Consider the following 54981-nt stretch of genomic DNA (forward strand, 5'->3'; position numbering starts at 1 on the left):
CTCAACCACCTTGCTGCGGCCATCATCGCTCTGCGCAAGATTGAGCTACCAGTCAATGTTATTTACGGATAAATACTAAGACCCTGGCGCTTCCAGAATGAGCGCTGCCACCACGTTCCGGCCTTCGCTGGCAAGAATGTTGTAGGTACGGCAGGCAGCGGGGGTGTCCATGGTTTCAAGGCCCAGTCGCCGGGCCATCAGCGGTTGCAGCCAGGCGGGTGGCGGAAAGCGGTTGCGTGCGCCGCTGCCAAAGACGATCAGTTCCGCCTCCAGGGTGGCCAGCTGGGCGAAATGCTCGGGTGTCAGGTCTTCAAAGCGGGTGCATGGCCAAGCCATGCGCAGGCCGCCCGAGCCCAGGATGATGCTGGTGGTGATCTTTTCCGTATCCACACCGATCCAGCCGGGGCCATAGGCGCGGATGGTCTGCGCGGTGGAAGGTTCGGGTTGGAATTTCATGCGTGGACGGGGTGGGTGGGCGCGGGCCGCGGGTTGGGGCTTTGCGGGGGCGCCGTGGCCTCGGGGTCGCCGGCGATCTGTGGTCAAATTATAGGTTTCGCCAAAGCGCCCGGGGCGCTGGCAGGTCTCTGACCCCATCGCATTCCAACGTCAGCCCATGAAAACCGTCCACAAATCCGCCAAGCTCGCCAACGTCTGCTACGACATCCGGGGGCCCATCATGGACGCGGCCCGGCAGATGGAGGAGGACGGCCACAAGATCATCAAGCTCAACATCGGCAACCTGGCCGTGTTCGGCTTCGATGCCCCCGAGGAAATCCAGCAGGACATGATCCGCAATCTGCCCAATTCTGCGGGTTACTCGGACAGCAAGGGCATCTTTGCGGCGCGCAAGGCCGTGATGCACGAGACACAAAAGCAGGGCATCAAGGGCGTCACGCTGGACGATATCTATCTGGGCAACGGCGCCAGCGAACTCATCGTGATGGCCACCAATGCGTTGCTCGACACCGGCGACGAACTGTTGCTGCCCTCGCCCGACTACCCGCTGTGGACGGCCGCGGCCAGTCTGTCGGGCGGCACGCCCGTGCATTACCTGTGCGATGAAGCCAACGGCTGGATGCCCGACCTCGATGACATCCGCGCCAAGGTCACGCCCCGCACCAAGGGCATTGTGGTCATCAACCCCAACAATCCCACAGGCGCGCTGTATTCCGACGCGCTGCTCAAGGGCATTGTGGCCATCGCCCGCGAGCATGGCCTGGTGATCTTTGCCGACGAGGTGTACGACAAGGTGCTGTACGACGGCGCCAAGCACACGGCCTTGGGATCGCTGAGCGAAGATGTCCTCACGCTCACCTTCAACTCGCTGTCCAAAAGTTATCGCTCGTGCGGTTACCGTGCTGGCTGGCTGGTGGTGTCGGGCGACAAGAAGCCCGCCCGTGATTACATCGAGGGCCTGAACATGCTCTCGAACATGCGCCTGTGTGCCAACGTGCCCGGCCAGTGGGCCGTGCAGACAGCACTGGGCGGCTACCAGAGCATCAACGAGCTGGTGGGCGAGGGCGGGCGCCTGCGCAAGCAGCGCGACCTGGCCTACCAGCTCATCACCGCCATTCCGGGGGTCACCTGCGTGAAGCCACAGGCTGCCCTGTACATGTTTCCGCGCCTCGATCCGGAGATTTATCCGATCAAGGACGACCAACAGTTCTTCCTGGAATTGCTGCAGGAAACCAAGGTCATGCTGGTGCAGGGCACGGGCTTCAACTGGGCCTGGCCCGACCATTTCCGCATCGTGTTTTTGCCGCACGAGGACGACCTGCGCGAGGCCATTGGCCGCGTGGCGCGCTTCCTGGAGCAGTACCGCAAGCGGTCTGGCACCAACTGATACTCTTTTTTGATAGCTGCTTGCGCTGATAGGTAAAGCGCTGCAATCTTTTTGACTGGTAAATTTTCCATGAAACCGATCCAAGTAGGCCTGCTGGGCATTGGCACCGTCGGCAGCGGCGTCTTCAACGTGCTGCAGCGCAACCAGGAAGAAATCCGCCGCCGCGCCGGCCGGGGCATCGAGATCGCCATGGTGGCCGACCTCGACGTGGAGCGCGCCAGAAAAGTGGTGGGCGAGGGCGTGCAGGTGGTGAACGATGCGCGCGCCGTCATTGCCAGCCCCGACATCGACATCGTCATCGAGCTGATCGGTGGCTACGGTGTGGCCAAGGCGCTGGTGCTCGAAGCGATTGCCGCCGGCAAGCACGTGGTCACCGCCAACAAGGCCTTGCTGGCCGTGCATGGCACCGAGATCTTCGCCGCCGCGTCGGCCAAGGGCGTGATGGTGGCCTTTGAAGCCGCCGTGGCCGGGGGCATCCCCATCATCAAGGCGCTGCGCGAGGGGCTCACGGCCAACCGCATCCAGTGGCTGGCCGGCATCATCAACGGCACCACCAACTTCATCCTGAGCGAGATGCGCGACAAGGGCCTGGACTTTGCCGTGGTGCTGAAAGAAGCGCAGCGCCTGGGCTACGCCGAGGCCGACCCCACCTTCGACATCGAAGGCGTGGACGCCGCGCACAAGGCCACCATCATGAGTGCCATTGCCTTTGGCATCCCGGTGCAGTTCGACAAGGCCTATGTCGAAGGCATCACCCAGCTCAGCGCCACCGACATCAGATATGCCGAGCAGCTGGGCTACCGCATCAAGCTGCTGGGCATCACCAAGCGCGTGGAAAGAACCGACGCAGCCGGCAAAGCCGTCGGGGGCATCGAGCTGCGCGTGCACCCCAGCCTGGTGCCCGCCAAGCGCCTGATTGCCAACGTCGAGGGTGCCATGAACGCCGTGGTGGTGCAGGGCGACGCCGTGGGCGCCACGCTGTACTACGGCAAGGGTGCGGGCTCCGAACCCACGGCCAGCGCCGTGATTGCCGACTTGGTGGACATCACCCGCCTGCACACCGTGGACCCGCTCAACCGCGTGCCGCACCTGGCTTTCCAGCCCCACACCCTCGACCAGGCCATGAATGAGCTGCCCGTGCTGCCCATGAGTGAAGTGGTCACCAGCTACTACCTGCGCCTGCGCGTGGCCGACCAGGCCGGCGTGCTGGCCAAGGTCACCGGCATCCTGGCTGGCGCCGGCATCAGCATCGACGCCGTGCTGCAGCGCGAGGCCGACGAGGTGGGTGGCGAGGGCTCCACCCAAACCGACCTCATCATCCTCACGCACGACACCCGCGAAGGCACCATGAACGATGCCATCGCCCAGATGCAGCAGCTCCCCACGGTGCTGGCCCCCATCACGCGCATCCGCAAGGAAGAGCTGAATTAAGAGCGAGATTGCCATGCTGTACCTGTCCACGCGCGGCCACCCCGACCGCAAGCATTTCTGCGACATCCTGCTGGAAGGCCTGGCGCCCGATGGCGGGCTGTACCTGCCCGCGCACTATCCGCAGATCGACGACGCCGCCCTCACGCGCCTGCGCAAGGCGTACCACGAGCAGGGCTACGCCGAGCTGGCGTTCCAGATCCTGTCGCTGTACATCGACGACATTCCCGCCGCCGACCTGAAAGCCCTGTGCGCCAAGACGTACACCGCCGCAGTCTTTGGCACGGGCGAGATCGTGCCCCTGCGCCACCTCGAAGACGGCCTGTGGCTCGAAGCCCTGTCCAATGGCCCCACGCTGGCCTTCAAGGACATGGCCATGCAGTTGCTGGGCAACCTGTTCGAATATGAACTCAAGCGCCGCGGCGAAGAGCTCAACATCCTGGGCGCTACCAGCGGCGACACCGGCAGCGCGGCCGAATACGCCATGCGCGGCAAAGAGGGTGTGCGCGTCTTCATGACCAGTCCGCACGGCCGCATGAGCGCGTTCCAGCAGGCGCAGATGTTCAGCCTGCAGGACGAGAACATCCACAACATCGCCATCGAAGGCGTGTTCGACGACTGCCAGGACATCGTCAAGGCGGTCAGCAATGACCTCGACTTCAAGCGCCAGTACAAGATCGGCACGGTCAACTCCATCAACTGGGCGCGCCTCTTGGCGCAGGTGGTGTACTACTTCGCGGGCTATATCCAGGCCACGGAAACGAACGACCAGAAGGTCAGCTTCACCGTGCCCAGCGGCAACTTTGGCAACATCTGCGCCGGCCATGTGGCGCGCTGCATGGGCCTGCCGATTGCCAGGCTGGTGGTGGCCACCAACGAAAACGATGTGCTCGACGAGTTCTTTCGCACCGGCGTGTACCGTGTGCGCGGCAGTGCCGACACGCACGAAACATCGAGCCCCTCGATGGACATCAGCAAGGCCAGCAACTTCGAGCGTTTCATTTTTGACCTGCTGGGGCGCAACGGCCAGCGCACCAAGGCCTTGTTCAGCGCTGCCTTGCAGACCTATGGCCGGTTCGATCTGAGCGCCGACCCGCTGTTTGCCGATGCCGCTGCCAAATACGGCTTTGAAAGCGGCAAGAGCACGCACGCCGACCGCCTGACCACGATCAAGGACACCTACCACCGCTTTGGCGTGACCATCGATACCCACACCGCCGATGGCGTGAAGGTGGCACGCGAGCACCGGGGCGACCCGGCGGTGCCGATGATCGTGCTGGAGACAGCGCTGCCCATCAAGTTTGCCGAAACCATCCAGGAAGCCCTGGGCCATGCGCCCGAGCGGCCCGCCAAATTTGCCGGCATCGAGGCATTGCCCAAGCGTGTTCAGGTCATGCCGGCGGATGTGGAACGGGTCAAGGCCTACATCGAGCGGCATTGCCAGTGATCCCCGTCGGAAATGCGGTGCATCAGGATTTTTGAGTAAAAAATGCCCCTGGCAATTTTCTGATAAGCGCTGGCAGCTATAAATAGCATAGCTATTCACAGGAGCATGGGATGAAGGTTGTAGGCTTTGCCGGTTTCTCTGGCAGCGGCAAGACCACGCTGGTCGAGCAGTTGATCCCCGAGCTGCGCCTGCGGGGGCTGCGTGTGTCGGTGGTCAAACATGCCCACCACAGTTTCGACATCGACCACCCTGGCAAGGACACTTACCGCCACCGCGAAGCCGGGGCCTTCGAAGTGGTGGCCGCCTCCGACAAACGCCTGATGCTGGTGCGCGAGTTCGAGCAGCCCGCCACGCTCAGCGTGCACCACCTGCTGGCCGAGCTGTACCAGGGCGTGGACTGGGTGCTGGTGGAGGGCTTCAAGGACAGCGATCTGCTCAAGATCGAAGTCTGGCGCGCACCCGAGCCCGGACGCGCGGCCAAGCCCGTGCGTTACCCCGACGACGACTTTGTGGTCGCCGTTGCCACCGATGCCCCGCACAGACTGCCCGTGCCCACGCAACGGCCCGTACTCGACCTCAACGCGCCCGATCAGGTGGTGGACTGGCTGCTGCAGCATGCCGACCGCTTTGACTACCAGTGGAGCCTGCACGGAGATTTGTTGCCATGCGCCCCCCAATGAAACCCCTGAAACCGCTGGACGAGGCGCTGGACGAGCTGCTGGGCCATGCCGCGCTGCTGGCAGGCACCGATACCGTCACCACCTTTGATGCCGACGGCCGCGTGCTGGCGCAGGACTGCGCCTCGGTGCTGCAGGTGCCTCCCAACGACAACAGCGCCATGGACGGCTATGCCGTGCGCTGCGCCGATGTGGCGGCGGTGGGGCTTGCGCTGCCCGTGTCGCAGCGCATTGCCGCCGGCAGCGCGGGCGAGCCGCTGCAGCCCGGCACCGCTGCGCGCATCTTCACCGGTGCGCCCGTGCCCGCAGGCGCCGACGCCATCCTGATGCAGGAAGACTGCGAGGCGCTTGCCGACAGCGTGCGCATCAACGCCGTGCCCCGGCCCGGTCAGTGGATTCGCCGCGCGGGCGAAGACATCACGCGCGGTGCCGTGGTGCTGCGGGCCGGCACCCGCCTCACGCCAGCCGAGCTGGGCCTGGCCGCCAGCATCGGCCTGGCGCAACTGCAGGTGGCCCGCCGCCCGCGCGTGGCGCTGTTCTCCACCGGCGATGAACTGGTCATGCCCGGCGCCGTGCCGCCCGAGCAGATGCGCCCCGGCGCCATCTACAACAGCAACCGGTTCTTTCTGCGCGCCATGCTGCTGCGCCTGGGCTGCGAGGTGAGCGATTTCGGCATCGTGCCCGACCGGCGCGACGCCACCATCGACGCCCTCAAGTCCGCCAGCGCCGCGCACGACCTGATCCTGACCAGCGGCGGGGTGAGCGTGGGCGAGGAAGACCACATCAAGCCTGCCGTCGAATCGCTGGGCACGCTCGATCTGTGGCAGATCGCCATGAAACCCGGCAAGCCGTTCGCCTATGGCCGTGTGGGTGTCGCGCACTTTATGGGCCTGCCCGGCAACCCGGTGTCGAGCTTTCTGACCTTTGCGCTGCTGGTGCGGCCGTTTGTGCTGCGGCTGCAGGGCGTGCAGGATGTTGCGCCTCAATCCATGGCTGCCCGCGCTGATTTTGCCTGGTCCAAGGCCGATAAACGCCGCGAATTCCTGCGCGTGCGGCACAACGCCACGGGCGGGTTGGACCTGTTCGACAACCAGAGCTCGGGCGTGCTCACCTCGGCCGCCTGGGGCGATGGTGTGGTGGACAATCCCGCCGGCCAGACAATTGCACCGGGCGATACGGTGCGGTTCATCGCGTTTTCGGAGTTGCTGTCATGAACATGTGCCCCCACGCTTCCCACTTCGCGTGGTCGCTGCCCCCCGAGGGGGCCGCTTTTCATCTTGGGGCGGCCCAGCGATGAAAAAGATCACAGTGCGCTATTTCGCCTCCATCCGCGAGGCCATCGGTGCGGGGCAAGAGCCGGTGCAAACCACTGCCACCACGTTGGGCGCGTTGCGCGACGAACTCATTGCCCGTGGTGGTGCCCATGCCACCAGCCTTGCACGTGGCCGTGCGGTGCGCATGGCGCTCAACCAGACCTTGAGCGAAGAGTCGGCGGTTCTGGTCGATGGCGCCGAGGTGGCGTTTTTCCCACCCGTGACGGGGGGGTAGCTGGGGGCGCCGGATTCGCCAGGCCGGCTGTGTTTCGGCACTGTGCCGCCGTTGAATGGTGTGGGAGGTATCCGGGTGCACCACGGCCTGGAGTCTGATAGGTGCTGCCGCGCTGCAGCCACCCCGAAAGCCGGCCTGCGTCTCTTTCCGTGTTGTTTTGACGTATGTCAATACTGCGATGGCATTTGGTGGCGGGTCAATTGACGTGCGATTGCGTCAGGAATATCTTGCATGCGGCATGTCGCCAAACCGCAAGGGGAAATTCATGAAGACGCTCCACTTCCTCGTCGTCGCTGGTTTGCTGGGTATGGGCTTTTCTGCGTGGGCCAACCCCCAGCTCGCTGACGAAAAACAATGCATGCAGTGCCACTCGATCACCAAGGATGGCGCGGGCCCTGCATTCCAGAAGATTGCGGTTCGGTGGAAAGGTGATCGGCGTGCCGAGAAAACCTTGGTGGCCACCATTCGGAAGGGCAGTGACGGCGGGAGCGGTCGGCATTGGGGCATCGCCAAGATGCCCGATGCTTCCGAGCGGCCCTTGGTCAGTGAGGATGAGGCCAAACAGCTCGTCAAATGGATTCTGTCGCTCTGATCGCTGCGCGCAGCAACCTGGGGTGCCGGGATGGCGTGGCAGGGCCACCCGTCAGTCACTCACCGTTGCATCCTTCGCTGGGGCCAGTTCGGGGCACTGCCACGCCAGCAATTCGGCCAGCCGGGTGACGATCCAGGTGGCTTCGGGCGCTGACACACCCGATTCCGCCGTGCACAGCCCCGCATGGATGCGCCGCAGAATCTCGGCCTCGGAGGGCGCCTGTACGTGGTACAGCGTCTGGGCGTGTTCCACCAGGTGGCCCGCCAGGTCTTCGCACAGCTCGTAGCGGCTGCGCACTTCATCGGCCTTTTCGGTGAGGCGCCCGCGGGCGTCGGTGTACACCGCCAGGAAGGAGGGCGGCACGTGGATCTGGTTGTGGTCGTCCATGGGCACGGTTCAGTCGGGGGTGAACAGCCGCTCGAATCTGGCCTGGTCGGCCGCCAGCGCGAACGTGACCAGTTGCCCCATCTTCATGTCCGACAGGCGGCAGGCGGCAAACAGCGTGGTCTTTCCGGTCAGTTCCATGGCAGCCAGGTCGATGATGGCGTAGGGGTGGGGCACGAAGACCTGGTGCCCGAACACATCGCGGACCGTGTTGCGCGGGGACGGGTAGAGCTTGTACAGATCGGTCTGAATCGTTTGGGTGGCCATGGTAATCAGGTGCAGGGGGTTGCAGTGCGAGTACAGTGCGGGCGAATCGTACAGACAAACCTGTTTCACAATCTATGGCACGCAATAAAAGTGAATGGCCCGCCAAGGTGCTGGCGCTGGTGCGGGGCGGCAACCTGCCCGCCGCCATCGCGCAGATCAAGGTGGCACCCACCGTGGCTGATGTCACGCGCCTGCAAACCCTGCTGGCCCAATTGCCGTCCTCGCCCGCGCTTGCGCAACTGAACAAGGTGGTGGAGGAAGAGCGCGCATTGCTGGCCGCACCCCGGCTGCACCGCTCGCCGTGAATCTGTCGCATGAAAGTCGTTTTGCCATGAACTTGCCCCGCGTGTCCATTCAGTCCGAGGACTTCGACCTGTCCTGTGAAATCGCCGCCCTGCGCCGGGAGAACAAGGGCGTGGGTGCGGTATGCAGTTTCATTGGCACGGTGCGCGACAGGAACGAGGGGGAACCGGTGTCGTCCATGGAGCTGGAGCATTACCCCGGCATGACCGAGAAATCCATCGAAGCCATGGTGGACGAGGCCTTGCGGCGTTTCGACATCCTGGGAGCTCGCGTGATCCACCGCGTCGGGCTGCTTCAGCCGCTCGACCAGATCGTGCTGGTGGCCGTGACCAGCGCGCACCGGGGCCAGAGTTTTCAGGCCTGCGAGTTCCTGATGGACTACCTCAAGACCCAGGCACCGTTTTGGAAGAAGGAAGAAACGCCGCAGGGCGCACGCTGGGTGGATGCGCGCGTGAGCGACGACGCCGCCCTGGCACGCTGGGGCATCACGGCGAGCAATGCCTGAAACCCTGGGCGTTGTTCGACATTGAGAATTTGGATGAAATTGGCCTTTGATGTAGATTGGTAAATCGCTGGCAGCTATCAAAAAAGTAGTTTTCAGGGGCGATGGCTTCTGAATGGTGCATTGACACAGCGCAACCGGCAGGCAGGGCACTGCCTTGAAATCAGGCAGTCGCTGCCCCAAGTGCTCTGCAATTCGGAGGACATTGACCCATGCGTCTCGACAAATTCACCACCAAGTTCCAGGAAGCCCTGAGCGATGCCCAGAGCATTGCGCTGGGCCACGACCACGCCTACATCGAGCCCGTGCACATGCTCGTGGCCATGCTCCAGCAGGACGACGGCCCCAAGGCGCTGCTGCAGCGGGCGGGCACCAATGTGCCCGGCCTGCTGGCAGCGGCCGAAGCGGCCGTCAAGCGCCTGCCCCAGGTGCAGGGCCAGGACCAGGTGCAGGTCGGGCCCGAGCTGGGCCGCGTGCTGCAGGCCACCGAGAAGGAGGCCATCAAGCGCGGCGACCAGTTCATCGCCAGCGAGCTGTTTTTGCTGGCCGTGATCGACAGCAAGGGCGAGGCCGCGCGCATCGCCAAGGAAAACGGCCTCACGCGCAAGAGCCTGGAGGCCGCCATTGATGCCGTGCGCGGTGGCCAGAAGATGGACAGCGCCGAGGCCGAGGGCCAGCGCGAGGCGTTGAAGAAATACTGCATCGACCTGACCGAGCGCGCCCGCATCGGCAAGCTCGATCCGGTGATCGGCCGCGACGACGAGATCCGCCGCGCCATCCAGGTGCTGCAGCGGCGCACCAAGAACAACCCGGTGCTGATCGGCGAGCCCGGCGTGGGCAAGACGGCCATCGTGGAAGGCCTGGCGCAGCGCATCGTGGCCGGGGAGGTGCCCGAATCGCTCAAGGGCAAGCGCGTGCTGTCGCTCGACATGGCGGCGCTGCTGGCCGGTGCCAAGTACCGTGGCGAATTTGAAGAGCGCCTGAAGACCGTGCTGAACGAGCTGGCCAAGGACGAGGGCCAGACCATCGTCTTCATCGACGAGTTGCACACCATGGTGGGTGCGGGCAAGGCCGAGGGCGCGATGGACGCCGGCAATATGCTCAAGCCGGCGCTCGCGCGTGGCGAGCTGCACTGCGTGGGCGCCACCACGCTCGACGAATACCGCAAGTACATCGAGAAAGACGCTGCGCTGGAACGGCGCTTCCAGAAAATCCTGGTGGGTGAGCCCACGGTGGAGGCCACCATTGCCATCCTGCGCGGCCTGCAGGAAAAGTACGAGGTGCACCATGGTGTGGAGATCACCGACCCGGCCATCGTGGCCGCGGCCGAGCTCTCGCACCGCTACATCACCGACCGCTTCCTGCCCGACAAGGCGATCGACCTGATCGACGAGGCCGCCAGCAAGATCAAGATCGAGCTCGACTCCAAGCCCGAGGTCATGGACAAGCTGGACCGGCGCCTGATCCAGCTGCAGATCGAGCGCGAAGCCGTCAAGCGTGAAAAGGACGAGGCCTCGCAAAAGCGCTTTGAGCTGATCGAGGAAGAAATCGCCTCCCTGCAAAAGGAGATCGCCGATCTCGACGAAATCTGGCAATCCGAAAAGGCCCAGGCCCAGGGCAGCCAGCAGGTGCGCGAGCAGGTCGAGCAGGTCAAGCTGCAGATCGAAGAATGGAAGCGCAAGGGCGACTTCAACAAGGTGGCCGAGCTGCAATACGGCAAGCTGCCCGATCTGGAGAAGCAGCTCAAGGAAGCCCAGGCCAAGGAAGAAGGCAAGGACGGCGCGGCCCAGGCCAACCGTTTGCTGCGCACCCAGGTGGGCGCCGAGGAAATTGCCGAGGTGGTGAGCCGTGCCACGGGTATCCCCGTGGCCAAGATGATGCAGGGCGAAAAAGACAAGCTGCTGCAGATGGAAACCAAGCTGCACGAGCGCGTGGTGGGCCAGCAGGAGGCGATTGCCGCCGTGGCCAACGCCATCCGCCGCTCGCGCTCGGGCCTGAGCGATCCGAACCGCCCCACGGGCTCGTTCCTGTTTCTCGGCCCCACGGGCGTGGGCAAGACCGAGCTGTGCAAGGCGCTGGCGGGCTTCCTGTTCGACAGCGAGGAGCACCTGATCCGTATCGACATGAGCGAGTTCATGGAAAAGCACTCCGTGGCCCGCCTGATTGGCGCGCCCCCGGGCTATGTGGGCTACGAGGAGGGTGGCTACCTCACCGAGGCCGTGCGCCGCAAGCCCTACAGCGTGCTGCTGCTCGACGAGGTGGAAAAGGCCCATCCCGACGTGTTCAACGTGCTGCTGCAGGTGCTCGACGACGGCCGCCTGACCGACGGCCAGGGCCGTACCGTGGACTTCAAGAACACGGTGATCGTGATGACGAGCAACATCGGCTCGCACCTGATCCAGGCCATGGTGGGGCAGGACTCGGACGACATCAAGGAGGCGGTTTGGGGAGAACTCAAGAACCATTTCCGGCCCGAGTTCTTGAACCGCATCGACGAAACCGTGGTGTTCCATGCGCTTGATGCGCAGCACATTGCATCGATCGCCAAGATCCAGCTGCAGTTGCTGCAAACCCGGCTGGCGAAGATGGACCTGGAGTTGCAGGTGTCCGATGCCGCCTTGGCGGAACTGGCCAAGGTGGGGTTCGACCCGGTGTTTGGTGCGCGGCCGCTCAAGCGGGCGATCCAGCAGCGCATCGAGAACCCGCTGTCCAAACTGCTGCTGGAAGGGCGCTTCCCGCCCAAGAGCGTGATTCCGGTCGATGTCGATCCGGTGCGGGAGCCTGGTGTCTTTCACTTCGGCGCATTCGTGTCGGTGTGACGGATTGATGCAAAGAATGGCAGGCGCCTGAGGAGGTTGTTTGAATGATTTCTTGGCGGGCCTGACCCGCTGGCTCATCCGGGCCGTGGTGGTGGTGGCCGGGCTGGTGATGTTTCTGAGCCTGCTGGCCGCTGTGCTGGTGCTCGCACTGGCGTGGGGGCTGCGGGCGGTCTGGGCGCGCCTGACCGGCCGGCCCGTCATGCCCTGGACCATGCGGGTGGACCCGCGCACGGGCTGGCGCACGGTGTACCGCTCCACCGAGCGCTGGTCCGCCGCGCGCACCGCGCCCGCTGCCGATACGCCGTCGCGCCGCGCGGGCGTGCTGCCGGGCGCCGACGAGGTGGTGGACGTGGAGCCGCGCGAACCGCGCGACTTGCGATAAGGCCGAAGGCCGATCAGCACAGGTTCTTACGTTTCAGGCGTTGGACCGTCTTCTATGATGGCTGCCATGACACCTGACGACATCCGCGCCCAATTCAATCTGCAACACCAGGCCAGCCGCGAGCACATTGACGTGCCCCTGCTGGTCCGCCGCGAGCGGCTCTTGCGCGTGCAGAAGATGCTCGACGAGCACGGCCCCGTGCTGGTCGCCGCCGTGCAGGCCGACTTCGGCATGCGCTCGCCGCGTTTGACCGAGGTGGCCGATTTTTTCGTGCTGCGCACCTTGCTGTCGCACACCTTGCGTTACCTGGCGCGCTGGATGAAACCCCAGAAGGTGCGCACCCCCCTCTTTTTGCAGCCCGCGCGGGGCTGGATCGCGCGCCAGCCCCTGGGCGTGGTGGGCGTGATCTCTCCCTGGAACTACCCCGTGCAACTGGCGCTGGCGCCCGCCATCACGGCGCTGGCGGCGGGCAACCGCGTCATGCTCAAGCCCAGCGAACTCACGCCCCACACCTCGGCCCAGCTGGCCCTGCTGGTGGCGCAGTTCTTCGCGGCGGACGAGTTTTGCGTGGTACAGGGCGATGCGGCCACGGCGCAACTGGTGGCCTCGCTGCCGTTTGATCACCTGGTGTTCACCGGCTCCACCGCGGTGGGGCGCAAGGTGGCGCAGGCGGCAGCGCAGAACCTGACGCCCACCTCGCTGGAGCTGGGGGGCAAGTCGCCGTGCATCGTGGACGCCGATTGCGACATGCAGGACGCCGCGCTCAAGATTGCCCACGGCAAGCTGCTCAATGCGGGCCAGACCTGCATTGCCCCCGATTACGTACTGCTGCCCCGCGGGCGCGAGGCCGAGTTTTTGCAGGCCTACCAGGCCGCGGTGGCGCGCCTGTTTCCCAGCATCGAGGGCAACCCCGATTACGCCTCCATCATCACGCCGCGCTACTATGCGCGGCTGCGCACCCTGTTGCAGCAGGCCCAGACGCAGGGCGCAGAGGTGCACACCATCGATCCCACCGCAGGCAAGCCTGTGGCCGCCACCGTGGGCACACTGGGCGACGGGGCCAGTCGCCAGATGGCTCCCTCGCTGGTGTTTGGTGCCACGTCGGGCATGGGCCTGATGCAGGAGGAGATTTTTGGCCCCATCCTGCCCGTGATCTCGTACGACCGGCTGGACGATGCCATCACCCACATCAATGCGGGGCCCCGCCCACTGGCGCTGTACTGGTTTGGCCGCAGTGAAGCGGTGCAGCGCGATGTGCTGCGCCGCACCGTGAGTGGCGGTGTCACGGTGAACGACACGCTCATGCACTTTGCCCACGACAACCTGCCCTTTGGCGGCGTGGGCGACAGCGGTTGGGGTGCCTACCACGGCGAGCAGGGTTTCCTGCGCTTTTGCCACCAGAAGTCGGTGCTGGTGCAGTCCCGCTGGGCCATGGGTTCGCTGCTCTATCCGCCGTACGGCCCGCGGTTCGACCGCATCATGGGGCTGTTGCGCCGCTGGCTGTAAGCGCCGCTGTCAATGTGCCTCGGGTGGCGGGGCGCTCCTGGCCCTGGGCCAGCAGCTGCACCATGGCCTCGCGCAGCTGGCCGGTGGACACGGGCTTGTGCAATAGCAGCGCCGAGGTGCTTTGCGCATCGCGCAGGCGCTGGGGCGAGGTGTCGCCCGTCATGATGATGGCCGGCACCGTGGTGCCCAGGCGGGTGCGCAGGGCCTGCAGTACCTGCTTGCCGGTTTCTTCGTGGCGCAGCCGGAAGTCCGTGATGATGAGATCCGGCCGGTGTTCACCCAGGCGCGCGAGCGCTTCAGCGCCCGATCCGGCCACGGTGCAGCGGCAACCCCAGTTTTGCAGCAGTGTCTGCATGCCCAGAAGCACCGCTTCGTCGTCGTCGATGGCCAGCACATGCAGGCCCTCCAGGCTGTGGTCGTCGGGGGGTGGCGCGGCTTCATCTTCCAGTGCGCCGTCCCACGCATCCAGCCAGAGGCGAAACACCGAGCCCCGGCCCGGCTGCGAGTGCAGCTCGACCGTGGTGCCCATCTCGCGCACCAGCCGGTGCACGATGGCCAGGCCCAGACCCAGGCCCTTGCGCCGGTCGCGTTCCGGGTTGTCGAGCTGGAGGAACTCCTGAAAAATGTCATCCCACTGGTGCTGGGGAATGCCGACCCCGGTGTCCCACACCTCCAGGGCCACGCGCTGGCCGCGCCGGCGGCAGGCAATCAGCACGCCGCCCCGGGCGGTGTAGCGCAGCGCATTGGAGATGAAGTTGCGCATCACCAGGCCGACCAGCGCGCGGTCGGCGTGGACGGCCGCCGAAGTCTCGCGCGTGCGGTACACGAGGCGCGCGTTGTCGGCCTGCACGCCAAACTCCTGCTCCAGGGCCGTGAGCAGGGGCTGCACGGCAAATGCCGCCGGACGCACCTTGACCACCCCCGCTTCCAGCCGTGAGTAGTCGAGCAAGGTGGTGAGCATTTCTACCGCGGCGCTGGATGCGGCATGGGCATGGTCCAGTACCGTCTGCTGGTGCTCGTTCAGGGGGCTGCGCTGCAGGCTCTCCAGAAACAGGCCCATGGCATGCAGGGGCTGGCGCAGGTCGTGGCTGGCCGCCGCCAGGAAGCGGGATTTGTCGCGGTCGGCCTTTTCGGCCGTCTTCTGGGCCACCAGGGCGCGCTGGGATTCGGCGCGCAACTCGCCCACCAGGCGCGCGTTTTCCAGCTTCAGGGCAATGCTGCGGCGCGTGGCCGTGTCGGTGGTGCTGGCCTGCATGCAGGTCAGGCCGTAGTACCCCAGCGTGAGAGCCAGCGCCGGCCACAGCACCGGCCCGCCCGCCATGGCAATGGCCAGCAGCACGCCGCCGATGGCGCAGCTCAGGTAGGTGAGGTAGGCGCGGTACAGTGGCGCCCCCAGTCCCAGGGCGCCGGATGACACCGTGCTGATGATGCCAATCGCATAGATCACGCTGTCGGCGTTGCCCCATTGCATCACCACCAGGCCCAGGCTGCCCCAGCTCAGCCCCATGCAGGCCATGCAGGCCATGAGCTTGTAGGCCGACGGGCGGGCCGGTGCGTGGGTCGGGTCCATGCTGCGCAGCGCGAGATAGACCCCCGTCACCACCAGCAGGTGCGAGACCAGCCAGGCGGCCAGCGCCTGTGCGTCGACCCTGCTGCCCATCACCCACAGGGTGCCCAGTGCCGTGGCCAGCGAGGCCAGCAGGGTCATGGGAAAGTTCTGCCGCAGCAAGGCGACCTGCTCGCGCAGGACGTCATCGCACTCCCAGCGCAGGGACGGCCAGGGCCAGCGCAACGCGATGCCCAGCGCTTCAGCCGGCGTCATGCTCAGACGGCGTCATGCCGTGGCGGCAGCGACAGGCCCAGCCGCTGCGCTGTCAGCAAGGCTGCGCTGCGGCTGTTGACGCCCAGCTGCGCAAAGATGGCGGCCACATGCACGCGCACCGTGTTCTCGCTCAGCCCCAGGTCGCGCGCAATCACCTTGTTGGGCTTGCCGGTGCACAGCAGCGAGAGCACATCGAGCTGGCGTGCCGTCAGCGAGGGCGCGGCCGGGGCACGGGTGGTGGCGGCGTTGCCGCGGTGGGGGGGGAAGCAGGGCGCGCCCGACAGGGCGCAGGTGATCGCCTCCAGAATGTCCTCGCCGCTGGCCGACTTGGGCAGGAAGCCGTCGGCGCCGCGCATGCGGGCCTCGTACACGGCGTCGGGTGCCACGCTGGCGGATACCAGCACGATGCGCGCCCGGGGGCAGGCCTGGCGCAACAGGCGCAGGCCGTCCAGGCCGCTCATGCCGGGCATCTGGATATCCAGCAGCACCAGGTCCGCGTCGTCCAGCTGCAGCGCGCAGGCCTCGGCCACCGTGCCGGCCTCGGAAATGCAGGTCACCGCGGGGTGGTCCTGCACGATCAGGCGCAGCCCGGTGCGAAACAGGGTGTGGTCGTCAACAAGCAGCAGGCTGGCGGGCATGTGGCGAGTATTGCGCACAACGCCCGGGCGTGCGCCTAGTCCATTTGTGCGATGGACGCACCGGCGTGCGCTTTCTAGACTGTGTCCCAGGCGTTGTGAGGGTTCGCCGCTGGGCCGCAACGTGCCACCGATCCTGTCTTGGTTGTCCAAAAAGAGGTTCATCATGAGTGCCAGTGCTTTGCATTTTGCCGCCGGAGCTTCCGCAGCCCGCCCACACATGGCCCATCCGCGCACCGTGGCAACGGTTGCGGGTGCTGGCGTGGGGGGCAACACCGTAGCCCAGCTGGTCCAGGAAAACTGCCCCCATCTGCTGCCATCGGTCGGCGTGGTCATGGAATACCTGGATACGCAGGCGGGCACCTGGCAGTTTTCGCTGGATGACGGGCAGACCTGGCGCGCCATTCGCACCGACCTCATCAACCGGCCCGGCCACATGGGCCTGGCGCTCGATCACGGCGCGCGTTTGCGCGTGGTGCCCCTGGGCACCAGCCGCGAGGGCGCGCGCATGGTGTTCCATGCCGTGCAGCGCAGCCATGGCCCCGGCAACGGCAGTTATCGCCCCTACGCGCCGGACGAGCGCGAGGACGCCTCGCACAGCGTGACGCTGGTGCTGCGCCTGGGCGCCATCAACGGGGTGCCGCCGGCCGTGAAGGTGCCGCGTCCGCGCAACAAGCGGGCCCTGGCGCAGGGTGCGCGTGCGGCTGCGCTGACGCTCGCCTGAGGGTGGGTGCAGGGGCCGTGCAGGCCCCCGGATTAACCGACGGTGCAGGGTGAAAAAGCGTTTCGGCGACAATGCCGGTCCTTTTTGTTTTTCCACTCCCTGTTTTCGTTCGGTTTTTCCATGTCCAGTATCCAGGTTCGTCCCGCCACGCTTCGCGATGCCAAAGCCATTGCACAGATCCATACCGTATCCGCCCAAGAGGCTTACAAAGGTCTGGTGCCAGACGAGCAGTTGAAATCCATGTCGGTCGAAAAGCGCCAAGCCTACTGGCGCGAGGCCATCGAGTATTGCGAGCCCCAGGTGCAGGTCGCCATCGATGGTGAAAAGATCGTCGGTTTTGTCGGCTATGACCGCTCGCGCGATGAAAAATCCCGCCCCACCACCGGTGAAATCTGGGCCATCTACGCGGCGCCCACCCATTGGAACCAGGGCGTAGGCCTGGCCTTGTGGGACGCCGCCCGCGATGGCCTGCACGAAGAAGGCTGCACCAACGTGACCGCGTGGGTGCCCCTGCGCAACGAACGCGCCATCCGCTTCCATGAAATGGCCGGCTTCAAGCGCGAACTCTCCACCGCCAAGACGGCCGTGGTGGGCGGCGTGAAGATCGAGGAAGTGCGCCTCAAGCGCCCCATCAACTAAGGCCTTCTGCATGATCTCCTGGAGCGACTCGGGCCAAGCCCACGAAGCCCGCTGGCGCTCCGAAAGCGGGGCGGCCGCGCCGCGCCGCGTGGTGGTGGCCGATGACACACTGCCTGCCGACACGGCCTATCGGCTCGCCTGTGAAGGCACCGGCCTGCTGTGGCAGGGCGACTTCCAGAATGCCCGCCTGCTGCTGCAGGCCCTCATGCGGCGGGTGGACCGCAAGCCGCCCAAGGCGGCGGCCAAGGCCGCCCAGAAGATAGCGGCGGCCACGGCGGCCGAGGTGTTTCACCTGCACCGCCAGGCGCAGGCCCAGCGCGCACGCGTGCTGTCGGCCTTGCTGATCCCGCTGGAGGGCGATTACGGCATTGCGCTGCGCCGTGCGCCCGACCTGCGCCAGCCTTGCACCGAAGCCTGGGGCCCCGCCACAGGCGAGCGCTCGGTGGCCTCGCTGCGCGAGCTGCTGGGCCTGGTGGGAGCGCACGAGTGGCGCAAGAAGGGCGTGGAGGTGCCCGCGCTGGGCGCCGCGCCGAACAACCGCATCCATCCGCATTACGGGGTGTTTTCGCCCGTGCGCGGCGAATATGTGGACCTGGTGGCCGCGGCGGCCCTGCCGTCGAAGGCGCTGGCCTTTGACATCGGCGTGGGCACGGGCGTGCTGTCGGCCCTGCTGGTGCGCCGCGGCGTGCAGCGCGTGGTGGCCACCGAGAACGCGCCGCGCGCGCTGGCCTGTGCCCGCGACAACCTGCAGCGCCTGGGCGTGCTGCCGCAGGTCGAGCTGCAGCCGGTGGACCTGTTCCCCGCCGGGCGCGCACCGCTGGTGGTGTGCAATCCGCCGTGGGTGCCAGCACGCCCCAGCTCGCCCATTGAACATGCCGTGTACGACGAGGGCAGCCGCATGCTGCGGGGCTTTCTGGCGGGGCTGGCCGATCACCTGGAGCCTGGCGGCGAGGGCTGGCTGATTCTGTCGGACCTGGCCGAGCACCTGGGCTTGCGCTCGCGCGAACAGCTGCTGGGCTGGATCGCCGCGGCCGGCCTGCAGGTGCTGGGCCGCGCGGACATGCGCCCGCGCCACGCCAAGGCGACCGACGCGGGCGATGCCCTGCACGCGGCCCGCGCGGCGGAAGTCACCTCCCTGTGGCGCCTGGCGGCGGCCTGAATCGCGCCTGTCCCCCGTCCATGTGAGAGAGACGGTGCATCGGTTTGCGCTGCCTGCTCAGTCGCTCATGGCGGCCGACAGCGCGCGTTCTGGCGGCTGTAGCTGCTCCAGGCGTTCGCGGATGCCCTCGGCGCGCTCCGGCCCGGCCACCTTGGCCACCTCGGCAATCAGGGCTTCGCCCACTTCCAGCATGCTCTGGCGGTCGCGCGCTGCGCGCAGGGCCGCGTGGTAGGCGCGGGCCAGATCGGGGTCGCGGCGGGCAAACAGGCGCTCGGACAGATCGAACAGGTACATGCGCGTGCCCGCCAGGGAGCGCAGGGCTTCGGTCGGTTCGGAGGGCGCTGGTGGCGCGGGGGCGGCAGTGCCTGTGGCGTCGGTGGTGGCCAGATCGGTGAGGTAGCCCTCGCGCAGCAGGTGCTCCACCATCTGCGCGCCGATTCCGTTGTACATGGCCTGCAGTTCGGCCAGGGGCCTGCCGTCCGCCAGCAACAGCAGCGAGCGTTCACGCAGGCTCAGGGTGCGAACGCCGGGCGAGAGTTCACGGCGGGCTTTTTCGGTTCGTTGGAGCAACATGGGTGCGCGGATCACGGAAGGGGAGTGCACGCATTCCAGCAGCGCGCGATGACGCTGTCATGACCTGCCTGGCGCCCGGCATGGCCGGCCGGTCCACGCGCCGGACTGCCGCACAATGGCGGGCTCTGCCGCGGCCTTCGGTGGGGTGTTGTTTTGCTATGTTTATAGTAGCTGTTGGCGCCTTCTGCATAAGCGCAAGGGTGTGTTTTCTTGTCAATTTCCTCTGAAAATCCTCCGGCCTGCCCTGGCGGGTGGACCGTCCCATGACCCTGCTGCTCGCCCCCATGGAGGGGCTTCTGGATTTTGTGCTGCGCGATGTGCTGACCCGCGTGGGCGGCGTGGACCGCTGCGTGTCCGAGTTCATCCGCGTCACCGGCACCGTGCTGCCCGACAAGGTGTTTCTGCGCTACCTGCCCGAGCTGCGCCATGGCGGGCGCACGCTGGCGGGCGTGCCGGTGCGCGCGCAGCTGCTCGGCTCCGACCCGGCGTGCATGGCCGACAACGCGGCCTGCCTGGCCGCGCTGGGGCCCGAGGGGATCGACCTGAACTTTGGCTGCCCGGCCAAGGTGGTCAACCGCCACGGCGGCGGCGCGGCGCTGCTGCAGGAGCCTGAACGCATTGCCACGCTGGTGGCCGCCGTGCGCCGCGCCGTGCCGGCCCACCTGCCGGTGTCGGCCAAGATGCGCCTGGGCTTCAACGATGCGAGCCTGGCGCGCGAGTGCGCGCAGGCCATGCAAGCCGGCGGCGCCAGCGAGCTGGTGGTGCATGCGCGCACCAAGGCCGACGGCTACCGCCCGCCCGCCTACTGGGAGCAGATTCCGGCCATCCGCGCGGCCGTGCGCATTCCCGTGGTGGCCAATGGCGAGATCTGGACCGTGGCCGATGCGCAGCGCTGCCGCGCGGAGTCGGGCTGCGACGCCCTCATGCTGGGCCGTGGCATGGTGGCCGACCCCGGCCTGGCCCGCGCCATCCGCGCTGCAGACCGGGGTCAGCCCGGCACCGACCCGGTGGCGTGGCCGGCATTGCTGCCGCAGCTGGCGGCGTTCTGGCAACTGGTGTGCAACGACCTGGAGCCACGCCAGAGGGCCGGCCGGCTCAAGCAATGGCTCAATCTGCTGCGCCGCCGCCACCCGCAGGCCGAGCAGGCCTTTCAGCAGGTACGCACCATGACCGATCAGCGCGCCATCACCGCCTGGGTGGCTGGCTTGCAGCCTTGAGGCCGGGCTACAGCAGATGGTCGGGGGCCAGCGGCCCCAGCAGCCACAAGATCAGCCGCAGCGGCAGGCTGGTGTCGGGATCGGCGGTGGCGTCCGGCAGCTTGCTGCCTTGCGGCGCCCGCCAGACCAGGCCACCGCCGGCCTGCTGCTCCACCTGCCATGCGGCCGCGCGCAGCGCCTGCTCGATGCTGGTGCCAGCCTGGCGTGCCAGCATGGTGCTGCGGATCAGCAGCGCGATCTCAGTGTTGTGCTTTTGCGAGCGCATGTCCAGGTTCATCGAACCCACGGCCAGCAGCTGGTTGTCCATGATCAGCAGCTTGGAGTGGAGCATGGCGCGCGAAGACCCGGCGCTGCCGCCACTGCCGCCGGTGGCGCTGAAGGCCCGGCGCAGGTCGGTGGCCTCGCTGTGCATCTCGTACAGTTCGACGCCCATGGCCAGCAGCGCCTTGCGGTGGCGCGCGTAGCCGACATGGGCGATGGGCGCGTCATTCGATGCCAGCGAATTGGTCAGCACGCGCACCCGTACGCTCCGGGCCCGCGCCGCGGCAAAGGCGGCGGTGATCTCGGGTCCGGGAACGAAATAGGGTGAAACGATGAGCAGGTCGCGGCGGGCCTGGCCCATGAGCTGCAGCAGGCCGTCCACCACGGTGTCTTCCCTGGCGTCCAGATCGTCAGCCGAAGCACTCTGTGCTGCGCCCGGGGCATCGCCGGCAGGCGCATCGCCGGCAGGGCCGGGGCGGGGGGTTTTGGCGTTGCGCTGCTGGGCCACCGCCTTCGCCACCGTGATGCCCGGCGAGGGCGTGGTGGGCTGGGGCACCAGCGGCTGAGTGGCGGCGGAGGACTCGGCCGGAATCTTGGCCGGCTTGTCCACCAGCACCACGGCGGGGGCCCACACGAAGCGTGCGGCTTTCAAGTCGAGCGGCCGGTGGTCCCAGACCCGGCTGCGCCGGGACTGGCTGGCGGCCGTGTCGGCGTCGGGGGCCACCGGGGTGGAGGCCGCGGCCAACGGGCTGGAGGCGGCCGCGCGCACCGGGGCAGGTCCGGCGCGGGCGTCTGGCTCCTTGTCGGTGGTGGCAAGCGACGAGCGCAGGGCGTCCAGCTCTTTGGGCGTGATCAGCGACTGCACAGGGTAAGCGCGCTCGTTGTTCCAGTAGCTGTCGAAGCTGCGCGACAGATCCTTCACGATGGGGCCGGCCGCCAGCACATCGAGGTCGACAAAGTTGCCCGATGTGTCGTGGCCGAAATAGGCATCGCCCAGGTTGCGCCCGCCGGCCACACCCATGGCGTTGTCGGCGATGAAGAGCTTGTTGTGCATGCGCTGCTGCACCCGCGAAAAATCGCCCAGGGCGCTGACCATGCGCCACACGGTGGAGTTGCGGGCGCCCGCCACCGGGTTGAACATGCGCATTTCGATGTTGGGCTCGAAGGCCAGGCGCATCACCTGCGCGTCTTTTCCGGTGCTGTGAAAGTCGTCCAGCAGCACGCGCACGCGCACGCCGCGCCGGGCGGCGGCGATCACACCGAGCAGCAGCCGCTCGGTGCTGGCGTCGGCGTGGATGGCGTAGTACTGCAGGTCCAGCGTTTTCTGTGCCGCTTCCACCAGGGCCAGGCGGCTGCCATAGGCCGCCTGGGGGCCAGCCAGCAGCAGAAAGCCCGACTCATGGCGCGCATTTTCCGCCGCGCGGCGCTCGTCCACCAGCGTGGCCAGCGGAATGCCGGCCGTGGTTTCGAGCGCTGTAGAGACGGGGCGCTCTACATTCTTGGGCAGTTCGGCGCAGCCACCCAGCGCAAGAATGAGCAGGGCAGCCCACCATGGCGGCCGGTGCCGGCGCAGCAGCGTGGGGAGAAAGCCGGAAACAAGGGCGAGGGTCATGGGTGGGCGTAGCGGCATGAATCGGTGGCGGGCACTGCCAGCGGGGTGCGTCCCAGCGTAGCGGGCCGCGCGCCCGGTGGATGTCAGACGTGGCGCCGTCGTTTCAACATACCAAACCAAGCTCTCGGGGCACGGCGCATCCGGGCCCTGGCGGCTGCAGGCTTACCAGCTCACTTCGCGGTCCGGCGTTGCGCTGATCTTGTGGATCGACAGGTCGGCACCGTCGAACTCCTCTTCCTGCGACAAACGCAGGCCCAGCGTGGCCTTGAGCACGCCATACACCAGTGCACCGCCCAGCAGCGCCCACACCACGCCCATGGCCGTTCCCAAGAGTTGCGCCCACAGGCTGACACCGCCCAGCCCACCCAAGGCCTTGCTGCCGAAAATGCCTGCGGCAATGCCGCCCCAGGTGCCGCACAGCCCGTGCAGGGGCCACACGCCCAGCACATCGTCGATCTTCCAGCGGTTCTGGGTGAGGGTGAACATCACCACAAAGATGCTGCCGGCCACGCCACCCACCACCAGCGCACCCAGCGGGTGCATCAGGTCAGAACCCGCGCAAACAGCCACCAGGCCAGCCAGCGGGCCGTTGTGCACAAAGCCGGGGTCGTTCTTGCCCAGCACCAGCGCGGCCAGCGTGCCGCCCACCATGGCCATCAGCGAGTTGACCGCTACCAGCCCCGACAGTTTGTCCAGCGTTTGTGCGCTCATCACATTGAAGCCGAACCAGCCCACCACCAGCACCCACGCACCCAGCGCCAGAAAAGGGATGTTGGAGGGGGGATGGGCCGAGATGGCGCCATCCTTGCGGTAGCGGTTGGCGCGTGACCCCAGCAGCAGAACGGCGGGCAGGGCAATCCAGCCGCCCACGGCATGCACCACCACCGAGCCGGCAAAATCATGGAAGGCGGCGCCGGTAAGGGCGGCAATGCCGGCCTGGATGCCGAAATGCCCGTTCCAGGCAATACCTTCAAAAAACGGGTAAACAAAGCCAACAATGACGGCTGTTGCCAGCAGTTGTGGCCAGAACTTGGCGCGCTCTGCAATGCCACCCGACACAATGGCCGGAATCGCCGCCGCGAAGGTGAGCAGGAAAAAGAACTTCACCAGTGCAAAGCCGTTTTGCTGGGCCAGCGCCTCCGCGCCCACCAAGAAATGCGTGCCATAGGCCACGCCGTAGCCCACCAAGAAATACACCACCGTGGACACCGAAAAATCCACCAGGATCTTGACCAGGGCATTTACCTGGTTCTTTTTGCGCACGGTGCCCAGCTCCAGAAACGCAAAACCGGCGTGCATGGCCAGCACCATGATGGCGCCCAGCAATATGAACAAGGCATCGCCGCCCTGTTGGTGTGCATTCATAACTTCCTCGTGCTCTGAATTGATCTGTTCTGGTGCAATCTGAACGCAGGCGCCAGACTTGCACCAAAATCAAGCAATAAACGCGCCAAAAAAGCCATGGAGGTGCACGGCCAGTTCGCCCCATCATGGGGCGTTGCCTTGAAAAATAGGGATGGAAAATGGCTATGGCGCTTTACGGGCAAGCGCGAAAAGCGATCTTTGTTGATGGCCAGTGAAGCCTGTAGCGCAGCCCGGTGCCGGGGAAGTCAACCCAGCGCCAGCAGTTGCTCGGCCAGGGCATCAATGCCGGCCGCAGAAAGATCGTCGCTGGCCAGGCTGTGCCGCGTGGCCCACTGGTGCAGGTGCGTGCTTTGCGAGCGGGCATAGAGCGGGTCGTAGTGCAAGGCCACCAGTTCGGCAAACAGCGGAGCCAGCGCACGTGCCTCGGCCCACTCTTGCCAGCGCGCAATCACCTGCTTGCCGTGCAATTCCTTGAGCACACCCAGTTGGCGGGTCAGCAGGGCCGGGTCGTTGCCCAGGTTGGCGTAGTCGCGCAGCAGAAAATCCAGCCGTGCCGGCACACTGGCGGCGATCTCGATACAGGGGCTGGCGCGCAGCCGCTGCACCAGGGGCTGGGGCACCGCCAGGCGACCGATCTTGCTGCTTTCGGCCTCGACATAGATGGTGCGCTGCAGATCCAGGGGCTCCAGCGCATGCAGCAGGGTGGTCTCGAAGGCGGTTTGCGAGGGCTGTTCCACCCCCGGCCAGGCGCCCAGCACCGATCCCCGGTGGCGGGCGCAGGCCTCCAGGTCGAGCACCTGCGCGCCGCGCGCGGCCAGGGCCTGCAGCACGCGCGTCTTGGCGCTGCCGGTGGGGCCGCAGATCACACGCAGGGGCAGCTGCGGCGCCAGCGCGGCCAGCCGGTCTATCACATGGCGGCGCCAGGCCTTGTAACCGCCGGCCAGTTGCTGGGCATCCCAGCCCACCAGGCGCAGCCAGGTCACCATCGAGCCGCTGCGCATGCCGCCGCGCCAGCAGTACACCAGGGGCTTCCAGCTGGCGGGTTGGTCGGCAAACTGCGCGCGCAAATGCCGCGCCAGATTGGCTGCCACCATGGCTCCACCCACGCGCCGCGCCTCAAAGGCGCCTTGCTGCTTGTAGATGGTGCCGACGATGCGGCGCTCGTCGTCGTCGAGCACCGGGCAGTTGATGGCGCCGGGAATATGGTCAAGTGCGTATTCGGCGGGCGAGCGCGCATCGATCAGGGTGTGAAATGCATGGCGATCCGCCACGCGCACGGGACCGCGGTGGCTCATGGCGCCAAGCCCTTGCCCCGCGCGGGCCGGCGGCCGGCTGGCACAATCGCGCGCACCATGACTGTTGATTCAAAACCCATTCGTCTTACCCAGTTCTCGCACGGCGGCGGTTGCGGTTGCAAGATAGCGCCGGGCCTGCTACAGGAGATTTTGGCACGCGCACCGCAGGGCATCGTGCCACCCGAACTGCTGGTGGGCACCGAAACCAGCGACGATGCGGCCGTCTACCGCCTGAATGACAGCCAGGCGCTGGTGGCCACCACCGATTTTTTCACCCCCATCGTTGACGACCCCTACGACTTTGGCCGCATCGCCGCCACCAATGCGCTGTCCGACATCTACGCCATGGGCGGCACCCCCATCATGGCGCTGGCGCTGGTGGGCATGCCCATTGCCCAGCTGCCGCCCGAAGTGATTGGCCGAGTGCTGGAAGGCGGCGCCGCCGTGTGCCGCGATGCCGGCATCCCCATCGCGGGCGGGCATTCGATCGATGTGCTCGAACCCATCTATGGCCTGGTGGGCCTGGGCCTGGTGCACCCGCAGCGCGTGCGCCGCAATGCCGACGCGCAGGCGGGCGATGTGCTGGTGCTGGGCAAGCCGCTGGGGGTGGGCATTCTCTCGGCCGCACTGAAAAAAGGCCTGCTGGATGCTGCCGGCTACGCCGACATGCTGCGCTACACCACACAGCTCAACCGGGTGGGCATTGCCCTGGGTGCGCTCGACGGCGTGCACGCCATGACCGATGTCACCGGCTTCGGCCTGGCAGGCCACCTGCTGGAGGTGTGTCGGGGCTCGGGGCTTTCAGCCCAGGTGGAGCTGGCCCAGGTGCCGATCATTGAGACCGCGGCGCGGTTTGCGGCCGACGGCGTGGTCACGGGGGCCTCGGCACGCAACGGGGCCGCCTATGGCGCCGATGTGGCCTGGGCGCCCGGTGCGCCTGAATGGCAGCGCCACCTGCTGACCGACCCCCAGACCAGCGGCGGCCTGCTGGTGAGCTGCAGCCCTGATGCACTGGCGCGTGTGCTCGACACCTTTCATCAGGCCGGCTTTGCAGCGGCTGCCGCCATCGGTGGCATGCAGTTGCGGGCGCCAGGGCAGGGCAGCCAGCTGGCTTGCCGGTGAAAAAGGCCGGCCCCACAGGCCCTGCGCCGTTGCGCTCAAAAAGCGTCGCGCCCTCGCACTCTTGCCACGAGGCGGATGTCTGGACCTACCCGGTCTACCGAAGTGAAGTCCATGGCCAGGCCTTGCGCCAAGGTATCGAACGGACCTACATGGGCCATGCCCAGGCCTGGTCCCAGCAAGGTAGGCGCCAGGTACACCAGCATCTCGTCCACCAGCCCCTCGCGCACGAACGAGCCATTGAGCCTGTTGCCGGCTTCCACATGCAACTCGTTCACGCCGCGCTGGGCCAGGTCGCGCAACATGGCGGGCAAGCACACTTTGCCTTGTGAATTGGGCAAATAAACCACCGTGGCGCCACGCGCTTCCAGTGCGGCCTTTTTTTCATCATTTGGGGTGGCTGCGTAGATCATGCAAGTGCGGCCGGCCATGAAAAGGCGCGCATCCGGCGGGGTTTGCAATTGGCTGTCCACCACCACCACATGCGGCTGGCGCGGGGTTGGCACCTCGCGCACATCCAGGCGCGGGTCGTCGTCCAGCACCGTGCCAATGCCGGTGAGCACGGCGCAGGCCCGCGCGCGCCAGGCGTGGCCATCGGTCCGCGCGGCGGGTGAGGTGATCCATTGGCTGGTGCCGTTGTGCAATGCCGTGGTGCCGTCGAGTGAGGCCGCCGCCTTGAGCCGCACCCAGGGCGTGCCCCGCACCATGCGGCTGAAAAAACCGATGTTGAGTTCGCGCGACTCGGCTGCACCCGGCCCCACCTCCACCGCCACGCCCGCAGCGCGCAGCCGCGCAAAGCCCTGGCCGGCCACCAGGGGGTTGGGGTCGGCAATGGACGCCACCACCTTGCCAATGCCCGCCGCCACCAGCGCGTCGCAGCAAGGCCCCGTGCGACCCTGGTGGGCACAAGGTTCCAGCGTGACGTAGGCCGTGGCGCCCCGCACATCCTGCCCGGCCGCCGCCGCATCGCGCAGCGCCACCACTTCAGCGTGCGGGCCACCGGCCTGCTGGGTGAAACCCTGGCCAATCACCCGGCCATCGGGCGCCACCAGCACGCAGCCCACGCGCGGGTTGGGGTTGGAAAGAAAAAGCGCCTGGGCGGCGAGCCCAAGCGCTTGAGAGGTGAAGTGCGCTGGTGTGGTCATTGCGCGGTCATGGTAATGCAGGCGCTATGGATTTCGCAGTTTGGCAGTGTTTTTTGCACCAGGAGCACAGCTTGCCGTGAACAACCGGGCTTCACAAGTCACACTACGCCAAAAACCGAGTTGAAGCATCAGTGGGTTCCAAAGAATTACTGGGTGGGCAGATCTTCGTTGAGTGTCGATGGTTCTAACGATACCTTGTTGCTTCCAGCGCATGCGATTGTCTTGCACGTAAATGAAAGCTCCGAACCCGTCACGCTGCTTCCACTGGTTTGGTGAACAACCGTATTGGCATTTACAAAATCTCCATTTACTGGATCGGTCGGTTTGTCGTTTGGACAGATGGCATCTCCTTTGACAACGAGATAATTCTGGCTATCCAATGCACCCGTTACTCCGCGATACCAGAGAGGATGCTCGTTGTTTGACATGGTTCCGCTCAGATCGTAGTCGGCCGTAAAACGACAGACTTTGTAATTGGCATTCCCGCTACCAATCGTCCAGTTGCTCGGGTTGATTGTTACTCGACCCCACCAACGGTCTGGAGTGTTTGCATTGCTGTCGTGGTTTACGGGAACGACGATACATGCGTAGGAAATGAATCGTGCTGTAACATCATTGCTTGCCTGTCCAGTATCCGCTGTATTGGCACCGCTGCTCTTAAGTGTCACCTGCCGGGATGAATAACATGTCAACGTTGGGGTGCCAGTTGTTTGGTTGGTCGTATCCGCCAATTCAAGAGGAGTTGAGCTGTTAAGCGGTAATGTTGGGTCGGCTGCGTTTGCATACTGGGCTCCGGCGTCATTGGGTTGGTTGGATGTGCTGCAATTGCTGCTGGTGCAAAAGCGAACATACCCGCTCAGCAAATAACCTTCGACGGCGTCGCAACCCGCACCACTCAGGTTGACGGTGCCGCCTTCCGTGGGAAGCGTCGCACCTGTACATTTGCCCTTCACATTGCCTGTGGTGTTGTCGAAAACGATAACAACACCTGACCCTGGCGGTTGAAAGGCACTTCGATCACCCTGAATGGAAACTGCCGGATAAGGGATGTTGATGTTGCGGTTTTTCGGCTTGCGCACGATGGTCGTGCCAGGTCCGACACCAAGTGTGCCGATCTCCGACGGGTCAGAGCGCGATATAACACTGGCTAAGCTCAAGGACTGGTCGCCTTGGCGGTCTGTCCAAGCCACTGACACGTTGACTGATTTGTACATTCCCGTGCTGTTGGGTGTGACGATCCAACTGCGTAAGAATGTAGTGTTGGAGTCTGGGGTTAATGTCTCTTGCGTGGCGGACGTGCTGCTGATAACGTTTGCATTGAATGAAAACTTACCAGATCCGGCTGCAACCTGTTCGTAAGCGCGAAGTTCATCCAGCTTTTGTTGCGCTAGCCGCGTAGCTTCGCTGCGTTGCTTGGCTGCATCTGCCGTGAGGCTGAATGTATTTTGCATACTGACGAGTGCCAGCATGCCAAAGGACAGGATCAGCATGGCAACCAGTGCTTCAATGGTGGAGAAACCACTGTTGCGTCTTTTGTGGGTTGCGCTGCTTATTGATATGTTTTGCATGGTTGGTTTTTCCTGCACTACTTCAATAATTTGAATATTTGTCTCGCCAGCTGCCCGGTACCCTTACCAGTACGCCGCTAGGGGCTGATCCCAGGCCAAAGACCTTGGGGTCAAAAACAATATTCAGTGTGCCCGATCCCTTGTTGAAACTACCGCGCGAAACGAGTGCGCCAAAAACCGTACCCGAACCACTGCCGCTGTAGTCCCAATTCTCTGTTGCTGAGGCAGTGGCTGCATACAGCATACCGTAGGCGACAAGATTGGATTTCAATTCCAGATTGCCATCTCCCGCCAAGAAAATAGGTCGTTCCGCAGTTCCGAGCGTACCTGCCTCTGGTAGGTTGGCGTTTGTGAACTGCACATCTGGATATATCCAAAATTGTTGAAAGCCTTGGTTGTACCAAGAGGAAACTAGTGCGCCGCATGCCGAGGCGGTAGCACAATCTGCTGCTGTGATGACCTTGGTTTGCGAGTCGTTGCGATAAGCTTCCATCGTCTTGCCAAAATACGACTGGAAGAAAAGATCACCGTTGGCGTCTGCATTCGTCAAGGCTGTCAAGGAGGCATCATTATCAAGAATCGAGGCACTTGGCGGTGTGCCTGGTACTGTCACAACACTGGTAGATGTGCCTTGCACGACACTGGTACCGGCATTGATTGTGATGCCGTTGGTGGACAAATCAGTATTCACCACTGACAAGGTGCCAGTAATATTGGTTGCGCTGCCGGTGGTGAGCGCCGAGGATGGGGCATTGCCGAAAGTGGGAACAACTTTGACCAATGCACGGACAATAGCAGTGGCATCTGCTTTGGCGGTTGATCCGTCGCATGCGTTGTCTTCACTTGTGCAACCGGTTGATATCACTTCAAACGAAAGCGGATCGCTTGCCACGGGATTGAATGCCACCCGAAAACGGGCGTTTGTGGCAGAACCTATCGTGGGGGAGGTGCCGGGTGCTGGGCAGTTACAGCTCAATGCGCCTGCCGCACTGATGCTGCATGCCGCTTGTGAGTTTGCGGGGGGGTAAAATCCTTGTAGCTTTGGTGGGGTGGCGAGAGGATTGGGTGGCTCTGGCTGTGCATAGCGCACGCGAAATGATGTTTTCGTGGTGAGCCCTGTGGTGGCTGCAGCACAACTGGGTGCCGCATCGATGACCGTTGGATCGTTGAGTTGGCCTATGGCCCATTCCAAACCTGCTTCTGCAGCCTCAAATGCCTTTGTCGCTCGGAATTGATTTGCCGAGGTCTTTTGTTCGAAAATGTAGACGCGATTGCCAAAAAAAGCGACCAATGTCATGCCGACTAACAGCAGAACTGCAACTATCAGCGAGGCTGCTCCCCTTTGTGATTTAAGGGAGAAAAATATGGATGGATTTTTCATCATCGTCATGCCGCAGGACATCCATTGGGGTTTTTCAGCTCATCATTGCGGATACGTACTGTTCCGCGGATTTCGCGCTTGATTGCTTCGTTCAAGGATGTTTGAGAAGTGTTGGCCTTGCCCTTGATGGTGAAATCGTAGTTGCGAATGATCATTTGTGGACGGGTTGGTGCCGCACTCAGTGTGGCGTCTTCGCAAGCACTGCTCACAGGGAGTCTTGTTCTGCAACTACAATATTTCCAGAGTTCAACAGCGCGGGGTGTCGAAACAAGGTTGAAATTTGTGATGTTCACTGAGCTGGGGTCGGTTATGTCCTGCCAGCCTCCGCTTGCGTTTTGAATTTGCAAGATACCCACACCATTCGTCTCGGTTCGTCGAAAACCAAGATTGGCACTTGTTGAGGGATTCACATCGGGTCGTTGGTAGGTGTAAACAACGGTGCTAGTCGTCGTGGTGTCGATCGTCGCATAAGGGTTGGTTGCGCTGACGCTGGTTGCGCCAGCGCTCCAAAGTCCAGTTGCTGCAGATTCCCAGTAACTGGCTCGCCTGAGGTCACGCGCCACAATGTCGGCGGCTGCACGCAAATCCTGATTCAACCTTGTCTCCAGGAGCAGTTGCCGGTTGCTTCCAAGGTTGTCTACAAACAATTTGATCGCACCAGCCGTAATAAAAAGGCCCATTGCGATTCCAACCATCAACTCGATGATGGAGAGGCCTTGCTGCAAAGCTGGAATTTTTCTGTGATGCACTTTAGACCTCATTCAACAGGTGGAATAGCCGGTGACATTTCCGAGTCCGGAAGGGCTGCAAGTTTTTATCTTGCCCATTTGGGTGATGTTTGCGCGCAGAACCCATGAGCCGATACTGCTTGTCGCCGTGATGGTGTCTGTGCCACTACTGATGGTTGCCATGCCGCGTACAGGATCAAAGAGAATGGTTCCAGTGCCTGGAGAAAAGGATGCCGGACTTCCGGCCGCTATCTTGACGGTTTTAAGTTCTGTTTCCCCAGATCCAATGGTCGAAGCTGTTCCAGCAGCCTGGACGCAACTGGTAGCAGAAGAGGCGGTAGAAGCAATGGCTTTCAAATCGTGGATAACATAGCAATTAGCGCCCAGGGTGATTTGGATCGATGTGTTGCGTTGCACTGCTTCACTGCGAGAATAGTAAAGGTCAGTGACCAGTTCGCTTATCAATCCTTCGACACGTTTCTTGGCGAAATATGCAGTAAAGGACGGCGCAACCAAGGTGATCAATATGGATGCAATTGCCACGGTGATCAATAATTCAATCAGGGTGAAGCCTCTTTGCCTTGGCATCATTTTCCCCAGCAGGTGTTGGGCGTGTTGTTTGCACTGCCATTCGTCACAGTAACGGTCAGTGTTGAACAATTGCTGTCATTCGCTTGGCTTTTGCCAGACACTGCGGTTGCCGTAGCTGAATAGCAATTTGATGGGGTACAGCCCGCCGCAGCGTTCGTTGAAATTGATATTGAGTAGTACCCGCCAGAGCTGGTTGAGGTCAAACCAAGACCATTTGGTAGGGCCGTGGTCAGCAACGTGGCGGTTGTGGCGTAGCTTGGGTTGTTAGCTCGCCACCTTTCCTGGGTCTGTTGTACCTGGGCCAAGGCTTGCACCGCATCCGAACGCCTCGACTTCCGGACTTGGCTCATATAACTGGGGTAGGCCACCGCGGCCAGTATTCCCACAACCGCCACCACGATCATCAGTTCGATCAGCGTGAACCCATTGGGCTTGGGGGATTGGCGGCGTACCTGTGGTGCGATAGAGGTTTTCATACCCTCATTTTGCCGCGTAAGGTTTCGAAAAAGATGTTTCTAATGTGCCGTTGGTCGATTGTGCCGGGCCGCCTATCGGGTTTCCTTGCTGGCTGACGAGTGGCCGCCGGTATCAGCAAGTGGTGTAGCCGCTGACGCTGCCCTGGGGCGAGCAGGTTCTGGTGCGCCCCATGATGTTGACCACATGCCGGATGGTTTTGCCGCTGTCGGCGATCAGGTTGACTGATCCTGCAGGGGTTGTGGTGCCGCGAACCGGGTCGAACAGCATGGTGGTGACATTGGCCTGCAGGCGCACGCCCAGCTTGGAAGCCAGGCCCACGCTTTTCATGGGCGAGTTGGCGGGGTCGGTGCATTGCGCGGTCCCGGCGCTGGTGCAGGTGCAGTTGCCGGTGTTGCCGCTGTGCAATAAATAACAAGTGCCTGCCGCGTCAGACCCAAAGCGCAGGTGCATTGGCCGGTTTTTGGTCACGGCCTCGCTGCGGATGTACTGAATGTCTGTGGCCAGCTCTGCGGCGTGGCCTTCAAGGCGGCGCAATTCCTGTAGCCCCTGAAATGCCGGAGCGGCCAGCCCCATGAGGACGGCCGCGATGCTGAGCACGATCAGCACCTCTACCAGGCTGAAGCCTTGGAGCCGGCTGGTTTTGGCGCTTGCCGCAAGCGCGGGGCGGCGGGTGGTTTGGCGGTTCAACGGCATGGCGGCGACTTCCTGTATGGGGGTGGTGCGGGGCCTGCGGCGAATGCTATGGATTTACTGTGTCTTTGGCTACCGTGGTGCTGTGGTTGGATGAATGGCAGTTGAGAGCGTGTTTTTTAAATTCGGCCCTTTGAAATCTCGAATACCGTTCGGGCTGAGCGGGTCAATGCCCTTCGAGGAGCTGGGGGCGAATGGTTCCAGCACCATCGGGCTGGATCAACAGGGGCTCTGGTCTTGTTGGCGCCCCGGTCTTGTTAGCGCCTTGTGTATCCCAGGCACGCTCCCGCATTGGGCCGGCCCTGGCATTCCCGGTACAGGCGCCGGTCGCGCTCGGCGGTGCTTTCTTCCGACGCGCTGCGCTGGTGCTTCACCTTCACTGAACCCTTCTTTTTGACGGATTCGCTGGCGACGGTTTCTGCGGCGTTCTTTTTGGACGCTGCCTGTGCGCCAAAGGAGGGGGTCATCAGGCCCAGTGCCATGCAGGCGCACAGGAGGGCGCTCTCCCAGGGGCTTGGCGGGACTTTGTTGCGATGGTTGAGAGACATGTGTGCTCCATGGCTGTCGGGTGGGTCGGGTGGTTCGTGGCCGGCATCCCGTACGATGCGGCTTTGACATTCTCCACGTCCATCCTGCCATGCGCCATGCCCTGCTGAACCTCGAAGAATCCCGTATCCGTGAAGTGGCGAACGCTGGCATGGGGCGCAGCGATGTGCTGGCCTTCTGGTTTGGCGAGAGTGACGAGGGTACGCCCGATGTGGTGCGCCAGGCAGCCATCGATTCGCTGCAGCGGGGGGAAACGTTTTATGCCCACAACCTGGGCTTGCCAGAGTTGCGCGCTGAAGTGGCGGCCTATACCAGCCGGCTGCACCGGCCGGTGGGTGCCGACCGTATTGCCATCACGTCGGGTGGCGTCAATGCGCTGATGCTGGCGGTGCAGGCGCTGGTGGATGCGGGCGATGAAGTGGTGGCGGTCACACCTGTGTGGCCCAATCTCACGGCGCAGCCCTTGATCATGGGGGCGAATTTGCGCTGTGTTGCATTGCGCCCCCAGCCGGGCGGTGCCTGGGCGCTGGACATGGCTGAGTTGCTGGCTGCCATCAAGCCGGCCACGAAATTGCTGGTGGTGAACGCGCCCAACAACCCCACGGGCTGGACCCTGACGGCGCAGGAGCAGCAAGGCATTTTGGCGCATTGCCGCACCACGGGCACCTGGATCCTGGCCGACGAGGTGTATGAACGCCTGTATTACGAGCCCACGGTCAACGGCTGCGCCCCCAGTTTCCTGGACCTGGCCGAGCCCGAGGACCGCCTGGTGGTGGTGCACAGTTTTTCCAAGAGTTTTTTGATGACGGGCTGGCGCCTGGGCTGGCTGGTGATGCCGCCAGCCATGACGCACCACATGGGCAAGCTGGTCGAGTTCAATACCTCGTGTGCCAGCGTGTTCACCCAGCGGGCCGGTATTGCTGCGCTGCAGCATGCGGACGCGATCACGCCGCGCGTGGTGGCGCACCTGAAGCAGTGCCGCGACACCCTGGTGCCGCTTTTGCAGGCCCTGCCCGGCGTGGAGGTGGCCAGCGCACGCGGCGGCATGTACGCATTCTTTCGCCTGCCAGGGCATGGCGATTCGCTGGCCACGGCCAAGCGCCTGGTGGCCGAGGCGGGGCTGGGCCTGGCGCCCGGCAATGCCTTTGGCGAGGAGGCACAGGGCTGGCTGCGCTGGTGTTTTGCCTCCAAGGACCCGCGGCGCCTGGTGCAGGGGGTGGAGCGGCTCAAAAACTGGCTCGGGTTATAATCCGCAGGTTTTGCACGGTGCAAGACGCACGCCTATGGCCGTTCCAGCCGCAGGCGCAAGTAAAAACTATTGGCCTGTGGCTTTGCTGCAGGTCTTCATCAAGGAAAAATCAATGATCGCATCCTCCATCAAGGCCGAAGTAGTCAAGGCCAACGCACGCGCTGCCAACGACACGGGCAGCCCAGAAGTGCAAGTGGCCCTGCTCACCGCCCGCATCAACGAACTGATGCCTCACTTCAAGACGCACGCCAAGGACCACCATGGTCGCCGTGGCCTGCTGCGCATGGTGAGCCGTCGTCGCAAGCTGCTGGATTACCTCAAGGCCAAGGAAGCCGACCGCTACACCGCGCTGATCGCCAAGCTGGGTCTGCGCAAGTAATCTGATTTGCATGCCAAAACGCCTGGGTTAGTCCGCTAGCTCAGGCGTTTTTTACTTCGGAGCCGCAAAACAGAGCGAAGCTGTGTCATTCCAATGGCCTTGCCCCACGCGGGTGGCAAGCAGGCTCACTGGAATGGCATCGTGTTCTGAATTGCTCTCCAAGCCAATCTGGCAGAGTGCTGCCAGCTATTAAAACAGGAGCTTAACATGAGCATTTTCAACAAAGTCACCAAATCTTTCCAATGGGGTGACAAGACCGTCATCATGGAAACGGGCGAAATCGCCCGCCAGGCCGGCGGCGCCGTGCTGGTGAACATTGACGACACCGTGGTGCTGGCCACCGTGGTGGCCTCCAAGGTGGCCAAGGCGGGGCAGGACTTTTTCCCGCTGACGGTGGACTACATCGAGAAGACCTACGCCGCTGGCAAGATCCCCGGCAGCTTCTTCAAGCGCGAAGCCAAGCCCAGCGAGCACGAGACCCTGACCAGCCGCCTGATCGACCGCCCGATCCGCCCGCTGTTCCCCGAAGGTTTCTACAACGACGTGCATGTGGTCATCCACACGGTGTCGCTGAACCCCGAGGTGGACGCCGACATTGCCGCCCTGATTGCCACCAGCGCCGCGCTGGCCATCTCGGGCATCCCCTTCAATGGCCCGATCGGCGCTGCGCGCGTGGGATACATCAACGGTGAATACGTGCTCAACCCCGGCCAGACGGCGCGCAAGAGCTCGCAGATGGACCTGGTCGTGGCCGGCACCGAAGCGGCCGTGCTGATGGTCGAATCCGAGGCGCAGCAACTGTCCGAAGAAGTTATGCTGGGTGCCGTGGTGTTCGGTCACCAGCAAGGCAATGTGGCCATCAACGCCATCCACGAGCTGGTGCGCGAGGCCGGCAAGCCGGTGTGGGACTGGAAAGCCCCCGCCAAGGACGAATCGCTCATCGCCAAGGTGACCGAGCTGGCCGAAGGCAAGCTGCGCGCTGCCTACCAGATCCGCAACAAGCAGGCCCGCACGCATGCTTGCCGCGAGGCGTATGCCGTGGTCATGGCCGACCTGAAGGAAGCCGGTGTCGTGTTCGACAGCGTCAAGGTCGAAGGCATGCTGTTCGACATCGAAGCGCGCATCGTGCGCAGCCAGATCCTGGCGGGCGAGCCCCGCATCGATGGCCGCGACACGCGCACCGTGCGCCCCATCGAAATCCGCAGCAGCGTGCTGCCCCGCGCCCACGGCTCCAGCCTGTTCACGCGTGGCGAGACCCAGGCGCTGGTGGTGACCACGCTGGGCACCGAGCGCGATGCGCAGCGCATCGACGCGCTGGCCGGCGAGTACGAAGACCGCTTCATGATGCACTACAACATGCCTCCCTTCGCCACCGGCGAAGTGGGCCGCATGGGCAGCACCAAGCGCCGCGAAATCGGCCACGGCCGCTTGGCCAAGCGCGCGCTGGTGGCGGTGCTGCCAACGAAGGAAGAGTTCCCCTACACCATGCGCGTGGTGTCGGAAATCACCGAATCCAATGGCTCCTCGTCGATGGCTTCGGTCTGCGGCGGCTGCCTGTCGATGATGGACGCGGGCGTGCCCATGAAGGCGCATGTGGCCGGTATCGCCATGGGCCTGATCAAGGAAGACAACCGCTTTGCCGTGCTGACCGATATCCTGGGCGATGAAGATCACCTGGGCGACATGGACTTCAAGGTGGCAGGCACCACCGCCGGTATCACGGCGCTGCAGATGGACATCAAGATCCAGGGCATCACCAAGGAAATCATGCAGGTCGCGCTGGCGCAGGCCAAGGAAGCGCGCGTGCACATCCTGGGCAAGATGCAGGAAGCCATGGGCGAAGCCAAGACCGAAGTGAGCAACTTCGCGCCCAAGCTTTACACCATGAAGATCAATCCCGAGAAGATCCGTGACGTGATCGGCAAGGGCGGCGCCGTGATCCGTGCGCTGACCGAAGAAACCGGCTGCCAGATCAACATCGAGGAAGACGGCACCATCACCATCGCCGCCACCGACAACGCCAAGGCCAACGAAGCCAAGCGCCGCATCGAGCAGATCACGGCCGAAGTCGAAATCGGCAAGATCTACGAAGGCCCGGTCACCAAGATCCTGGACTTCGGTGCGCTGATCAACCTGCTGCCTGGCAAGGACGGACTGTTGCACATCAGCCAGATCGCGCACGAGCGCGTCGAGCGCGTGGGCGACTACCTGACCGAAGGCCAGATCGTCAAGGTCAAGGTCATGGAAACCGACGAAAAGGGCCGCGTCAAGCTGTCGATGAAGGCCCTGGCCGAGCGCCCAGCCGGTGGCAGCGATCGTCCGGCCCCGGCCGAGCGGGGTGACCGCGGTGGCGAGCGCCGCGATGGTGGTCGTGATCGCCAGCCCGCCGAGCAGCAACAACAGCAGCAGCAGCAGCAGCAAGCGGTGCCTTCCGAAGGCAACGCGGGCCAGCTGAACGGTTGATTGGTCTGCTGCTGATATAGGGGCTTCTGGCGCTTGTTGTACGGGCGCTAGCGGCCAAAATCATTCAGATGGACGTGCGAAGGGTTCCTGTATGCGCGCTGTAGAAATCACGGCCTTTGGTGCTCCGGAGGTGTTGCGCCTGGGCGAGCGTCCCATGCCCCAGGCGGGGGTGGGCGAGTTGCTGATCCGCGTCAGTGCGAGTGGCATCAACCGGCCCGACGTGTTGCAGCGTCTGGGCCATTACGCTCCGCCACCGGGTACTTCCGACCTTCCGGGGCTGGAAGTGGCGGGTGTCGTGGAAAGCGGCGATGCGGTCGCTCTGTCCAAGGCCGGCTTGAAGGTGGGCGACCGCGTTTGCGCGCTGGTGGCCGGTGGCGGCTATGCCGAATGGTGCGTGGCACCGGTCGAGCAGTGCCTGCCGGTGCCCGTCGGGCTCAGCGACATCGAGGCGGCCTCTTTGCCCGAAACCTTCTTCACGGTGTGGAGCAACGTGTTCGACCGTGGGCGCCTGCAGTCGGGCGAAACCCTGCTGGTGCAGGGCGGCACCAGTGGCATAGGCGTGACGGCCATCCAGTTGGCGCGCGCCATGGGTGCCACGGTGATCGTGACGGCGGGCAGCGATGAAAAATGTGCGGCCTGCCTGGCGCTGGGCGCACACCATGCCATCAATTACAGGACGCAGGACTTTGTCGAGGAAGCCAGGCGCATCACCGCCGGCAAGGGTGTGGATGTGGTGCTGGACATGGTTGCCGGCGACTACGTGGCGCGCGAGGTGGAGTGCCTCGCGGAAGACGGTCGCCTGGTCATCATCGCCGTGCAGGGCGGGGTCAAGAGTGTATTCAACGCGGGGCTGGTGCTGCGGCGCCGGCTGACCATCACGGGTTCGACCTTGCGGCCGCGCCCGGTGGCGTTCAAGGGTGCCATTGCGCGCGCGCTGCGCGAGCATGTCTGGCCCCTGATCGCGGCGGGCAAGGTTCGCCCGGTCATTCACAGCACTTTCGCTGCGGCGGATGCGGCGCAGGCCCATGCGCTGATGGAGTCCAACCGACACATCGGCAAGATTGTTTTGACGTGGTCATCATGAAAAAGAAACTCATCGCGGGCAACTGGAAGATGAATGGCAGCCTGGCTGCCAACGACGCACTGGTGCGTGCCCTGATCGCTGGCATGGGGCAGCCCGCCTGCGACGTGGCGGTGGCGGTGCCGGCGCCCTATCTGGCGCAGGTGACAGGCATTGCAGCGGGGTCGGCGCTGGCGCTGGCTGCGCAGGATGTCTCGGTGCATGAGGCGGGCGCGTACACGGGCGAAACCTCGGCGGCCATGCTCAAGGAATTTGGTGTGCACTATGTGTTGGTGGGGCACTCCGAGCGCCGCCAGTACCACGGCGAGAGCGATACCGTGGTGGCCGTCAAGGCGCAGCGGGCGCTGGCGCTGGGCATCACGCCCATTGTGTGCGTGGGTGAAACCCTGGCCGAGCGGGAGGCTGGCCAGACCGAGGTGGTCGTGAAGCGCCAGCTGGCGGCGGTGATCCACCTCAATGGCCATTGCATCAGCGAGATCGTGGTGGCCTATGAGCCCGTCTGGGCCATTGGAACCGGGCGCACGGCTTCGCCAGAGCAGGCCCAGCAGGTGCACGCCGTGCTGCGGGCCCAGTTGGCCGCCGCCAGTGAACACGCGGACCGTATTCGCCTGCTGTACGGTGGCAGCATGAACGCCGCCAATGCAGCGCAGTTGCTGGCGCAGCCGGACATCGACGGCGGCCTGGTGGGTGGCGCGGCGCTGAAGGCCCAAGACTTTTTGCAAATTATTGCTGCAGCCCAATAAAGAATTGCGCTTGCAGCTATTAAATCAGGAGTAAATAGAGAATGAATGTGCTTGTGAATGTGATTTTGGGTGTGCAGATGCTGACGGCGTTGGGCATGATTGGCCTGATCTTGGTCCAGCATGGCAAGGGCGCCGACATGGGGGCGGCTTTTGGCAGCGGCAGTTCGGGTAGCCTGTTTGGTGCCAGCGGCAGTGCCAACTTCCTTTCGCGCACCACGGGCGTGCTGGCCACGGTGTTCTTCGTGGCGACGCTGGCGCTGGCTTATTTCGGCAATGTGCGTCCCGCGAGTTCAGGCAGCGTGCTGGAAACGCCGGCTGCAGTGGCTCCCGCGGCTTCGGTGGATGCGCCTGCGACGGCAGGATCGAATGCGGTGGTTCCTGCGCCTGCAGCGCCCGCCTCGGGTGCCGCGCAGATCCCGACGAAATAAACTGCACTAAATTGGTTTTCGGGCTCCGGAGCAGGGTTTTTCCGGAGTAGAATTCCGGATTGTCTGGGAAGCCAAAACCGCAAGGTTCCTCATGCCATCCAGATGAAAAATCAGCCGTCGTGGTGAAATTGGTAGACACGCTATCTTGAGGGGGTAGTGGCGAAAGCTGTGCGAGTTCGAGTCTCGCCGACGGCACCAAAACAAAGGCCTGCCTGCATGACCCGGCCAGGGTTCTGACGGGCAAGGCCACAGCGGTGAGCACATCCTTCAGATGAACCTCGAACAGTACCTCCCCGTCCTTTTGTTTATCTTGGTCGGCATCGCCGTAGGTGTCGTTCCCCTGGCTCTGGGGTATGTGCTGGGCCCCAATCGCCCGGATGCGGCGAAGAACTCCCCTTACGAATGTGGCTTCGAAGCCTTCGAGGATGCGCGCATGAAATTCGATGTGCGCTACTACCTCGTGGCCATTCTTTTCATCCTGTTCGATCTGGAAATCGCCTTCCTGTTTCCCTGGGCCGTGTCGCTGCAGGAAGTAGGGCTTACCGGCTTTGTCGCCGTGGTGATCTTCCTGGCCATCCTGGTCGTGGGTTTTGCCTACGAGTGGAAAAAAGGCGCCCTGAACTGGGAATGAGCGGGCTTCAACAAGGACTGATGCAATGATTGAAGGCGTGATGAAGGAAGGCTTCATCACCACGAGTTACGACTCTGTGGTGAACTGGGCCAAGACCGGATCCCTGTGGCCCATGACCTTTGGTCTGGCGTGCTGCGCGGTCGAGATGATGCATGCCGCCGCCGCGCGCTACGACATCGGACGCTTCGGCGCCGAGGTGTTCCGCGCCAGTCCGCGACAGTCCGATCTGATGATTGTTGCCGGCACGCTGTGCAACAAGATGGCACCGGCTTTGCGCAAGGTGTATGACCAGATGTCGGAACCCCGTTGGGTTCTGTCGATGGGGTCGTGCGCCAATGGTGGTGGCTACTACCACTACAGCTATTCCGTGGTGCGTGGCTGTGACCGCATCGTGCCGGTGGACGTGTATGTGCCTGGCTGTCCGCCCACGGCCGAAGCGTTGATCTACGGCATCATCCAGTTGCAGCAGAAAATCCGCCGCACCAACACCATTGCTCGTGTCTGAAGGGTTGATGATGACTGCTGTTGCCATTCGGCCGGAAAAACTCCAAGACAACATTGCTGCGGCCCTGGGCGGTCGGGCGCTCCAAATCACGGTGGCCCTGGATGAAGTCACGGTGGTGGTGGCTGCTGCCGACTACCTGGATGCCATGCGCGTGTTGCGCGATGCCGAGGGTTGCCGCTTCGAGCAGCTCATCGACCTGTGTGGCGTGGACTATTCTGCCTATGCCGACGCCGTGAACGAGGGGGCCCGCTATGGCGTGGTATCGCACCTGCTGTCTGTCAGTCTGAACCAGCGCGTGCGCGTGAAGGTGTTCTGTCCGGACGATGATTTTCCGGTGGTGGCGTCGGTGTCCGATCTGTGGAACTCGGCCAACTGGTACGAGCGCGAGGCCTTTGATCTGTTCGGCATCGTGTTCGATGGCCACAATGATCTGCGCCGCATCCTGACCGACTATGGCTTCATCGGTCACCCCTTCCGCAAGGATTTTCCGCTGTCCGGGCATGTGGAAATGCGCTACGACGCCGAGCAGCGGCGCGTGGTCTATGAGCCCGTGTCCATCGAGCCTCGGGAAATCACGCCCCGCATCATTCGCGAAGACAAGTACGGAGGCCTGCACTGAGCCGCTGGGCGTCTCATGTGATCCATCATGGCGGAAATCAAGAACTATTCCCTGAACTTTGGTCCGCAGCATCCGGCCGCGCACGGTGTGCTGCGTCTGGTGCTGGAGCTCGATGGCGAAGTGGTGCAGCGCGCCGACCCGCATATTGGTCTGCTGCACCGCGCGACCGAAAAGCTGGCCGAGCACAAGACCTACATCCAGTCGCTGCCTTACATGGACCGGCTCGATTACGTCTCGATGATGTGCAACGAGCACGCCTACTGCCTGGCGATTGAAAAACTGCTGGGCGTTGAAGTGCCGCTGCGCGCGCAGTACATCCGTGTGATGTTTGCTGAAATCACGCGCCTGCTGAACCACCTGATGTGGCTCGGCTCGCATGGCAACGATTGCGGCAGCTCCACCATCCTGATCTACACCTTCCGCGAGCGCGAAGACCTGTTTGACATGTACGAAGCCGTGTCCGGTGCGCGCATGCACGCGGCGTATTTCCGTCCGGGCGGTGTGTACCGTGATCTGCCGGACAGCATGCCGCAGTACAAGGTCAGCAAGATCAAGAATGCCAAGGCCCTGGAGGCCATGAACAAGAACCGCCAGGGTTCGATGCTTGATTTCATCGACGACTTCACCCAGCGCTTCCCAGGTTGTGTGGACGAGTACGAAACCCTGCTCACCGACAACCGCATCTGGAAGCAGCGCACCGTGGGCATCGGTGTCGTGCCGCCCGAGCGGGCGCTGAACCTGGGGATGACCGGCCCCATGCTGCGCGGCTCCGGCATTGCGTGGGATTTGCGCAAGACGCAACCCTACGATGTTTACGACCGCATGGACTTCGATGTACCTGTGGGCAAGACGGGCGACTGCTATGACCGTTATCTGGTCCGCATGCAGGAAATGCGCGAGTCCAACCGCATCATCAAGCAATGTGTGGACTGGCTGCGTGTCAATCCAGGGCCGGTGATCACCGACAACCACAAGATCGCACCGCCTGATCGCGAATCCATGAAATCCAACATGGAAGAGCTGATCCACCATTTCAAGCTGTTCACTGAAGGGTTCCATGTTCCCGAGGGCGAGGCCTATGCGGCAGTGGAGCATCCCAAGGGGGAGTTTGGCATCTATCTGGTGAGCGATGGTGCGAACAAACCCTATCGCCTGAAGATCCGTGCCCCCGGTTTTGCGCATCTGGCCACGCTGGATGAAATGGCCCGGGGCCACATGATTGCGGACGCCGTGGCCATCATTGGAACCATGGATATCGTGTTCGGAGAGATTGATCGATGATTACCGAAGCGACCAAAGCGCGATTCGCGCGAGAAGTGGCCAAGTACCCGCCGGAGCAGAAGCAGTCGGCCGTGATGGCCTGCCTGTCCATCGTGCAGCAGGAGCAGGGGCATGTCAGCGAAGCCAGCGAAGCAGGGATTGCCGAGTACCTCGGCATGCCGCAGATCGCCGTGCACGAAGTCACCACCTTCTACAACATGTACAACCAGCAGGCGGTGGGCAAGTACAAGCTCAACGTCTGCACCAACCTGCCATGCCTGTTGCGTGACGGCGGCAAGGCCCTGGAGCACCTTGAGCACAAGCTGGGCATTTCCATGGGGGAAACCACGCCGGACGGCCTGTTCACCCTGCAGCAATGCGAGTGCCTCGGTGCCTGCGCCGATGCGCCCGTGATGCTGGTGAACGACCGCAACATGTGCAGCTTCATGGGCAATGACAAGCTCGACCAACTGGTCGACAGCCTGCGTGCAGTGGAGGCGAAGCAATGACCACGGCTGCCCAGGTGCTTGGACAATTCCAGGCAGCAGGTGTCGAAACCTGCTTCCATGACCGCCACATTGCGCCCCAGATCTACGCCGACCTGAATGGCTCCAACTGGGGTATCAAGGACTATGAAGCGCGGGGTGGCTACCAGGCGTTGCGCGCCATCCTGGGCAAGGATGGTGGTGAGGGACTCACGCAGGACCAGGTGATTGCGACCGTGAAGGAGTCCGGTCTGCGGGGTCGCGGCGGTGCGGGTTTTCCCACCGGCCTGAAGTGGAGCTTCATGCCACGGCAGTTCCCCGGTCAGAAGTACCTGGTGTGCAACTCGGACGAGGGCGAGCCAGGCACTTGCAAGGACCGCGACATCCTGATGTACAACCCGCACATCGTGATCGAGGGCATGATCATTGCTGCCTACGCGATGGGTATCAGCGTGGGCTACAACTACATCCACGGTGAGATCTTCCAGGTCTACGAGCGCTTCGAGGCCGCGCTGGAAGAGGCGCGCGCTGCGGGTTATCTGGGCAACGGCATCCTGGGCAGCGGTTTCAGTTTTCAGCTGCATGCACACCATGGTTTTGGTGCCTACATCTGCGGCGAGGAAACGGCCTTGCTCGAATCGCTGGAAGGCAAGAAGGGGCAACCCCGCTTCAAGCCGCCATTTCCGGCCAGCTTCGGCCTCTATGGCAAGCCCACCACCATCAACAACACCGAAACCTTTGCGGCGGTGCCGTGGATCATCCGCAACGGTGGCGCAGCCTACCTGGCCTGCGGCAAGCCCAACAACGGTGGTACCAAGATCTTCTCGGTCAGTGGCGATGTGGAGCGTCCCGGCAACTACGAGGTGCCCATGGGTACGCCGTTTGCCAAGCTCCTCGAATTGGCGGGTGGTGTACGAACAGGTCGCCAGCTCAAGGCAGTGATTCCTGGCGGCTCGTCGTCGCCCGTGTTGCCGGCATCCATCATCATGGAATGCACCATGGACTATGACTCCATTGCCAAGGCCGGCTCCATGCTGGGTTCGGGTGCCGTCATCGTCATGGACGATTCGCGCTGCATGGTGGAATCCCTCAAGCGCCTGTCCTATTTCTACATGCATGAGTCGTGCGGACAGTGCACGCCATGCCGCGAAGGCACGGGCTGGCTCTGGCGTCTGGTGGACCGCATCCATCGTGGTGAGGGTCGTCCTGCCGACATGGAGGTGCTCGACTCCGTGGCCAGCAACATCATGGGCCGCACCATCTGCGCCCTGGGCGATGCTGCGGCAATGCCCGTGCGCGCCATGATCAAGCACTTCCGCCCCGAGTTCGAAGCGTTGATCCGGAACAAGACCCCTCAGGCTGCGCCCTCTGCCTGATCGCGAGAAAAGCATATGGTTGAAATTGAACTGGACGGTCAGAAGGTAGAAGTCACCGAGGGCTCCATGGTGATGCATGCTGCCGAAAAGGCTGGCACCTACATTCCCCACTTCTGCTACCACAAAAAGCTGTCGATTGCGGCCAATTGCCGCATGTGCCTCGTGGACGTCGAAAAAGCGCCCAAACCCATGCCTGCATGCGCCACTCCGGTGACGCAAGGCATGATCGTGCGCACCAAGACCGACAAAGCCATTCAGGCGCAGAAGTCGGTGATGGAATTTCTGCTCATCAATCACCCGCTCGATTGCCCCATCTGCGACCAGGGCGGGGAATGCCAGCTGCAGGATCTGGCCGTCGGCTATGGCGCTTCCTCGTCGCGTTACGAAGAGGAAAAACGCGTGGTGCTCCACAAGGATGTGGGCCCGCTGGTCTCCATGGAGGAGATGAGCCGTTGCATCCACTGCACCCGCTGTGTGCGCTTCGGCCAGGAAGTGGCTGGCGTCATGGAACTGGGCATGATCCATCGGGGTGAACACTCCGAGATCACCACCGTGACGGGCGACACGATCGATTCCGAACTCTCGGGCAACATGATCGACATCTGCCCGGTGGGTGCGTTGACCAGCAAGCCTTTCCGCTACAGCGCCCGCACCTGGGAGCTTTCGCGCCGCAAGTCGGTCAGTCCCCATGACTCCGCCGGCGCCAACCTCATTGTCCAGGTGAAGAATCACAAGGTCATGCGCGTCGTCCCCTTCGAGAACGAAGAGGTCAACGAATGCTGGATTGCGGACCGCGACCGCTTTTCGTATGAAGCGCTCAACAGCGACGAACGCCTGACCCGGCCCATGCTCAAGCAGGGCGGCACCTGGCAAGAGGTGGACTGGCAGACGGCACTCGAATACGTCGCCAACGGTTTGCGCTGCGTTCGCAACGACCATGGCGCTGGCGCTATTGGCGCCCTGGTGAGCCCGCACAGTACGCTGGAAGAGCTGTATCTGGCAGGCTCCCTGGTGCGTGGACTGGGCAGCGAGAACATCGACTACCGGCTGCGTAATGCCGAATTCCCGGCACCAGCCGGAATTCGCTGGCTGGGCACCTCCATCGCATCGCTTTCCACTTTGCAGCGTGTGCTGGTGGTCGGCTCCAACCTGCGCAAGGACCATCCGCTGTTTGCACAGCGTATTCGCCAGGCAGCGCGCCATGGTTGTGCGGTCAGTGCCATCAATTCTGAAGTTTATGACTGGGCCATGCCCGTGGCACACACGCTGGTGCAGCAGTCCGGCGCATGGGAGCAGGCGCTCGCCAGCGTTGCCGCCGCCATTGCCCAGGAAAAAGGCATACCGGCTCCCGATGGGGCCGCTTCGGTGGACGGCTCGGCTTTGGCCATCGCCCGTTCCCTGCTGGGCGGCGAGCGCAAGGCCATCTTGCTCGGGAACGCAGCTGCGCACCATGCACATGCCAGCCGCTTGCTGGCGCTGGCGCAGTGGATCGGTGAGCAGGCGGGCGCCACGGTGGGTTACCTCACGGAGGCTGCCAACACGGTGGGGGCACAGTTTGCCGGTGCCATGCCTGTCAACGGTGGCCAGAATGCCGGCCAGATGCTCGGTGGAAGCCTGAAAGCGGCCATTCTGCTGAATACCGAGCCCGCCTTTGATGCGGCCGGTGGTGAGGCCGCTTGTCAGGCGCTTGCCAAGACCGATATGGTGGTCACGCTGAGCCCGTTCAAGGCCAACATGGCTTTCAGCGATGTCTTGCTGCCGATCGCTCCATTTACCGAGACATCGGGCAGCTTTGTGAACGCCGAAGGCCGTTTGCAGAGTTTCCATGCGGTCGTCCGGCCGTTGGGTGAAACCCGGCCTGCCTGGAAAGTGCTGCGGGTACTGGCCAATCTGCTGAACGTTCCGGGTTTTGATTTCGAAACCTCCCAGGAGGTGCTTGCCAAGGCGACCGGCACTCCGGCAGACGGCACGGCAACGGTTTCATCCGCGCTGTTGAATAACGCCCAGGCCATGCTGCCACAGGCTGCCAACGCTGCAGTGGGTGAGCCGGTCGTGGCGTCCATCTACCAGCTGGACGGACTGGTGCGGCGGGCCCCCTCGTTGCAACTGACGGCGGATGCACGTCGTGCGCAGGAAGGAGTCGCGGCATGATTGATGCAATCCACAACGCAGGTTTGAACCTGTTGGGCTATGGCTGGTGGACCGCCATTGTCTGGCCCGTACTCTGGATACTGCTGAAAATTGTGGTGATTTTGGCGCCGTTGATGGGGGCGGTTGCTTATTTGACGCTGTGGGAGCGCAAGCTGTTGGGTTTCATGCAGGTTCGCCATGGTCCCAACCGGGTTGGCCCCTTCGGACTGCTGCAGCCGATTGCGGACGCCTTGAAGCTGCTGACCAAGGAAATCATCCAGCCTACCGCGGCGAGCAAAGGTCTCTTTGTACTGGGGCCGGTCATGGCGATCATGCCCGCACTGGCGGCCTGGGTGGCGATTCCCTTTGGCCCAGACGTCGCGCTGGCCAATGTGAATGCGGGCTTGCTGCTGGTGATGGCCATTACTTCCATCGAAGTCTATGGCGTGATCATTGCCGGGTGGGCCTCCAATTCGAAGTACGCCTTTCTGGGGGCGTTGCGGGCTTCGGCGCAGATGGTCAGCTATGAAATCGCCATGGGCTTTTGCTTCCTGGTGGTGATCATGGTGTCTGGCAGCATGAACCTGACCGAAATCGTGATGGGGCAGGGGCGTGGCATGGCCGCCGACAAGGGTTTGGGCTTCCTGTCGTGGAACTGGTTGCCCCTGCTGCCGATTTTCCTGGTGTACCTGATCTCCGGCGTGGCAGAAACCAACCGCCACCCGTTTGACGTGGTGGAGGGAGAGGCCGAGATCGTGGCGGGACACATGGTTGAGTATTCGGGCATGGGTTTTGCCATTTTCTTCCTGGCCGAATACGCCAGCATGTGGCTGGTGTCCATTCTGGCGGCGCTGATGTTCCTGGGTGGCTGGTTGTCTCCGATTGACAGCGCACTGTTCAACTGGGTTCCGGGCTGGATCTGGCTGGGTCTGAAGACCTTTGCCGTGGTGTCGATGTTTATCTGGATCCGGGCGACGTTCCCCCGTTTCCGGTACGACCAGATCATGCGTCTGGGCTGGAAGATCTTCATTCCGGTCACGCTGGTGTGGCTGCTCATTGTTGGCGGGTGGTTGCTCTCGCCGTGGAATATCTGGAAATAAGCGGGGACACAAATGACTGCTGTTGCTGCTGCTGCACCTTTTTCGTTCAAAGACTTTCTCAAGAGTTTCATGCTGGTGGAACTGGTCAAGGGCATGGCCCTGACCGGACGCTACGCCTTTCGCCGCAAGGTGACGGTGCAGTTCCCCGAGGAAAAGACGCCTTTGTCGCCGCGTTTCCGGGGGCTGCATGCATTGCGCCGCTATGACAACGGTGAAGAGCGTTGCATTGCCTGCAAGCTGTGTGAAGCCGTCTGCCCTGCGATGGCCATCACCATCGAGTCGGATGTGCGCGAGGATGGATCGCGCCGCACCACGCGTTACGACATCGACCTGACCAAATGCATCTTCTGTGGCTTTTGCGAAGAGAGCTGCCCGGTGGATTCGATCGTCGAGACGCACATCCTCGAATACCACGGGGAGAAGCGTGGCGATCTGTATTTCACCAAAGACATGCTGTTGGCGGTGGGTGACCGCTATGAAGGTGAAATCGCTGCGGCCAAGGCCGCTGACGCCAAGTACCGCTAATGCGGTACTGATGCGAGTTCCTTAGGCCAGACTTTCTACAAAGAACCGATTCATGGACGCCAAGACTGGTTTTTTCTATCTCTTCTCGGTGGTGCTGCTGTTTGCGGCATTCCGGGTGATTACCGCGCGCAATCCCGTGCATGCGGTGCTGAACCTGATCCTGGCCTTCTCTCAGGCTGCTGCGATCTGGTTGCTGCTCAAGGCGGAGTTTCTCGCCATCGTGCTGGTCCTGGTGTATCTGGGGGCAGTCATGGTGCTGTTCCTGTTCGTGGTGATGATGCTGGATATCCACATCGATACGATACGCAAGGGGTTCTGGAAGCATTTCCCGCTGGCCGCCTTCGTTGGCGCCATGATCGCCCTGGAAATGGCGGCAGTACTCATGGGTGGCTTTCGGGGCATGGATGAGCCCAAGGCCGCAGCGGTGGTGCTGGATGCGGCGGGGCAGGTGGTTCCCTACTCCAATGCCAAGGCGCTGGGCAAATTGCTCTACACGGAATACCTGTATCCCGTGGAAATTGCCGCCGTCATCTTGCTGGTGGCCATGATTGCAGCCATTGCCTTGACGCTGCGCCAACGCAAGGACACCAAGGCGATCGACCCCTCGACGCAGATCAGGGTGCGGGCGCGTGATCGTCTGCAGGTGGTGAAGCTGGCGGCAACCCGGAAGCCCGCCCCCGAAGTCGCCACTGAGCCTGCGGGCGAGGAGAAAAAAGCATGACATTGACGCTGGGCCACTTTCTTTCACTGGGCGCGATGTTGTTCGCCCTTGCCGTGATCGGTATTTTCCTGAATCGCAAGAACCTGATCGTTCTGCTGATGGCGATCGAATTGATGCTGCTTGCGGTCAATATGAATTTCGTGGCGTTCTCGCACTATCTGGGCGACATGCACGGCCAGGTTTTCGTGTTTTTCATCCTGACGGTGGCTGCGGCCGAGTCGGCCATCGGTCTGGCCATACTGGTGCTGCTGTTCCGCAACAAGACCAGCATCAACGCGGAAGACCTCAACACCCTCAAGGGTTGAGTCGCACGCATTCCCAAGGTTCTCAAGAATGAGTCAAACCCTTTCTGCTTCAACGCTTCTGGCGGTTCCGCTAGCGCCGCTGGCGGGCGCCTTGCTGGCCGGCATCCTTGGCACCACATTTGGTGGCAACTGGATCGGTCGACGCCTCAGCCACACGCTGACCATCCTGGGTGTTCTGGTGGCCTTCGTCCTGTCGGCCATGACGCTCAAGAGCGTCGCTCTGGATGGCGCACGCTTCAATGAGACGCTCTACACCTGGATGGTCGTGGGCGGGCTCAAGATGGAAGTCGGCTTCCTCATCGATAGCCTTACCGCCATGATGATGGTGGTGGTGACCTTCGTGTCGCTCATGGTGCACATCTACACCATCGGCTACATGGAAGAGGACGACGGCTACAACCGTTTCTTTGCCTACATTTCGCTGTTCACGTTCTCCATGCTCATGCTGGTCATGAGCAACAACCTGCTGCAGCTTTTCTTTGGCTGGGAAGCGGTGGGCCTGGTCTCGTATCTCCTGATTGGTTTCTGGTTCAACAAGCCCTCTGCCATCTTCGCCAACATGAAGGCCTTCCTGGTCAATCGTGTGGGTGACTTCGGATTCATTCTGGGCATCGGATTGATAGCGGCATACACCGGCACCCTCAATTACGGTGAGGTGTTTGGCAAATCGGCTGAACTGGGTGGTCTGTCCTTCCCGGGGACCGACTGGATGCTCATCACGGTCATCTGTATCTGCCTGTTCATTGGTGCCATGGGTAAAAGCGCCCAGTTCCCGTTGCATGTGTGGCTGCCCGATTCCATGGAAGGTCCAACCCCCATTTCCGCCTTGATTCACGCGGCAACCATGGTGACGGCCGGTATTTTCATGGTGGCCCGCATGTCGCCGCTGTTTGAACTGTCGGATACGGCGCTCAACTTCATTCTGGTCATTGGCGCCATCACGGCCCTGTTCATGGGCTTTCTGGGCATCATCCAGAATGACATCAAGCGCGTGGTGGCTTATTCCACCTTGTCGCAGCTCGGCTACATGACGGTGGCCCTGGGGGCCTCGGCCTACTCGGTGGCCGTGTTCCATCTGATGACCCACGCATTCTTCAAGGCGCTTTTGTTCCTGGGCGCTGGTTCGGTCATCATGGGCATGCACCACAACCAGGACATCCGCTGGATGGGCGGCGTGCGCAAGTACATGCCCATCACCTGGATTACTTCGCTGCTCGGTTCGCTGGCGCTGATCGGTACACCCCTGTTCTCGGGTTTCTATTCCAAGGACAGCATCATCGAGGCCGTCCATTTCAGCCACTTGCCAGCCGCTGGGTTTGCCCACTTCGCCGTATTGGCGGGTGTCTTCATCACGGCGTTCTATTCGTTCCGCATGTATTTCCTGGTGTTCCATGGAAAGGAACGCTTTGACCAGAATCCAGAGGCTCACCATGCGGACGACCATGGACATGGTCATGGCGAGCACCATGAGCCCCATGAATCGCCCTGGGTGGTCACGGTGCCGCTGGTTCTCCTGGCTATTCCGTCTGTCGTGGTGGGCTTCATGTTCATCCAGCCCATGCTGTTTGGCGACTTTTTCAAGGACGTGATTTTTGTGGATGCAGCCAAGCATCCCGCCATGGCCAAACTGGCCGAAATCTTCCACGGTCCCATGGCCATGGCCTTGCATGGATTGCAGACGGCTCCGTTCTGGCTGGCGCTGGCGGGTGTGGCGTTGTCCTACTACATGTACATGGTCAATCCCGCTTTGCCCACGGCCATCAAGGCACGGGTGCAACCGCTCTATGCGCTGCTGGAAAACAAGTACTACCTGGACTGGATCAACGAGAACATCCTGGCGCGTGGCGCACGCGCCCTCGGCTCGGGTCTATGGAAGGTGGGAGACCGCGCCATCATTGATGGTGCCCTGGTCAATGGATCGTGGAAGCTGGTGGGCTGGATTTCCGGCGTGGTGCGCTGGATGCAGACCGGGTTCATCTTCCACTATGCCCTGGTGATGATTCTGGGCGTGTTTGCGCTGATGACCTGGTTCGTCTGGCGCGACTATTTCCTGCAGCTCATCAAATAAGGAAAAGAACAAAATGGGTTTGTTGAGTCTTGCAATCTGGACGCCAATCGTCTTCGGTGTTCTGCTGCTGGCGGTCGGGCGGGATGAGCACGCCCGTGCCGTTCGCTGGGTCGCGCTGATTGGCGCCATCATCGGCTTGTTGGTCACGCTGCCTCTGTACGATGGCTTCAAGCTGGGTACCGCGGCCATGCAGTTTGTCGAAAAGACCACCTGGATTGAGCGTTTCAATGTCCATTACCACCTGGGTGTGGATGGCATTTCCTTCTGGTTTGTGCCACTCACCGCGTTTATCACGGTCATCGTGGTGGTTGCATCCTGGGAGTCGATCACCGAGCGCGTCAATCAGTACATGGGTGCCTTTCTGATCCTTTCGGGGTTGATGATCGGGGTGTTTTGCGCCCTTGACGGCCTGTTGTTCTACGTGTTCTTTGAGGCAACCCTGATTCCGATGTACCTGATCATCGGTATCTGGGGCGGGCCCAACAAGATCTACGCGGCGTTCAAGTTCTTCCTCTACACGCTGCTCGGCTCGTTGTTGATGTTGATTGCGCTCATCTTTCTGTACAACCAGTCGGGTGGCAGTTTCGACATCGCTGCATGGCACCAATTGCCGCTCAGTTCCACCGCGCAGACGCTGCTTTTCTTTGCTTTCTTTGCAGCGTTCGCGGTCAAGGTACCCATGTGGCCTGTCCACACCTGGCTGCCCGATGTGCACGTGGAAGCCCCCACGGGCGGCTCCGCTGTCCTGGCGGCCATCATGTTGAAGCTGGGAGCCTACGGTTTTCTGCGGTTTTCCATGCCGATTGCACCGGATGCATCGCGGGAATGGGCTTGGCTCATGATTGCGTTGTCACTGGTGGCCGTGATTTATGTGGGCCTGGTGGCACTGGTCCAGAAGGACATGAAAAAGCTGGTGGCTTACTCCTCTGTTGCGCACATGGGTTTTGTCACGCTCGGTTTCTTCATCTTCAATGATCTGGGTGTTTCGGGCGGTCTGGTGCAAATGATTGCGCATGGCTTTGTCTCCGGTGCCATGTTCCTGTCGATTGGCGTGCTGTACGACCGGGTGCACTCCCGCGAAATTTCTGCTTACGGCGGCGTCGTCAATACCATGCCGAACTTCACGGCATTTGCCTTGCTGTTTGCCATGGCCAACTGCGGACTGCCGGGAACCGCCGGATTCGTGGGTGAGTGGATGGTGATCCTGGGGGCGGTGAAGGCCAATTTCTGGATCGGTGGCGCAGCCGCCACGGCGTTGATCTTTGGCGCCGCTTATACGCTCTGGATGTTCAAGCGGGTCTATCTGGGTCCTGTTGCCAACGATCACGTCAAGGAGCTCTCCGATATCAACAGTCGAGAGTTCCTCGTGATGTCGCTGCTGGCGATTGCCGTGCTGGCGATGGGTCTTTATCCACGCCCCTTCACCGACGTGATGGACACCTCTGTGGCGGAGTTGCTCAAGCATGTGGCCCTGTCCAAGCTGAACTGACCAGACTGAACTGAGAGATTCGAGATGATTGACAACATCAGCTGGCTTGCCGTTTACCCTGAGATCGTGCTGCTGACCATGGCCTGCGTGATCATGCTGGTGGACCTGGGGGTTCGCAGCCCACGCCGTACCGGTACTTATGTCCTCACCATGCTCACGCTGGCCGTGGTTGCCGTCCTGCAGGGGCTGTATGCCAGCGGCGGAAACACGTTCTACGGTTTCGGCAACATGGTCGTCAGTGATGCCATGGGCAACTGGCTCAAGTGTTTTGCCACGGTGGCAGTGATGGTGACGCTGGTCTACGGGCGCCCTTACGCTGCCGATCGTGGCATGTTGCGTGGTGGTGAGTTTTTCACCCTGTCGATGCTGGCGTTGCTGGGCATGTCCATCATGGTCTCCGGCAACAACTTTCTGGTGATCTACCTGGGCTTGGAGCTGCTGACCCTGTCCAGTTACACCCTGGTGGCATTGCGCCGAGACAACGCAACGGCCACCGAAGCCGCCATGAAGTATTTCGTGCTCGGTGCCATGGCCAGCGGTTTCCTGCTTTATGGTCTGTCGATGCTGTATGGCGCGACGGGATCGCTCGATATCGGGCAAGTGTTCAAGGCCGTCAATTCCGGCCAGATCCGGCACCAGGTGCTGGTGTTCGGACTGGTTTTCGTGGTCGCAGGTCTGGCTTTCAAGCTGGGTGTGGTGCCCTTCCACATGTGGATTCCCGATGTTTACCAGGGTGCACCCACGGCCGTGACACTGATGATCGGTGGCGCGCCCAAGCTCGCGGCATTTGCGATCACCATCCGGCTGCTGGTGGATGGGTTGCTGCCTCTGGCCATCGATTGGCAGCAGATGCTCGCGGTGCTGGCCATCGGCTCGCTGCTGGTGGGTAACCTGGCCGCCATTGCGCAGACCAATCTGAAACGCATGCTGGCTTACTCCACCATTTCACAGATGGGCTTTGTCTTACTGGGCCTGTTGTCGGGTGTCATCAATGGCAATGTGGATGCCGCCGCCGTGGAGAGTGCCTACAGTTCCGCCATGTTTTACGTGGTGAGCTATGTCCTGACCACCCTGGCTGCGTTTGGCGTGATCCTGTTGCTGGCCCGTGAAGGCTTTGAAAGCGAAGAGATTGCAGATCTGGCGGGCCTGAACCAGCGCAGCCCGCTGTATGCCGGCGTGATGGCCGTTTGCCTGTTCTCCATGGCGGGCATTCCGCCACTGGTGGGTTTTTACGCCAAGTTGTCGGTATTGCAGGCATTGGTGGCATCGGGGCAAGGGCTCTATATTGCACTGGCCGTGTTTGCCGTCGTGATGTCCCTGATTGGCGCTTTCTACTATTTGCGCGTTGTCAAGGTGATGTATTTTGATGCGCCCCTGACGGCAACCAGCGTATCCGCACCCCTTGATGTGCGGGTTGTCTTGACTGTCAATGGCGCGCTGGTGCTGGGGCTGGGCTTGCTGCCCGGTGGCTTGATGGCCTTGTGTGCCGATGCCATCGTGCGGGCCCTGGCGACCTGAGTTCGGGCAGGGTATTTCCGTGTCGCAAACTGGCGCTATCTGGCTCATCATCGTTGCTGCTTACTTCGCGGCCAATCTTCCGTTTATCAACCACAGGCTGATGGCGATCGGTCCGTTGACTCAGCCAAAGAAGTCCTTGCCGCTGCGGCTGGTGGAGCTGGTGGTGCTGTATTTCCTGGTGGGAGGCATGGCCCTCTTGCTGGAGCGGCGCGCCGGACAGATTGCTCCTCAGGGGTGGGAGTTCTATGCCATCACGGGCACCCTTTTCCTCACGCTGGCATTTCCCGGTTTTGTCTACCGCTATCTGCTGCGTCGCCACGGCTGACGGGGCGGTTCAGAGGTTGCTGGCATGAAGGTGCTTGATCTGCATTGTGGGCAGGGCCATGTCTTTGAGGGGTGGTTCTCGTCGGAGGATGAGTTTCAGCGGCAGTTGCGTGATGCACTCGTGCAATGCCCGATGTGCTCGGACTCCCACATCGCCAAAAGGCTGAGTGCCCCCAGGCTGAATCTGGGCGCCCGGCAACCGACGGTCGCGCCTGTTGCACCGGTTGCGGATGTCCCTGCGGACCGCAACCCTGCTGAAGTATCGGGTGTGGATCTGCAGGCCGCTTGGTTGTCGCTGGCGCGCAAGGTCATGGCCCATACGGAAGACGTGGGCCCA

56 protein-coding genes and 1 tRNA gene (1 of these 57 only partly in view) are annotated in these 54981 nt (G+C 62.9%); 40 read left to right on the plus strand and 17 right to left on the minus strand.

Going from position 1 to position 54981, the window contains the following annotated elements; genetic code table 11:
- Positions 1 to 75: 75 nt before the first annotated feature.
- Positions 76 to 456 carry an Mth938-like domain-containing protein gene (locus AC1Q5S_RS07965; RefSeq protein ID WP_303837034.1) on the minus strand — a complete coding sequence of 127 codons (381 nt, stop codon included), beginning with the start codon at positions 454 to 456 and terminating at the stop codon, positions 76 to 78.
- A 157-nt stretch (positions 457 to 613) separates the two neighbouring features.
- Between AC1Q5S_RS07965 and AC1Q5S_RS07970 the strand changes: the two genes are divergently transcribed.
- From AC1Q5S_RS07970 to AC1Q5S_RS08000, 7 genes are all read left to right on the plus strand, one after another.
- Positions 614 to 1843 carry a pyridoxal phosphate-dependent aminotransferase gene (locus AC1Q5S_RS07970; RefSeq protein WP_303837036.1) on the plus strand — a complete coding sequence of 410 codons (1230 nt, stop codon included), beginning with the start codon at positions 614 to 616 and terminating at the stop codon, positions 1841 to 1843.
- 69 nt (positions 1844 to 1912) lie between these two features.
- Complete coding sequence (locus tag AC1Q5S_RS07975) at positions 1913 to 3274, plus strand: homoserine dehydrogenase (protein WP_303837037.1); 1362 nt, start codon at positions 1913 to 1915, stop codon at positions 3272 to 3274.
- A 13-nt stretch (positions 3275 to 3287) separates the two neighbouring features.
- On the plus strand, positions 3288 to 4718 hold the full coding sequence (thrC, locus tag AC1Q5S_RS07980; protein WP_303837039.1) for a threonine synthase: 1431 nt from the start codon (positions 3288 to 3290) through the stop codon (positions 4716 to 4718).
- Positions 4719 to 4828: 110 nt separating this feature from the next.
- Positions 4829 to 5398, plus strand: a complete 570-nt coding sequence (gene mobB, locus AC1Q5S_RS07985; RefSeq protein WP_492238598.1) for a molybdopterin-guanine dinucleotide biosynthesis protein B — start codon at positions 4829 to 4831, stop codon at positions 5396 to 5398.
- Entirely contained in the window at positions 5395 to 6609 is a 1215-nt protein-coding gene (locus tag AC1Q5S_RS07990) for a molybdopterin molybdotransferase MoeA (protein ID WP_422204975.1), read from the plus strand. The genes mobB and AC1Q5S_RS07990 overlap by 4 nt, the downstream gene beginning before the upstream one ends.
- A 79-nt stretch (positions 6610 to 6688) precedes the next feature.
- Entirely contained in the window at positions 6689 to 6943 is a 255-nt protein-coding gene (gene moaD / locus AC1Q5S_RS07995) for a molybdopterin converting factor subunit 1 (protein WP_303837044.1), read from the plus strand.
- Positions 6944 to 7208: 265 nt separating this feature from the next.
- Positions 7209 to 7535 carry a c-type cytochrome gene (locus AC1Q5S_RS08000; RefSeq protein ID WP_303837045.1) on the plus strand — a complete coding sequence of 109 codons (327 nt, stop codon included), beginning with the start codon at positions 7209 to 7211 and terminating at the stop codon, positions 7533 to 7535.
- Positions 7536 to 7586: 51 nt separating this feature from the next.
- On the opposite strand, the gene AC1Q5S_RS08005 is transcribed toward AC1Q5S_RS08000, so the two are convergent.
- Positions 7587 to 7922: a hypothetical protein gene (locus AC1Q5S_RS08005; RefSeq protein ID WP_492238599.1), complete on the minus strand. Its 336-nt coding sequence runs from the start codon at positions 7920 to 7922 to the stop codon at positions 7587 to 7589.
- Positions 7923 to 7931: 9 nt separating this feature from the next.
- Positions 7932 to 8186: a hypothetical protein gene (locus AC1Q5S_RS08010; RefSeq protein ID WP_303837048.1), complete on the minus strand. Its 255-nt coding sequence runs from the start codon at positions 8184 to 8186 to the stop codon at positions 7932 to 7934.
- 74 nt (positions 8187 to 8260) lie between these two features.
- Between AC1Q5S_RS08010 and AC1Q5S_RS08015 the strand changes: the two genes are divergently transcribed.
- From AC1Q5S_RS08015 to AC1Q5S_RS08035, 5 genes are all read left to right on the plus strand, one after another.
- Complete coding sequence (locus AC1Q5S_RS08015; RefSeq protein ID WP_303837050.1) at positions 8261 to 8491, plus strand: hypothetical protein; 231 nt, start codon at positions 8261 to 8263, stop codon at positions 8489 to 8491.
- A 26-nt stretch (positions 8492 to 8517) separates the two neighbouring features.
- A complete protein-coding gene (locus tag AC1Q5S_RS08020; protein ID WP_422204969.1) occupies positions 8518 to 8994 on the plus strand; it encodes a molybdenum cofactor biosynthesis protein MoaE in 477 nt (158 codons plus the stop codon).
- Between the two features lie 209 nt (positions 8995 to 9203).
- Entirely contained in the window at positions 9204 to 11810 is a 2607-nt protein-coding gene (gene clpB, locus AC1Q5S_RS08025) for an ATP-dependent chaperone ClpB (RefSeq protein WP_492238600.1), read from the plus strand.
- Between the two features lie 40 nt (positions 11811 to 11850).
- Positions 11851 to 12192 carry a hypothetical protein gene (locus AC1Q5S_RS08030; RefSeq protein WP_303836149.1) on the plus strand — a complete coding sequence of 114 codons (342 nt, stop codon included), beginning with the start codon at positions 11851 to 11853 and terminating at the stop codon, positions 12190 to 12192.
- Between the two features lie 66 nt (positions 12193 to 12258).
- Positions 12259 to 13698 (plus strand): coniferyl aldehyde dehydrogenase, encoded by a 1440-nt coding sequence (locus AC1Q5S_RS08035; RefSeq protein WP_303836150.1) that lies wholly within the window; start codon positions 12259 to 12261, stop codon positions 13696 to 13698.
- On the opposite strand, the gene AC1Q5S_RS08040 is transcribed toward AC1Q5S_RS08035, so the two are convergent.
- Together AC1Q5S_RS08040 and AC1Q5S_RS08045 are read right to left on the minus strand one after the other, a co-directional pair.
- Complete coding sequence (locus AC1Q5S_RS08040) at positions 13670 to 15520, minus strand: hybrid sensor histidine kinase/response regulator (protein WP_492238601.1); 1851 nt, start codon at positions 15518 to 15520, stop codon at positions 13670 to 13672. The genes AC1Q5S_RS08035 and AC1Q5S_RS08040 overlap by 29 nt on opposite strands.
- 2 nt (positions 15521 to 15522) lie before the next feature.
- On the minus strand, positions 15523 to 16158 hold the full coding sequence (locus AC1Q5S_RS08045; protein ID WP_422204964.1) for a response regulator: 636 nt from the start codon (positions 16156 to 16158) through the stop codon (positions 15523 to 15525).
- Positions 16159 to 16321: 163 nt separating this feature from the next.
- Here AC1Q5S_RS08045 and AC1Q5S_RS08050 point away from each other — a divergent pair, with 163 nt between their 5' ends.
- From AC1Q5S_RS08050 to AC1Q5S_RS08060, 3 genes are all read left to right on the plus strand, one after another.
- Positions 16322 to 16879 (plus strand): hypothetical protein, encoded by a 558-nt coding sequence (locus AC1Q5S_RS08050; protein WP_303836155.1) that lies wholly within the window; start codon positions 16322 to 16324, stop codon positions 16877 to 16879.
- A gap of 120 nt (positions 16880 to 16999) precedes the next feature.
- Complete coding sequence (locus AC1Q5S_RS08055) at positions 17000 to 17518, plus strand: GNAT family N-acetyltransferase (RefSeq protein ID WP_024814453.1); 519 nt, start codon at positions 17000 to 17002, stop codon at positions 17516 to 17518.
- 10 nt (positions 17519 to 17528) lie between these two features.
- Positions 17529 to 18677, plus strand: coding sequence for a methyltransferase (locus tag AC1Q5S_RS08060; protein ID WP_303836159.1), 1149 nt, complete (start codon positions 17529 to 17531; stop codon positions 18675 to 18677).
- A gap of 57 nt (positions 18678 to 18734) precedes the next feature.
- Here AC1Q5S_RS08060 and AC1Q5S_RS08065 read toward each other — a convergent pair whose 3' ends face one another.
- Positions 18735 to 19250, minus strand: coding sequence for a hypothetical protein (locus AC1Q5S_RS08065; RefSeq protein WP_303836161.1), 516 nt, complete (start codon positions 19248 to 19250; stop codon positions 18735 to 18737).
- Between the two features lie 263 nt (positions 19251 to 19513).
- Between AC1Q5S_RS08065 and AC1Q5S_RS08070 the strand changes: the two genes are divergently transcribed.
- The gene (locus tag AC1Q5S_RS08070) at positions 19514 to 20467 is read left to right on the plus strand and encodes a tRNA dihydrouridine synthase (RefSeq protein ID WP_303836163.1); all 954 of its coding nucleotides are present in this window, start codon (positions 19514 to 19516) and stop codon (positions 20465 to 20467) included.
- Positions 20468 to 20474: 7 nt separating this feature from the next.
- Here the strand turns inward: AC1Q5S_RS08070 and AC1Q5S_RS08075 are convergent, their stop codons facing one another.
- From AC1Q5S_RS08075 to mnmH, 3 genes are all read right to left on the minus strand, one after another.
- Positions 20475 to 22340: a phospholipase D family protein gene (locus tag AC1Q5S_RS08075; RefSeq protein ID WP_492238602.1), complete on the minus strand. Its 1866-nt coding sequence runs from the start codon at positions 22338 to 22340 to the stop codon at positions 20475 to 20477.
- A 162-nt stretch (positions 22341 to 22502) separates the two neighbouring features.
- Complete coding sequence (locus AC1Q5S_RS08080) at positions 22503 to 23705, minus strand: ammonium transporter (protein WP_492238603.1); 1203 nt, start codon at positions 23703 to 23705, stop codon at positions 22503 to 22505.
- A gap of 245 nt (positions 23706 to 23950) precedes the next feature.
- On the minus strand, positions 23951 to 25000 hold the full coding sequence (gene mnmH / locus AC1Q5S_RS08085; protein WP_303836168.1) for a tRNA 2-selenouridine(34) synthase MnmH: 1050 nt from the start codon (positions 24998 to 25000) through the stop codon (positions 23951 to 23953).
- Positions 25001 to 25057: 57 nt separating this feature from the next.
- On the opposite strand from mnmH, the gene selD reads away from it, so the two are divergent.
- Positions 25058 to 26122, plus strand: coding sequence for a selenide, water dikinase SelD (selD, locus tag AC1Q5S_RS08090; protein ID WP_492238604.1), 1065 nt, complete (start codon positions 25058 to 25060; stop codon positions 26120 to 26122).
- 35 nt (positions 26123 to 26157) lie between these two features.
- Here selD and ribD read toward each other — a convergent pair whose 3' ends face one another.
- The 8 genes from ribD to AC1Q5S_RS08130 all read right to left on the minus strand — a co-directional run bounded on the left by ribD (position 26158) and on the right by AC1Q5S_RS08130 (position 33247).
- Positions 26158 to 27264 carry a bifunctional diaminohydroxyphosphoribosylaminopyrimidine deaminase/5-amino-6-(5-phosphoribosylamino)uracil reductase RibD gene (gene ribD, locus AC1Q5S_RS08095; protein WP_492238605.1) on the minus strand — a complete coding sequence of 369 codons (1107 nt, stop codon included), beginning with the start codon at positions 27262 to 27264 and terminating at the stop codon, positions 26158 to 26160.
- A gap of 146 nt (positions 27265 to 27410) precedes the next feature.
- The gene (locus tag AC1Q5S_RS08100; protein ID WP_492238606.1) at positions 27411 to 28832 is read right to left on the minus strand and encodes a hypothetical protein; all 1422 of its coding nucleotides are present in this window, start codon (positions 28830 to 28832) and stop codon (positions 27411 to 27413) included.
- Positions 28833 to 28854: 22 nt separating this feature from the next.
- Positions 28855 to 30222 carry a PilX N-terminal domain-containing pilus assembly protein gene (locus AC1Q5S_RS08105; protein ID WP_422204958.1) on the minus strand — a complete coding sequence of 456 codons (1368 nt, stop codon included), beginning with the start codon at positions 30220 to 30222 and terminating at the stop codon, positions 28855 to 28857.
- Positions 30219 to 30962: a PilW family protein gene (locus AC1Q5S_RS08110; RefSeq protein WP_303836176.1), complete on the minus strand. Its 744-nt coding sequence runs from the start codon at positions 30960 to 30962 to the stop codon at positions 30219 to 30221. Before AC1Q5S_RS08110 ends, AC1Q5S_RS08105 begins: the two co-directional genes overlap by 4 nt.
- 12 nt (positions 30963 to 30974) lie before the next feature.
- The gene (locus AC1Q5S_RS08115; protein ID WP_303836178.1) at positions 30975 to 31601 is read right to left on the minus strand and encodes a GspH/FimT family pseudopilin; all 627 of its coding nucleotides are present in this window, start codon (positions 31599 to 31601) and stop codon (positions 30975 to 30977) included.
- Positions 31529 to 32008 carry a type IV pilin protein gene (locus tag AC1Q5S_RS08120; RefSeq protein WP_303836180.1) on the minus strand — a complete coding sequence of 160 codons (480 nt, stop codon included), beginning with the start codon at positions 32006 to 32008 and terminating at the stop codon, positions 31529 to 31531. The genes AC1Q5S_RS08115 and AC1Q5S_RS08120 overlap by 73 nt, the downstream gene beginning before the upstream one ends.
- A 112-nt stretch (positions 32009 to 32120) precedes the next feature.
- Entirely contained in the window at positions 32121 to 32702 is a 582-nt protein-coding gene (locus AC1Q5S_RS08125) for a GspH/FimT family pseudopilin (protein ID WP_303836181.1), read from the minus strand.
- A gap of 254 nt (positions 32703 to 32956) precedes the next feature.
- A complete protein-coding gene (locus AC1Q5S_RS08130; protein ID WP_303836183.1) occupies positions 32957 to 33247 on the minus strand; it encodes a hypothetical protein in 291 nt (96 codons plus the stop codon).
- An 89-nt stretch (positions 33248 to 33336) separates the two neighbouring features.
- Here AC1Q5S_RS08130 and AC1Q5S_RS08135 point away from each other — a divergent pair, with 89 nt between their 5' ends.
- The 23 genes from AC1Q5S_RS08135 to AC1Q5S_RS08245 form a co-directional block, all read left to right on the plus strand.
- On the plus strand, positions 33337 to 34494 hold the full coding sequence (locus AC1Q5S_RS08135) for a pyridoxal phosphate-dependent aminotransferase (protein WP_492238607.1): 1158 nt from the start codon (positions 33337 to 33339) through the stop codon (positions 34492 to 34494).
- A 112-nt stretch (positions 34495 to 34606) separates the two neighbouring features.
- Positions 34607 to 34873: a 30S ribosomal protein S15 gene (gene rpsO, locus AC1Q5S_RS08140; RefSeq protein WP_303836185.1), complete on the plus strand. Its 267-nt coding sequence runs from the start codon at positions 34607 to 34609 to the stop codon at positions 34871 to 34873.
- Positions 34874 to 35080: 207 nt separating this feature from the next.
- Positions 35081 to 37336 carry a polyribonucleotide nucleotidyltransferase gene (gene pnp, locus AC1Q5S_RS08145; protein WP_492238608.1) on the plus strand — a complete coding sequence of 752 codons (2256 nt, stop codon included), beginning with the start codon at positions 35081 to 35083 and terminating at the stop codon, positions 37334 to 37336.
- 91 nt (positions 37337 to 37427) lie between these two features.
- A complete protein-coding gene (locus AC1Q5S_RS08150) occupies positions 37428 to 38420 on the plus strand; it encodes an NAD(P)H-quinone oxidoreductase (RefSeq protein WP_492238609.1) in 993 nt (330 codons plus the stop codon).
- Positions 38417 to 39160 (plus strand): triose-phosphate isomerase, encoded by a 744-nt coding sequence (tpiA, locus tag AC1Q5S_RS08155; protein ID WP_492238610.1) that lies wholly within the window; start codon positions 38417 to 38419, stop codon positions 39158 to 39160. Before AC1Q5S_RS08150 ends, tpiA begins: the two co-directional genes overlap by 4 nt.
- A 41-nt stretch (positions 39161 to 39201) precedes the next feature.
- Complete coding sequence (gene secG / locus AC1Q5S_RS08160) at positions 39202 to 39588, plus strand: preprotein translocase subunit SecG (protein WP_303837139.1); 387 nt, start codon at positions 39202 to 39204, stop codon at positions 39586 to 39588.
- 113 nt (positions 39589 to 39701) lie between these two features.
- Positions 39702 to 39786: transfer RNA gene (locus AC1Q5S_RS08165), tRNA-Leu, on the plus strand.
- Between the two features lie 73 nt (positions 39787 to 39859).
- A complete protein-coding gene (locus AC1Q5S_RS08170) occupies positions 39860 to 40219 on the plus strand; it encodes an NADH-quinone oxidoreductase subunit A (protein ID WP_303837137.1) in 360 nt (119 codons plus the stop codon).
- A gap of 25 nt (positions 40220 to 40244) precedes the next feature.
- Positions 40245 to 40724, plus strand: a complete 480-nt coding sequence (locus AC1Q5S_RS08175) for a NuoB/complex I 20 kDa subunit family protein (RefSeq protein ID WP_007849129.1) — start codon at positions 40245 to 40247, stop codon at positions 40722 to 40724.
- A 10-nt stretch (positions 40725 to 40734) separates the two neighbouring features.
- Positions 40735 to 41343, plus strand: a complete 609-nt coding sequence (locus AC1Q5S_RS08180) for an NADH-quinone oxidoreductase subunit C (RefSeq protein ID WP_492238611.1) — start codon at positions 40735 to 40737, stop codon at positions 41341 to 41343.
- 27 nt (positions 41344 to 41370) lie between these two features.
- Positions 41371 to 42624: an NADH-quinone oxidoreductase subunit D gene (locus AC1Q5S_RS08185; protein ID WP_303837121.1), complete on the plus strand. Its 1254-nt coding sequence runs from the start codon at positions 41371 to 41373 to the stop codon at positions 42622 to 42624.
- Positions 42621 to 43112, plus strand: a complete 492-nt coding sequence (locus AC1Q5S_RS08190; RefSeq protein ID WP_303837119.1) for an NADH-quinone oxidoreductase subunit NuoE family protein — start codon at positions 42621 to 42623, stop codon at positions 43110 to 43112. Before AC1Q5S_RS08185 ends, AC1Q5S_RS08190 begins: the two co-directional genes overlap by 4 nt.
- Positions 43109 to 44464, plus strand: a complete 1356-nt coding sequence (gene nuoF / locus AC1Q5S_RS08195) for an NADH-quinone oxidoreductase subunit NuoF (protein ID WP_303837117.1) — start codon at positions 43109 to 43111, stop codon at positions 44462 to 44464. Before AC1Q5S_RS08190 ends, nuoF begins: the two co-directional genes overlap by 4 nt.
- Before the next feature lie 15 nt (positions 44465 to 44479).
- Positions 44480 to 46615, plus strand: a complete 2136-nt coding sequence (gene nuoG / locus AC1Q5S_RS08200; protein WP_422204943.1) for an NADH-quinone oxidoreductase subunit NuoG — start codon at positions 44480 to 44482, stop codon at positions 46613 to 46615.
- Positions 46612 to 47694: an NADH-quinone oxidoreductase subunit NuoH gene (nuoH, locus tag AC1Q5S_RS08205; RefSeq protein WP_303837113.1), complete on the plus strand. Its 1083-nt coding sequence runs from the start codon at positions 46612 to 46614 to the stop codon at positions 47692 to 47694. Before nuoG ends, nuoH begins: the two co-directional genes overlap by 4 nt.
- Positions 47695 to 47706: 12 nt before the next feature.
- Positions 47707 to 48219, plus strand: coding sequence for an NADH-quinone oxidoreductase subunit NuoI (gene nuoI, locus AC1Q5S_RS08210; RefSeq protein WP_092697092.1), 513 nt, complete (start codon positions 47707 to 47709; stop codon positions 48217 to 48219).
- A gap of 52 nt (positions 48220 to 48271) precedes the next feature.
- Entirely contained in the window at positions 48272 to 48940 is a 669-nt protein-coding gene (locus AC1Q5S_RS08215; protein WP_422204941.1) for an NADH-quinone oxidoreductase subunit J, read from the plus strand.
- Positions 48937 to 49245, plus strand: coding sequence for an NADH-quinone oxidoreductase subunit NuoK (gene nuoK, locus AC1Q5S_RS08220; RefSeq protein ID WP_026436489.1), 309 nt, complete (start codon positions 48937 to 48939; stop codon positions 49243 to 49245). The genes AC1Q5S_RS08215 and nuoK overlap by 4 nt, the downstream gene beginning before the upstream one ends.
- A 28-nt stretch (positions 49246 to 49273) precedes the next feature.
- Positions 49274 to 51313, plus strand: coding sequence for an NADH-quinone oxidoreductase subunit L (gene nuoL / locus AC1Q5S_RS08225; protein WP_303837108.1), 2040 nt, complete (start codon positions 49274 to 49276; stop codon positions 51311 to 51313).
- A 13-nt stretch (positions 51314 to 51326) separates the two neighbouring features.
- Positions 51327 to 52802, plus strand: coding sequence for an NADH-quinone oxidoreductase subunit M (locus tag AC1Q5S_RS08230; RefSeq protein WP_492238612.1), 1476 nt, complete (start codon positions 51327 to 51329; stop codon positions 52800 to 52802).
- A 24-nt stretch (positions 52803 to 52826) separates the two neighbouring features.
- On the plus strand, positions 52827 to 54320 hold the full coding sequence (gene nuoN, locus AC1Q5S_RS08235; protein WP_492238613.1) for an NADH-quinone oxidoreductase subunit NuoN: 1494 nt from the start codon (positions 52827 to 52829) through the stop codon (positions 54318 to 54320).
- 19 nt (positions 54321 to 54339) lie between these two features.
- A complete protein-coding gene (locus tag AC1Q5S_RS08240; protein ID WP_492238614.1) occupies positions 54340 to 54645 on the plus strand; it encodes a DUF2818 family protein in 306 nt (101 codons plus the stop codon).
- 24 nt (positions 54646 to 54669) lie between these two features.
- On the plus strand, positions 54670 to 54981 hold the 5' portion of the coding sequence (locus AC1Q5S_RS08245; RefSeq protein WP_303833431.1) for a DUF1178 family protein. It continues 159 nt past the right edge of the window; only the first 312 of its 471 coding nucleotides appear in the window; its start codon is at positions 54670 to 54672; its stop codon lies off the right edge, out of view.

Source organism: Acidovorax sp. GW835-FHT14B10, from assembly GCF_058793725.1.

Excerpts from the sequence above, each read along its gene's own strand:
- AC1Q5S_RS07965 (WP_303837034.1), bottom strand. The coding sequence starts at position 456 with ATGAAATTCCAACCCGAACCTTCCACCGCGCAGACCATCCGCGCCTAT.
- AC1Q5S_RS07970 (WP_303837036.1), top strand. The coding sequence starts at position 614 with ATGAAAACCGTCCACAAATCCGCCAAGCTCGCCAACGTCTGCTACGAC.
- AC1Q5S_RS07975 (WP_303837037.1), top strand. The coding sequence starts at position 1,913 with ATGAAACCGATCCAAGTAGGCCTGCTGGGCATTGGCACCGTCGGCAGC.
- thrC (WP_303837039.1), top strand. The coding sequence starts at position 3,288 with ATGCTGTACCTGTCCACGCGCGGCCACCCCGACCGCAAGCATTTCTGC.
- mobB (WP_492238598.1), top strand. The coding sequence starts at position 4,829 with ATGAAGGTTGTAGGCTTTGCCGGTTTCTCTGGCAGCGGCAAGACCACG.
- AC1Q5S_RS07990 (WP_422204975.1), top strand. The coding sequence starts at position 5,395 with ATGAAACCCCTGAAACCGCTGGACGAGGCGCTGGACGAGCTGCTGGGC.
- moaD (WP_303837044.1), top strand. The coding sequence starts at position 6,689 with ATGAAAAAGATCACAGTGCGCTATTTCGCCTCCATCCGCGAGGCCATC.
- AC1Q5S_RS08000 (WP_303837045.1), top strand. The coding sequence starts at position 7,209 with ATGAAGACGCTCCACTTCCTCGTCGTCGCTGGTTTGCTGGGTATGGGC.
- AC1Q5S_RS08005 (WP_492238599.1), bottom strand. The coding sequence starts at position 7,922 with ATGGACGACCACAACCAGATCCACGTGCCGCCCTCCTTCCTGGCGGTG.
- AC1Q5S_RS08010 (WP_303837048.1), bottom strand. The coding sequence starts at position 8,186 with ATGGCCACCCAAACGATTCAGACCGATCTGTACAAGCTCTACCCGTCC.
- AC1Q5S_RS08015 (WP_303837050.1), top strand. The coding sequence starts at position 8,261 with ATGGCACGCAATAAAAGTGAATGGCCCGCCAAGGTGCTGGCGCTGGTG.
- AC1Q5S_RS08020 (WP_422204969.1), top strand. The coding sequence starts at position 8,518 with ATGAACTTGCCCCGCGTGTCCATTCAGTCCGAGGACTTCGACCTGTCC.
- clpB (WP_492238600.1), top strand. The coding sequence starts at position 9,204 with ATGCGTCTCGACAAATTCACCACCAAGTTCCAGGAAGCCCTGAGCGAT.
- AC1Q5S_RS08035 (WP_303836150.1), top strand. The coding sequence starts at position 12,259 with ATGACACCTGACGACATCCGCGCCCAATTCAATCTGCAACACCAGGCC.
- AC1Q5S_RS08040 (WP_492238601.1), bottom strand. The coding sequence starts at position 15,520 with ATGACGCCGGCTGAAGCGCTGGGCATCGCGTTGCGCTGGCCCTGGCCG.
- AC1Q5S_RS08045 (WP_422204964.1), bottom strand. The coding sequence starts at position 16,158 with ATGCCCGCCAGCCTGCTGCTTGTTGACGACCACACCCTGTTTCGCACC.
- AC1Q5S_RS08050 (WP_303836155.1), top strand. The coding sequence starts at position 16,322 with ATGAGTGCCAGTGCTTTGCATTTTGCCGCCGGAGCTTCCGCAGCCCGC.
- AC1Q5S_RS08055 (WP_024814453.1), top strand. The coding sequence starts at position 17,000 with ATGTCCAGTATCCAGGTTCGTCCCGCCACGCTTCGCGATGCCAAAGCC.
- AC1Q5S_RS08060 (WP_303836159.1), top strand. The coding sequence starts at position 17,529 with ATGATCTCCTGGAGCGACTCGGGCCAAGCCCACGAAGCCCGCTGGCGC.
- AC1Q5S_RS08065 (WP_303836161.1), bottom strand. The coding sequence starts at position 19,250 with ATGTTGCTCCAACGAACCGAAAAAGCCCGCCGTGAACTCTCGCCCGGC.
- AC1Q5S_RS08070 (WP_303836163.1), top strand. The coding sequence starts at position 19,514 with ATGACCCTGCTGCTCGCCCCCATGGAGGGGCTTCTGGATTTTGTGCTG.
- AC1Q5S_RS08075 (WP_492238602.1), bottom strand. The coding sequence starts at position 22,340 with ATGACCCTCGCCCTTGTTTCCGGCTTTCTCCCCACGCTGCTGCGCCGG.
- AC1Q5S_RS08080 (WP_492238603.1), bottom strand. The coding sequence starts at position 23,705 with ATGAATGCACACCAACAGGGCGGCGATGCCTTGTTCATATTGCTGGGC.
- mnmH (WP_303836168.1), bottom strand. The coding sequence starts at position 25,000 with ATGAGCCACCGCGGTCCCGTGCGCGTGGCGGATCGCCATGCATTTCAC.
- selD (WP_492238604.1), top strand. The coding sequence starts at position 25,058 with ATGACTGTTGATTCAAAACCCATTCGTCTTACCCAGTTCTCGCACGGC.
- ribD (WP_492238605.1), bottom strand. The coding sequence starts at position 27,264 with ATGACCACACCAGCGCACTTCACCTCTCAAGCGCTTGGGCTCGCCGCC.
- AC1Q5S_RS08100 (WP_492238606.1), bottom strand. The coding sequence starts at position 28,832 with ATGCAAAACATATCAATAAGCAGCGCAACCCACAAAAGACGCAACAGT.
- AC1Q5S_RS08105 (WP_422204958.1), bottom strand. The coding sequence starts at position 30,222 with ATGACGATGATGAAAAATCCATCCATATTTTTCTCCCTTAAATCACAA.
- AC1Q5S_RS08120 (WP_303836180.1), bottom strand. The coding sequence starts at position 32,008 with ATGAAAACCTCTATCGCACCACAGGTACGCCGCCAATCCCCCAAGCCC.
- AC1Q5S_RS08125 (WP_303836181.1), bottom strand. The coding sequence starts at position 32,702 with ATGCCGTTGAACCGCCAAACCACCCGCCGCCCCGCGCTTGCGGCAAGC.
- AC1Q5S_RS08130 (WP_303836183.1), bottom strand. The coding sequence starts at position 33,247 with ATGTCTCTCAACCATCGCAACAAAGTCCCGCCAAGCCCCTGGGAGAGC.
- AC1Q5S_RS08135 (WP_492238607.1), top strand. The coding sequence starts at position 33,337 with ATGCGCCATGCCCTGCTGAACCTCGAAGAATCCCGTATCCGTGAAGTG.
- rpsO (WP_303836185.1), top strand. The coding sequence starts at position 34,607 with ATGATCGCATCCTCCATCAAGGCCGAAGTAGTCAAGGCCAACGCACGC.
- pnp (WP_492238608.1), top strand. The coding sequence starts at position 35,081 with ATGAGCATTTTCAACAAAGTCACCAAATCTTTCCAATGGGGTGACAAG.
- AC1Q5S_RS08150 (WP_492238609.1), top strand. The coding sequence starts at position 37,428 with ATGCGCGCTGTAGAAATCACGGCCTTTGGTGCTCCGGAGGTGTTGCGC.
- tpiA (WP_492238610.1), top strand. The coding sequence starts at position 38,417 with ATGAAAAAGAAACTCATCGCGGGCAACTGGAAGATGAATGGCAGCCTG.
- secG (WP_303837139.1), top strand. The coding sequence starts at position 39,202 with ATGAATGTGCTTGTGAATGTGATTTTGGGTGTGCAGATGCTGACGGCG.
- AC1Q5S_RS08170 (WP_303837137.1), top strand. The coding sequence starts at position 39,860 with ATGAACCTCGAACAGTACCTCCCCGTCCTTTTGTTTATCTTGGTCGGC.
- AC1Q5S_RS08175 (WP_007849129.1), top strand. The coding sequence starts at position 40,245 with ATGATTGAAGGCGTGATGAAGGAAGGCTTCATCACCACGAGTTACGAC.
- AC1Q5S_RS08180 (WP_492238611.1), top strand. The coding sequence starts at position 40,735 with ATGACTGCTGTTGCCATTCGGCCGGAAAAACTCCAAGACAACATTGCT.
- AC1Q5S_RS08185 (WP_303837121.1), top strand. The coding sequence starts at position 41,371 with ATGGCGGAAATCAAGAACTATTCCCTGAACTTTGGTCCGCAGCATCCG.
- AC1Q5S_RS08190 (WP_303837119.1), top strand. The coding sequence starts at position 42,621 with ATGATTACCGAAGCGACCAAAGCGCGATTCGCGCGAGAAGTGGCCAAG.
- nuoF (WP_303837117.1), top strand. The coding sequence starts at position 43,109 with ATGACCACGGCTGCCCAGGTGCTTGGACAATTCCAGGCAGCAGGTGTC.
- nuoG (WP_422204943.1), top strand. The coding sequence starts at position 44,480 with ATGGTTGAAATTGAACTGGACGGTCAGAAGGTAGAAGTCACCGAGGGC.
- nuoH (WP_303837113.1), top strand. The coding sequence starts at position 46,612 with ATGATTGATGCAATCCACAACGCAGGTTTGAACCTGTTGGGCTATGGC.
- nuoI (WP_092697092.1), top strand. The coding sequence starts at position 47,707 with ATGACTGCTGTTGCTGCTGCTGCACCTTTTTCGTTCAAAGACTTTCTC.
- AC1Q5S_RS08215 (WP_422204941.1), top strand. The coding sequence starts at position 48,272 with ATGGACGCCAAGACTGGTTTTTTCTATCTCTTCTCGGTGGTGCTGCTG.
- nuoK (WP_026436489.1), top strand. The coding sequence starts at position 48,937 with ATGACATTGACGCTGGGCCACTTTCTTTCACTGGGCGCGATGTTGTTC.
- nuoL (WP_303837108.1), top strand. The coding sequence starts at position 49,274 with ATGAGTCAAACCCTTTCTGCTTCAACGCTTCTGGCGGTTCCGCTAGCG.
- AC1Q5S_RS08230 (WP_492238612.1), top strand. The coding sequence starts at position 51,327 with ATGGGTTTGTTGAGTCTTGCAATCTGGACGCCAATCGTCTTCGGTGTT.
- nuoN (WP_492238613.1), top strand. The coding sequence starts at position 52,827 with ATGATTGACAACATCAGCTGGCTTGCCGTTTACCCTGAGATCGTGCTG.